Genomic DNA, 42,025 nt, shown 5'->3' on the forward strand with positions numbered 1-42,025 from the left:
CTCACAACGCGTATCCCCCAGAATGTCTTTTTGCGACTCACCTCCGAGATTGCGCGCGAAGTTATCACAAAATGAAAACGGTTCGCAACATTTTTTGAATCTGAGCACGTCAAACCCCAACGTGAGTATGATTCCTCCTAATTATCATCGTTATCATTAATACGGGCGGCAGGTTTTTCATACCCTGCAGCTGGAGATAGTATCTCGATTTTGGATGGGTCCACCCCCTGTTCAATCGCATTAATAAGAGGTTTAAGTTGATCATTAATTGCGATAGGAACCGTTGTACCATCATCTTCAACTTGCAATGCTTCTACATCCGTGTAAACCGTAGACCCACTTCCCATAATAACGATAACTTCTCCGGGGTTAGGTATCTCTCCGGGTAATAGTTCGCGGACCTGTCCATTAATATCAATAACCACAGTGGTGTTTGCCAAAGCGATTAAAGCGAGTGCACTTAATCCCATAGCTCAGCTTCTCACACAATTTAATTATTGTTTAAAATATTAGTACCATTACGTAGTGATGACCATATGATAGCAATCGCCCATCTTCCTTCAGCCATGGCTCAAGCTTCTCACTTCACCCCATAGTACTAAATTAACGTTAATTTCTCGTTATTTAGCATTCCTGTACTACGATTTTAATAATGCATCCAAATTGTATGAATGCGCTTTAATAAGGAGAACGATGTGTCTACCACTAAATTTGTATCAGTCGTTGCTCTATTCGTCTTTTACTCTAGTTATGCTGTTGGACAAACACTTGAGCAAGCCGTCGCTCTAACGCTAGCGAACAACCCTGAAATTAAGAGCTCATTTAACGAATATAAAAGCGCCATAAAACAAGCAGATGCTTCTGGCGGCGCTTACCTGCCATCTATAGATTTAGATGCCGGCATAGGCTATGAAGGCATTGATCCTGCCGACTCGACCGGCCAAGCGGAAACAGACTTAACACGCAAGGAAGCGACCTTGAGTCTGACTCAGTTACTGTGGGATGGGAATGCCACCATCAATGACATCAACAGAACAGCAGCGGAGGCTGAATCGATCAGGCTTCAATTGCTCTCTGATGCATCTGATATTGCCTTAAGAGTCACTGACATTTATTTGGAATCCATTAAAGCTACTGAAGTGTTAAAGTTATCTGAGAACAACTTAGCCGTTCACAAAGATATTTACACAGATATAAAAAAGCGCGCCGAATCTGGAATTGGTTCTACCGCAGATGTATCACAAGTCGAAGCACGGCTTGCCAAAGCACATAGCAACCTGCTCGCCGCACAGAACAACCTCTTTGACACTCACACTCAGTTTCGACGCATTGTAGGACAACAACCGCTTGGTTTGATTTACCCAAGAGCAGACGAATCAAAACTGCCTTTATCTTTAGATGAGGCGATTAAACAGGCCTTTGAACAACACCCAGTAATACAAGTATCAAAAGCAGATGTGGATTCGGCACGCTACCAATATAAACAATCCAAAGGTAACTACTACCCTACGTTGTCGGTTGAAGCGAGTCAGACTTGGCGTGACGATGCAGGAGGCGATCTAGGCAACAGCAACGAATCTCTTGCCATGCTAAGGCTAAGATACAACTTGTTTAACGGTGGTTCTGACAGCGCTTTATCCGAAAGAGCGGCATACCAGCTCAATAAAGCCAAAGACCTTCGAGATAACTCCTATCGACAGGTCGAAGAGGGCTTACGTTTATCCTGGAGCGCACTTGATTTAACTTTGCAACAAAAGAACTTTCTCGCCGATCATGTTGACTCTGCCTCTGCAACTGTCATCGCGTATGAAAAGCAGTATCGCATCGGGCAAAGAACATTACTCGATCTTCTCAACACAGAGAATGAGCTTTTCGAAGCTCGCAAGGATTATTTGGACGCTCATTATTCTGAACAATACGCCAAATATAGGGTAATGAACGCAACTGGAATCCTGCTTAACGCCTTGCTTGTCGATGTACCCAAAGAATGGACCAAGGAAGTGGAGTACTGATTATGACGCGAACGCTGTTTTTTTCATTGTCACTTTTAAGCGCCTCTGTCGCCTGTTCACTTCAAGCCTATGAAGACCAATACGACTACATACAAGTACCTAAAGCCCTCCAGATTTCAGATTTGACGGATGATGATAGAGACGGTGTAGTTAACGCACGTGATTTGTGTCCAGAGACACCGTTAGGCGCACAGATCGATAATGACGGTTGTGGTTTGGAGGTCATGGAAAAGGAAGAGAGGCAAATGAGGATTCTATTTGCCAATGACTCCTATGACGTTAGCCCCGTCTTTTTAGACCAAATCCGTGCAATGGCGGGTTTTTTGGATAAGTACCGCTCCGCTTCGATAGAAATACAAGGCTATGCTAGCAAAACCGGAAGCCCTAACTACAATTTAGCACTATCAAAGAAACGTGCGTTCGCCGTAGAGCAGCAGTTACTTGCCTATGGTACTGCTCCTGAAAGAGTGACTATCATAGGCTATGGTTCAACACATTTGGAATCAGATGGTCAAGGCGAAACCGACCATGCGCTTAATCGAAGAGTGACAGCAACCGTCGTTGGCTTAACCGAAACCGTCGTTGAAGAGTGGACCATATTTTCAGCTATAGATCGATAGCCCGCGAATAGAAAAAGCCCCGATGTTTTCACATCGGGGCTTTACTTTGTTTGATTGAGAGTTAGTGGTTTGTTTCGGTTGCTGGCTTATCTGCCAGCACTGTCTTTTTTGGTAAAGAAATGTGCAGTAACACGTATCCTATAATCGCAGCGGTCGTCGAGCCCATCAGGATGCCCAGTCTCGCATAGGTATCAAACTCAGCGTTAACCGGACCAAAGGCCAGCGAAGAGATGAAAATCGACATGGTGAAGCCAATACCACACAACACCGATACTGCGAAAATATGTCTGAATGTAATGCCTTCTGGCAATTTGGCCACACCTGACTTAACGGCAACCCAGCTAAAGCTGAAGATACCCAGAGGCTTACCGACCAACAACCCTAATGCAATACCCAGTGGTAGCATCGAAGTCAGCCCTTCCATCGAGATTCCCTCAAGAGAGATACCTGCGTTGGCAAACGCAAACACTGGAAGAATACCAAAAGCAACGTACGGGTGCAGTGCATGTTCCATGTGTTTGAGCGGAGAGCCCTCACCTTTGTTTCCTTTAAGAGGAATCGCAAAACCTATCACTACACCAGCTAGCGTTGCGTGCACTCCCGATTTCAGCACCGCGAACCAGAGTATCGCACCTACTATCATATAGGGGAGCAATTTGGTGACCTTCTTCGAGTTGAGAATGAACAACGCTGCGGTCATAGCAAATCCGACGGCTAATGCTGAAGTCGACAGGTCTCCTGTGTAGAACAGAGCGATAATAACAACAACACCTAAGTCATCAATGATTGCCAGCGCAAGTAGGAATACTTTCAGGCTGACAGGGACACGCTTTCCTAGCAAGGCCATGATACCCAGAGCGAATGCGATGTCTGTAGCAGCAGGAATCGCCCAGCCTTGAATTGCCTCAGCGTTGCTGTAGTTGAATGCAACATAAACCAATGCCGGAGCTAACATACCACCAACAGCAGCAATAGCAGGGAAAATAGCAGTTTCGCGGGATTTAAGCGCGCCCTCTAGAAGTTCACGTTTTACTTCTAAACCGATGAGAAGGAAGAATACAGCCATTAGGCCATCATTAATCCAGTGAGATACAGACATGCCAAACACATAAGAATGCAATATTGCCTGATAAGATTCGTTCAGTGGCGTGTTAGCAATGGTCATTGCGATTGCAGCAGCGATGACTAAGAGAATCCCTCCTGCTGACTCCATTTTGAAGAAATCGCGAAAAATATCACTCATGATATCGTCCTTTTATTTTTTATGTTAATAAACGATTAACAAAGAATAGAGTTGAGTTTATATATATCGATTCTTCAGGAAAAATCGCTTGTTTGGATGTTTAACTTCGGAATTTTCGATATAAACACTTCAATGCAACGTTTATTCCATACGTAAAAGTATAGGTAAAATCAAAAAATTACCAACACAAACAAAAACGCAGCTTTTCAGACAATGAAAAACTGCGCCAAGAGTCACTAAATGGCATACTTTAAATTAGTATCCTGTCAACTGCATAAAACCTTTTGCCTCATGACTGCCCGTAGTTTGAACAGGCCCTTCCCAGTAAGGAATAATGAAAGGTAACCAAAGTTCTTGGTTAAGTACCTGGGTAGTCAAATCAATTTTATACTCCGGAATCTTGATATCCCACTGCAAAGGTAGTTGCTTTCCATTATTAAGTACCGTGGTGTCATGGGGTTCAATGGTAATATCTTCGGCGGACAAGTTGACCACTGTGCCATTTTTACGGGATAAGACACCAAAAAGGTATGGTGAACGATGGGCATGGCGATAGCGACTAATTGATAAGCTTGTTTCCTGATCAAGATGAACAACAAACCAATCCCAACCTTTTTGCTCCTCTGCCATTAAGCCACTACCCCATTCCTTACTCATCCACGCCTCTCCCTCAACTGGAATCAGCTTGTGTGTACCTAATCGGAGAGCGCCTTTGACCTTAACAAACGGAGTGGTTAGGTTATACGAAGCAATAGGCATAAGATCATGTTTTTCAACGTACCCTTTGTCACCAGGTAAGACGTAAGGTCCGTAAGCAAAGGCTTTCAATTGAACATCAAAGCTATCTGTCGTCGCGCTCAACTGCCCAGGAAAGGGGCTATCCCCTAATGAGCGCCAAAGCCAGTTATCCATCCAAATACGAAACGGTCGATTCGTCATTCCAGCCTGACCGATCCCTCCCCTCGCGAGCCGCTGTTCTTTCCAGATCTTATCTTTATTCGAGACCACCACGTGAGAGATGTATAGTTGAGGGCTTTGCCAACCTAAACCTTCTCTGTCATCCATTGCCACTCGAAAATAGCTCCATTGGATGCCGTATAGCTTGCCATTCTCGTCTCTGACATTAGCAAAAAAATGCCACCATTCGTGCTGGTACTCATTGTGAAAGCGAAAGTCTTGAGGAACTTTAACAGGAATACTAGGTAAAACAGGTTCAAAAACTTGTGTTGTACCCGACTGGATAACCGTATTAGCTAAGTCTTTGGTGGTGACTTGAGACGTCAAGTTGAATCGGTAACACATCGCCCAAGCAATCACACCTGCTGCAGTAAGCAGCAAAAAACACCGAATAATGACTGATTTTCTCATTTACAATGCGTCCCTGAGTGACTTCATCGGTGTATTTCTAATCATCCGAAGTACCGGTAGTGCACCTGCCATCATTAACGACCCCATCGCCATCAAAAACGTATTAAGATACGCATCTGGAATTATTTGTAGTTCAAGTGTCCAGCCGAAAGATTGTCTTATCACGATATCCACGACTAAATTAGCTAAAGCGAGCCCGAGTGGCAGTGCAATCAAAATCGATACAGCACCAAAAACAAACAGCTGCAAGCCACCCATGACAACAAGTTCTTTACCTGACATGCCTAGACATCGCAGCAAAGAAACATGACGCTGACGCGATACCTCACCGGCAACCGTCGCAAAGAAAATACCGAATACAGCGATAATCAATGTAATGTTACCTAAGGTGTCGGCGATAGAGAAGGTTCGATCAAACACTCGCATCGCTTGTTTGTGGATATGACTGTTGTCGAAAACACGCTCCGAACTCAAACGGAAAACAGACTCCATGCGCCGTTTGAGGCCAACGGAATTAACGCCATCTTTTAGTACAGCACCTAAAGCGATGCTACCGCCTCCTGCAAAGGCATACAACCAGTTTCGATGTGACAGCAAAACTTGGTTATACGGGTTACCGTAATCGTAGTAAACCCCCACCACTTGCCAGTTTTGCCCTAGCTTGCCAGACAAATCTATGTAATCGCCGGGGCGAATGCCAAGTTTGAGCGCCATAGACTCACTGATCATGACACCTTTCGAATGATGAAGATGGTACCAGTAGTCAGGGATCCCGAGCTTGACAGTGAGCGCATTCAACTCACCTTCTGAAGCACCAGTGCTGACCACCTGAAGAACCCCTTTATTCGAGTTGACTTCTTGTTCCCAGCGCCACCAAACAGAATTAACTTCAGGTTGTTTGGCCAACCAACCACTCATACGAGCCGCAGCACTATTATTGGGGTAGATGTATAGATCGGCAGCTAAACGTTGGCTCAACCACTTATCAGTCGTATCACGGAAACTGCCCACCATGGTTTCAACACCAATATTAGCCGCCATAGCCAACATGAAAGCCATGGTCGCCACACCACGATAACTCATACTGGCAGCAGCATCAGCAAAGAACCAACGGAGCTTTACCCATTTGAGTGAATAAGAAAGACTATCGAAAACTTTCCAAATCAGGTAAGGCGTAAACAGGGCAACGCTTAACAACATTAAGCCTATGATTGCAAAACCAGACTCCTGAGTCTGAGGTGCTTGGTAAATCGCAATCGCGGCAACACACAGCGCACACGCTATCAGTGCCTGAATGGAAAACTCGGTACCGGCGAAACGAACTAATGATAAACGAGCAGTTAATCGGATGGGCTGAGCTCTTAACAAACGCACCAACGGCCAAGCACAAGCAATGAAAGCACCAAGTACCGTCATGTAAAGGCTATAGACACTCGACTTCCAACTCCATGAGATCAACAGACCTACATTGGCATCATACAAATCGCCCAGACTAGCGGACACCGCTGGAATAAGCTGGTTAGCAAGCAAAATACCAAGCAGATTACCGCAAACCCAGCTCACCAAAATAAGTACCAAAAGCTCCAAACACAGAGCTTTGCCTAACTGCCACCCAGAAACTCCTGTCTGGCGCATTGCCCCCACCAATGGCTGCCTTTGAGTCAGAGATAAAGACATTGCTTGGTAGAAAATAAAGAGACCCACCAAAAATGCCAGCATCCCCATCGCACTAAGGTTCATATGAAAAGCTTGCGTCAGAGACTCGAGTTCTGCACGCGTGTTACGAACCATACTCATGCCATTCGGCAGATACTCTTTTAAACGGGCCAACTTCTCAGCAGGCATCTCTCCACACGCAATAACCGAGATACCAGAGCTCCTTTCCAGCATGCGCAGTAAAGAAATATCCGCAATGATTCGAGTACCGTTTAACCTATCTTGTGTATCAACAATAATCGGGCCTAATTTACTGCCATCGCTCAGATGGATGAAATCGTTATCTTGCCACTTCATGTGAGCCGCAAGATCTGAACTCACCAAAATAGGATACGGACTGTTCATTAGCTGCAGAGCAGAGAAATCTTTTAGGATCGTTGTCGGACGGAACTGGAGCATGGCCACCGTGTCCACGCCAACTAAAGAGAGATCCGTACCATTCGCCATACGTACTCGAAGGCTTTCAAATGGTGCACACTGGTTGAATCCATCGCGGCGAAGCTGGACATAAAATCCCTGAGGGATCTTGTTGGTTACATGTTTAGGACGAATACGGTAAGGGAGGGGGTTTGAGAAAAGTTTTTCACCGTTTTCGTAACTTTTTCTGGCGTGATCATTGATAGAAGTAACACCAACCAGAAGAGAGACACCTAACGTAAGACCAAGCCAGACAAGAAGGATTTGAAAAGGGTAACGTCTGTAGTGGCCAAGCAGCGCTTTAACTACGGGCCATAACATGAAGTTGCCCTCCTTGAAGGCGAACTCGGCCTTCCATATGCTCGGCAACCCGCTCACTGTGTGTAACCAGCAACAAGGTACAATCCAACTGGCGGGTCAAGGAAGTCAAAAGACGCATAACCGCTTCTGCGTTACGCTCGTCAAGGCTACCGGTCGGTTCGTCCGCCAGTAAAATCTTCGGTTCCATGTAAAGGGCTCGGGCAATGGCGGCTCTCTGTTGCTGACCACCAGACACCTCTTCTGGATAACGACCTAGCAGCGGCATTAAGTCCAATGCAGAAAGGATCTGACGCCACAATCCCTTATCTTCAGGTAGCCCCTTCAGCTGACGACAGAAGCGGATGTTGTCCGCAACGTTCAGTGTTGGCAATAAATTAAACTGTTGGAAGATAAGCCCAATATTATTGCGGCGATAAGCAGTACGCTTAGTTTCTGCAATCTCATGCATAGAGAAGTTAGGAAACCAAATTTCACCAGAGTCGACGGTATCTAAGCCAGCAATCAAATTCAGCAAAGTACTCTTTCCAGAGCCACTTTCGCCCATCAGAGCCACTTGTTCGCCTTGTTCTAATGCCAACTCAGCACCTTGCAAGACAGGGTGAAATTCACCTCCATCCACATACCCTTTACATAGGTCTGTTAGTTGCAGCATTAAAAGTCTCGCAATCGTTCAAAATTGGACTGTGAATCTACACTAAAACCACGCTTGGAGGAAGTATTTTGGATACTGGATCACAAGATATGCATCAAAACACATCTTCTGGACGATTCACGTCTAATTTTCGATCAAATTTTTCATCCAACGTTGAGTTTTCATTCTATACAAAGACCCGCCCCATTTGATCACTTCTTCTGTTAAAAAGAGTAAGAAAACCCATTCAGGCTGCCACCCTAGAACAATAGCGGCAAAGGCGGCGAGTGGAATACCAATCAGCCACTGAGCAATCAAATCTTGGTATAGACAGAACTTCACGTCACCACCTGCTCTAAGGACACCAACAATCACCATCATAGGAATTGAGCGTAAAACAATACCGAAGCATAGGATAACCATAAACTTTTCTGCTAGGGCCCGAGTCTCCTCAGTTAATGCACTAAAGGTGTCAAGCACTAACCCTTGACATAAGTACAAGAGCAACGCAACAACGACCCCCACAATCAAACTGAGTATAGTCATTCCAATCGCCTGAAAATAGACCGCCTCATAGTTCTTGGCACCGATCTGATTCCCCACCAATACCGCAGCTGCATTGGACATCCCAATTAACAGTGCCAGCGCAATCGACTCTACTGGTGATAGCACAGACAATGCAGCAAGCCCTTGAACACCAGACTGCCCCATGATTGCGTGGTAGGCGAACAACCCACCAGCCCAAGCGAGAAAGTTGAATGTGGTAGGCAAAGAAAGTGTCAGAAAACGTACAACTCTATCCCATTGAATTACCGCTTTAAGATCTTTAATCCCAAAAGCCAGCAGATGCTTTTTCGCATAGATGTAGCCAAACAAAGTCGCCACTTCAATCGCTCCGCTTAACACTGTGGCGATTGCTGCACCTTTAATACCCATCGCTGGAACACCCAGCTTGCCGAAAATGAACACCCAATTGAGGAGAATATTGGATACGATCCCAATACCACTAAAAAAGGTACTAATGCCAGGTTTGTGCATCGAGCGAAGACCAACGGACATACTGGCTACGCAGGCGACCGCAAACATGGTGACAGCGGTGATCACCAAGTACTGGCTGCCCAACTGGTTCACTTCCTGAGAGTCAGTGGCCAGAGACATGATTTCACTCGGAAACAAAACAAATAACATGACGGTAAACACCGCAAAAATCATTGCTACCAGCCAAGTTAGAGCCGTACTTTCCTTGACCCCTTGACGATCGGCCGCCCCCCAATATTGAGCCGTTAATAAAGCGCCACCTGTTGTTACTCCCACTAACATAATCGTGGTGACAAAGGTCGCTCTTGCGGCAACACCGACGGCTGCGATCTCTGCCTCACCGAGTTGCCCTAACATGAGAACGTCCACTAAACTGCGGCTAGAGAACATGATACTTTGCAGCGTAATAGGCAGTGCAATGGCAATCATCCGTCGCAAAAACTCGCCACGGGTATGGAATAGAATCTGTGAGACCGTGCTCAATTACTCACCTCGAACGACAACATCATGATAGAAAAGGAAAAAACATAATGTTTATTATATGATCAGCTTTGCACATAAACCATACTATTAATAAGGGGTCGAGATGAAAAAAGTACTAGTGCTCGGCGCATCCGGCTATGTGGGATCGCAGTTACTGCTTCAACTGTGTCGCAAAGGCTATCATGTGACGGCAGCCGCTCGTCAGATTGAGTATTTGAAAGCACGGGTCACTGCCCACCCAAACCTAGAATTGATTTATCTTGACTTAGCAGACCAAGAGGAAACACTGCGCGTTGTACCAGAATATGAGGTCATCTACTTTTTAGTTCATGGGATGGCGCATGGGCATGACTTTCTTGAATATGAAATATCTCTTGCTGAGCACTTCTCTTCAGCCTTGAAGAACAGTCATGTTAAACACGTGATCTATCTCAGTGCGATTCAACCCCAGACTGGCAATTCGGAACACCTGAAAGCACGTCGAATGACCGGCGATATTATTCGTAAAGCAGGTATACCCGTCACCGAGCTTCGAGCGGGTGTCATTATAGGCCCTGGCTCTGCGGCGTTTGAGATCATGAGAGACTTTGTCTACAACATGCCCCTCTTGATCACTCCGAAATGGGTCGACTCGAAAGCCAACCCTATTGCATTGGAAAACCTCAATCATTACTTGTTGTCGCTTATCGAGGAATCCCCAACCTGTCACGCACTTTACGAAGTTGGAGGACCAGATACACTAAGTTATCGTGAACAATTCGAAACCATCAGCGCCGTAATTCAAAAACCTATCAAGTTGTGGTCCACATCCTTGCTCACTCCTCAGCTCGCATCGCGCTGGCTAGGCATCATCACTTCCGTTCCTTCCAGTATAGGGGCGGCGCTATTGTCAGGCTTAGAACACGATTTTATTGCCAATTCCGAAGAGATTCATCAACGCTACCCTCAAGCACTGGTCAGTTACGAGCAAATGGTCAGAATAAGCATCGACGAAGAAGGTCATTTTGTTCGCAGCGAAGTCTGGGGCTTCGACCCAGCGGCTCTTAAGCGCTGGCAAGCTGGCTATGGCTATTACCCAAAACAGACCGGCGCCAGTATAGAAACGGATTTAAGCTCAGAACAACTATGGGAAGTAATCAAGCAAATTGGCAGCAGAAAAGAGGGTTACTTTTTTGCCAACCTAATGTGGCGCATAAGGGAGTGGCTCGATTTGTTTTTTGGCGGAGGACGACCTGTCCGGCGCTCTCCACCTGGGCCAGAGTTACAAGTGGGCGACTATATTGACTCTTGGAAAGTGATTCGCTGTGAAAGAGAACACTTTCTATCCTTGCTGTTTGGCATGAAAGGGCCAGGCCTAGGGCGCTTGGAGTTTTCATTGGAAGACTTAGGCAGCAAACGCAGATTGGTTGTTAAAGCATGGTGGCATCCGCAAGGTTTAAGAGGTTTACTTTACTGGTTTGCCATGATGCCTGCGCATTTATTTATATTTAAAGGCATGGTGAAAGCCATCGTCCGAAAAGCAAAAGAGCTTCCCTAATGGAAGCTCTTTTCTAATCCAAAAGCACAGCGAGCTATGCTGGATAACCAATTGGAATCTCAGCCAAGTGATTTCCTTGGTTGCCTGGATAAACCAGATACTCCCCGTGGTACTTAACGTTTGACTTGTAGTCGGTGATCTTATGCAGCATGAAGCCAGCTGCCGATGCTTTTTCAACAAATTGTGCGTGATTACCACGTACAAACCAACTCATTGGCTTAATCAGTCTTTCTCCGTCGAAACAGTCATCGCACTGATTCGTGCACAACGCGAATGAGTTTGGGCCTTCAGTAAATATCTGAACTTTACCGCAGTTAAGAAGCGGCTCCGAGGTCGAGATCTCCCAGCCACTCTCTTCCATCTGGTCGATAAACTGGTTGATTTCACTGTCTGTAATCACTCGCTCCGCTTCCCCTTGAGGGAAAAACTCAGCGTAAAACTTAGAAATACGCTGAAATGTAGGCATTAATCCTGCCTGATTGCCTTTCGAGCGCCCCGCTTTTTGCCAACGAGTGAGATCGTCAACGACACAGCGATGGAAACGCTGTGACTTCAAAGCACGAGTCACCCAACGCACCAGATAATGATTGTTTGCTACCGGTGCATCCGCAGCCTTACCTGATTTATGATCTGCGGCCAACTCTTCCAAAGCGGAGTTGACCAAGTTTTGTATTTCAGCAGTGTACTGAGACATTACGCCTTTCTTCCCAATATCCAGTAAAATGCGGCGGACAGAATTGAACACGCCGTCATAACAGTAATCATTGGCCAAGTAGCCCCATCAGGCAATATTGCCACGACAAAACCTATTACAGACCCCGTGCCAAAACGTAGTGTTCCTGCAAGTGAAGAAGCCGTGCCCGCCATCGCTGGATAGCCACTCAGCAATAAGCCCATGGTGTTACTACCTATGGTCGACAACGTACCAATGAAAAGGACCACGAAAGGTACAGTGCCCCACAGCCCTAGGTCAAGTACCCAGCCCGCAAATAGGCCTAACCCGGCAACAAGTTGGACCAACAAGCCGAATCTGAGCATGGCATGAGAGCCGACCTTCTTCACCAGACGACCATTGATGGTAGTCATAATGATCATCGCGACAATATTCAACGCAAACAGATAACCAAAGTGGTCCGGCTGCACACCATATATATCAATATAAACGAATGAACCTGCGGTCAGAAACGCGAACATGCCAGCAAAAGAGAACGAACCAGATAGAATCAAGCCCATAGCAACCGGATTCTTGCATAAACGGAAATAGTTACGCATCGTCGTCCCAAAGCGAAGGGGTTGCTTGTTCTCTTCGCTCAATGTCTCTGGAATTTTCAACAAAACCAGAGCGATAACGACCACAGAAAACGCAGCCAAAATCCAGAAAATCGCACGCCAGCCAAACCAAACTGCAATATGTCCGCCTATCATAGGGGCAACCAAAGGCGCAATCGTAATGACTAACGTGACAAATGACATGGCACGAGCGAAATCTTCGCGGTCGAACATGTCACGCACAACAGCTTGAATGATGACAGCCGCCGCTGCACCTGCAAAACCTTGTGCGGTACGGACTAAAGTCAATGCTTCAATTCCGGTCGTTGTTGCACTAACAACTGAAGCAAGACCAAAGAAAAACACACCGAGAATCAAAATTGGCCTACGGCCATAACTGTCGGCAAGAGGTCCGTGAATCAACTGACCGATGGCAAAACCGGCGGTGTACATAGTGAGAGTAATTTGCACTGCCCCATCCGCAACACCAAGGTCACGGGCGATGGTCGGCATCGCGGGCAAGTACATATCAATAGCGAGTGGCGTTAATGCGCCGATGGCACCCAGAACAAGAAAAAGAAGAAAAGTGATTTGGGGTGCTTTGGTTTGCTCTAATGCAGTATCAGACATAAATCTCCTACTCAATTGCGTTAGATATGCAGCTTCCGTGCTACAACCAAACAGAAAAGAAAGACTCGCATCCACGAGCCTTGTAGCCGATCTATACTGAGCGATAACTAACTAAAAGACTAGTTCCTAATTGGAACTAAACTATTTCCAATTTAGATGATTAGTTCCAAACTGAATCAATTTCTTGTTGCGTCAGATAACGATACTCACCGGGCTCCAACTCGTCATCAAGAACGATACTACCAATACACTCGCGGTGGAGATGCTCTACTTTATTACCCAATGCGGCAAACATACGCTTTACCTGATGGTACTTACCTTCCGTTATGGTCAGCAGAACTTCTTTTTCTTCTTCATCAACAATGTCTAACTTCGCTGGCAACGTCGCCGCCTTTTCATTTCGAAGTTCAATACCCTGCTCAAATCGTGTTACGTAATCGGCCCCAATCGGGTCAGCCAACCAAACACGGTAGGTTTTCTCGCATTTATGTTTTGGCGACGTAATACGGTGCGACCACTGACCATCGTCGGTGATCAACACCAAACCCGTTGTATCGACATCTAAACGCCCTGCGAAATGAAGGTCTTCCATCTTCACCTCATCGAGCAACATAAAGGCCGTTTGATTAAATCCATCTTCATGCGAACAGACAAAACCATCGGGTTTGAACAACATGATATAGCGAGGTCCCGGCTTTTGGATCTCACGCCCTTGCCACTCGACAATACAGTCGTCGGTCACTTTCACTGCACCACTTTTCTGTACAGTATCGTTAACGGTGACGTCACCACTTTTAATGATTTTTGTTGCTTCTTTACGTGTCGCACCCAGTGCATCACACAAGTATTTATCTAAACGCATGAATACCTCATCTCAATCAGGTGGGGTATTATAAAGCCACTAGACTAAATAGTTGAGCTATTTCACACGATTTATGTATACACTCAGACCTTATCAAGCCGACTCGGTGAAAGCCGTGATCCACTATTTCCGTAAACACTCCAGCCCAGCCGTTCTTGTGTTACCAACAGGAGCAGGAAAAAGCCTGGTGATTGCTGAACTCGCCAGACTGGCTAAAGGTCGGGTATTAGTCATGGCACATGTTAAAGAGCTGGTAGAGCAAAACCACGCGAAATACGAAGGGTACGACCTCAAAGGATCAATCTATTCTGCCGGTTTAGGCCGCAAAGAGACCGACCAACAAGTGGTGTTTGCGTCCGTACAATCCGTCGTGAGAAATCTCGATGACTTCAAGAACCAATTCTCACTGCTGGTCATTGACGAATGCCATCGCGTTCCGGATAACAAGAATACGAGTTATCAGAAGGTCATTTCTCACCTTCGTGAGCTAAACCCAGGCATCAAGGTGCTCGGTTTAACTGCTACGCCTTATCGACTTGGCATGGGTTGGATTTATCAATATCACACGCGCGGCCTAGTCAGAACAGAGGAGCCAAGGTTCTTTCGAGACTGCATTTTCGAGCTGCCTATTCGCTATTTGCTTGATGAAAAGTTTCTCACCCCTGCTCGCATGATGGACGCTCCTGTACTGAGCTACGACTTCTCACAGCTCAAACCCGCAACCACAGGCCGCTACAAAGGAGCGGAACTGGACATGGTGATCGACAAAGCCAAGCGTGCGACACCTCAAATTGTCGAGCAAATCATTCATCTCTCTAAAGACAAACAAGGCATTATGGTTTTTGCAGCAACGGTTCGACACGCTCAAGAAATCTATGGTTTGCTTCCCGAGGGCCAAACCGCTCTTGTGATTGGCGACACCCCGACACCTGAGCGCGACACCATCATCCAAGATTTTAAAGATCGTAAAATTAAGTACTTGGTAAATGTATCTGTGTTGACCACGGGATTTGATGCGCCTCATGTTGACCTGATCGCCATTCTGAGGCCAACAGAATCGATCAGCTTATATCAGCAGATTGTTGGACGAGGGCTACGTCTTTCTCCGGGCAAAGAAGAGTGCTTAGTTATGGACTACGCCGGCAATAGCTACGATCTCTATCAGCCGGAAGTGGGAGATGCAAAACCAGACTCGGACAGCGAAATCATCACCATCCCCTGCCCAGCTTGTGGTTTCAACAACAACTTTTGGGGAAAACTCGATAGTAATGGCTTTCTGATTGAGCACTACGGGCGAAAATGTCAGGGCTTTTTCGAAGACGAAGAAACGGGTGAACGAGAGCACTGCAATTATCGTTTTCGCGCAAAATATTGCGGCGAGTGCGGTGCGGACAATGATATCGCAGCACGAATTTGTCACGAATGCGACGCAACCTTAGTCGACCCAGACAAGAAGCTTAAAGAGGCGTTAAATTTAAAAGACGCCTTAGTATTCGAGTGCTTGTCGATGGATTTGAGTGTTCACAAGGATGATAAAGGCAAAAGCAGCCTCAAGGTTTCCTATGTGGGAGAAAACCAAGCTCAAGTGCATGAATTCTGGTCTTTAACGACGAAGAAACAGAAACAGACATTCAAGGATATGTTTGTTCGCCCGCATCTTGCTGATAAACATCGTCCATTTGACGATGCCTCTCCCACCAAAGTGGTCAATAATCAACATCGTTTCAGGCCGCCGCAGTTCGTGATCGCACGCAAAGCTGGGCGATTCTGGAAAATGCGTGACAAAATCTTCGAAGATGAGCTGACCAATTAAGCCCTATCAGCTAAGTCTTAATATTCACTTTGTATTCAGAAAACATCCATTATACTCAGTCATAGAATTTCTGAGAAGGTAACGCTATGTTTCATAAGCAGTTAATTTGCTCCCTTGTTGTCACTTTCGCTATGGTGCTGGCTTACCCTACCTACGCAGATAGACACCACAATAAAGATGGCCATGCTCTGGTACAGGATGTCCATAAAGCAGGGACAGAAATTGAGTTTGAAGAAGATCAGGACGAAGTCTACGACGCGGTTCGTAAAGGCTATATTCGCCCCTTTTCCGAACTATACGCGGCAGTGGAACAAGACCTTCATGGACGCATTATCAAAGTCGAGCTTGAAGAAGACGATGATATCTGGATTTACGAACTAAAGTTAAACTTTAACAACAACATCATCAAAGTTGAGTACAACGCGAAATCGCTGGAAATGATGCTCATCAAAGGTCGCAATTTCAAGCAAGCCTTGAAAAAATAGTAGAAGAACGTCATGAAAATACTTGTAGTGGAAGATGAACCTCGTCTTGGGGAACAAATTATACAAGCACTTGAACAGAATGGTTGGGTGCCCGAGCTGTCTATAGATGGCATTGACGCACTTTATCGTGCGACCTCCGAGGAATGGGACGCCATCGTGCTCGACCTTGGCCTGCCAAAACTTGACGGTCTGACCGTGCTCAAAGGTATTCGAGATGAGAACATCAATACCCCCGTCATTATTCTAAGTGCGCGAGACACGTTAACTCAGCGCGTTGAAGGCCTCAATGCAGGTGCAGACGACTATCAGACTAAACCGTTTGAAATGGTTGAACTGATTGCTCGCATTCGTGCTCAGCTTCGCCGCGCGTCCGGTAACGCATCTCCTGTCATGCAAGTAGGCAACCTGAGCTTAGACACTCGCTCGTCTAAAGTCATGTGGCAAGGCCAGGCTATTGACCTGACAGCACTCGAATATAAAGTGGTTGCGTACTTTATGCATAACCCAGAAAAGGTGATCTCGCGGACCGAGTTAGTAGAACACATCTACAAGCAAGATTTCGATCGCGATTCCAATACCATAGAAGTATTTATCGGCCGGATACGCAAAAAGATCGCGCCGAAGGTGTTCAAAACCGTCCGAGGACTGGGATACCAGCTTAATGCCGAATAAAAAAGCGCATTTACTCAAAAAGCTTAGCCTTAGGAGCCGCCTCGTTCTAGCGGCGGTTGTCTGGCTGACCGCGATGATCATCGCCGCTGGCGTGATGGTACCTTCTCAGGTCTATGTCTACATGGAAGATGAAGCCAAGGCTCAGCTGGCCACCTACATGGACGAAATTGCCGCGACAATCGAAGCGGATGAGAAAGGCAATATCACCATAGGGACGCCCCTCTCTGATCCAAGATTCAATCGCCCCTATAGTGGCCTCTACTGGTCCGCCAAAACAGATAAAGATTTATTGCGCTCTCGCTCTCTGTGGGACAAGGTTTTGACCGAAAAAGGTGATCATAATGTGCTAGGCGCCCGAGAAGAAAAGCTCATCTATATCGAATCAACACTGTATTACCCTGATTACGATGGTCCTATCGAAGTCACCATCGGCATTGACGAACAACCCATAGAAGACACGGTACGCAACTTGATGGGTCAGCTTTGGGTCATACTCGCTCTGCTTTACCTTGGGATCCTGACACTGATTGTCATTCAGGTACAGTGGTCTCTGAGCCCATTAACCAAGATGCACAGAGAGCTCTCTCAGCTCCGCTCAGGCAACAAAACCCAACTCGAAGAAGACTATCCACGTGAAGTCGCGCCCGTCGTGTCCGATTTGAATGCTCTTGTTTTCCACTATCAGGAATTATTAGAGCGTGCTCGTCACCATGCGGGGAACCTTTCTCATGCGTTGAAAACCCCGCTTTCAGTGTTAAAGAATGAAGTCGCCAACCAAGATCAACACACCAAACAACAACTGCAACCTTCGCTCGATCAGATTCAAAGCCAGATAGACTACCACTTAGGCCGCGCCCGAATGGCTGGCTCCAAAAACATTCTTTCTGTGAAATCCTATCCATCTGAACGTGTCGATGCGATCTCAATGGCTTTTGATAAAGTCTACGCTGAGCGTGATATCACACTGATCAATGAACTCGATTCTGAACTGGTTACCGCGGTCGAACAGACTGATCTTGACGAAATGGTCGGCAATATTCTAGAAAACGCTTATAAATGGTCTGACAGCATCATTCGCGTTCACGCGACTCAAAATAGCCAAGACGCCGAATCCATCGATATCATCATTGAAGATGACGGGCAAGGTATCCCCGAAGAGAAACTCAAACAAGTACTTAAACGCGGCGTACGCCTAGATGAGACCACTCCGGGCACCGGGTTAGGTTTGAATATTGTCAGTGAAATGGCCCACAGTTATCGTGGCAAGTTAACCTTAGACCGCAGCTCTATGGGTGGTTTAAAGGCTATCTTATCGATGAAAACCACCCACTAAACCACCTTCCCACAACACATCTCAAAAGCAGGCATTTTTGCCTGCTTTACTGCTGACTATTGCCGCCCAACAGCCTCATTCCATCGTCTTGGCTCAGTAACCATATCGTCGAGAGAACCAGCGTTTCCTTTGACTGAATTTGACAACATGAAAGCTAAACCAATCATGATTCATGATGATTCAGTTAACATTTTCGGGCATGCAAACATAATGAGCAAACATTGCACAACGTCCTATTTATTCAAATGAAAACAACATCAATGATTGCACTTACTGTTTCCCTCACTGTAAGTACAGTCTCCGCAGAACCAGAACCGTCTCTTCCTCAAGACCCTTTTACAGCTCAGACAAAACTGGGCTTTATCTATACCGAAAACACCAGCTCATCGCTGTCTTACAACACGGCATTGACTTTAGGCTACAGCGAAGAGCAGTGGGAACACAAAGGCGGATTTGAAAGCTACTATACGGAGGCCGATAACGCGGACGACGGAGCCAACCGCTACACCATTAATGCGGGTTCAACCTATGACTATACTCAAACCAGCTTCTTAAGAGCTGCCACTCGTTTTGAGAACGATCTGTACGGCACCTATCGCAAGCAGTGGGTACTCATGAGTGGTCTCGGTTTCTATATACGCAATACCGATAGAACTAAACTGTCAGTCTCACTGGGTCCGGGTTACCGAATCTCTCAACGTCAACCAACGGATAGCGAGTTTCCCTCTCTTCGTAACTACGAAGTGATCGCCACCTCAACCTTGGATGGTTCGCTCACCTTTTCAGAAACGTTTTCCATCGGTGCCGTTGTAGACCTAGCGCATGGTGAAGAGAATACTCATTACAGCACTAAAGCGTACGTAAAAAACACGCTAATGGGCAGTCTATCCTTGGTCTTTGATATGGAATACCTCTACAACACTACCGTTGCTGAGGATCAATCCAATGATGAAATCTACTCAACCATGAGCCTTAATTACGATTTTTAAGGTTATTTTATTTATTAATAAGCTATGCAATCAGATAGATTTGAGTTAGGAAACGACGTCAAAACTCACCAAAACAGCAAGAGGCTACACAAGGATGATTGTATGAAAAAAGCCCTCGTAGTGTTGTCATTGACTGCCACCATTATTGCTAGCGGCAGCCTTATCACCAGTTACCTGCGCTTGGAGCAGAACAAACGGGTAGATGCACAGGAGATCCTGACAACCATTCAGCACGACAACCAACTCAGTATCGCCGATCGCATTGTGCATACCTCTGGTATCTTTATTGGTGTTGACTATAAAGACAATACATTAACCTCTATTAATTCAGAGGAAGAGGTGCTGATCAAAGACTTCAATCACGTCGACTGCTTTACTCTGCTCGATTACGTTGCTTCTCTCGCCTTTTCCGATTCCTTCGGCCAATTCGATAAGAACCTTAAGCTCGCACGCTATTTATACGGCAACGTAGACTTTCTCATGCGACGCCATTTCTTTTCTGATTGGTTGGATAATAGTCCATTTAATGTCCAAGATGTGACGCTCGACCTTGATTCTAGAGCGGTCACAACAGTGAAGCAGATCAACCAAAGAACCCCAGACGGTGAACGCTGGATACCTTCAGTACCAATCAAAGACAAAAACATCAGTTTCATTCCACGTGAATTTATCGATGAGGCATTAATCAAAGAGCTTAAAAATGGTGATCTGATTGGCATATATAGCCATAAGCGCGGGCTTGATGTGTCCCACACGGGGATCTTTGTCGAGAATGGCAATCGACCTATCTTCCGCCATGCCTCTTCCCTTGAAGGCAAAGTGGTCGATACGCCAATGCTGGAATACCTCAAAAATAAACCAGGCATCATTGTCTATCGCTTCACGACGCACAACTCTTCAAGTTAAAAAACGGCAACCGTCGAGTTGCCGTTTTCGCCTGCTAATTAACGCTCATTTAATACGTCATGTGTAAAATAACTTTATGCCCGACAAGTGCCGCATTGTTCTCGCCCAACTTAGCTACTTTCATGTGGCCATCGAATGAGCCTGGCCTGACAAACAGTTGCTCTATAATACCCTTGCGCAGTGGCGCTATATCTAGCGGTTGATGTTCTTGCATGGCAAAGAACACCCCGTCACTGTCAAGCTCGTAAATCCCTGAACCCGTATAACCAACTCGACTTTGCGGTAATACCGCGTAAACGTCGTAGCTGCTGTTCTCTTTCAGGGTTAGTTCAATTCTCATTGGTAGCGTAACGGCAAAATCATCATCCGGATTGGTAGACGACACATGTACTACCGTATGGCTGATCATATGGCGGTTCACTTGGTTGTCATCGCTATACGAAACCGCCGCCCCACAGGCAATGCCCGCGATAAGCGGAGTAATGGTCAATAATTTATTCACAACTGAGCACTCCACTGTCTGATTTAAAACTCAGAGATCGACCTTTGCCGTCCACGAGCAACGTCAACTCGCCAAAGTCGTATAACGTCGAATTTGGGTAATGCACTTTCGCTGCGTTGTTTTCCGGGGCAAACCAGCAAGAGGCAAACGCTTGCTGCTCAAAAGACGCATAAGCCAAAGGCGAGCTCACATTTTCAATCACTGCGTAACTCGCGACAGCGCCGAAAACAAACCATCCAACGGCTATCAGTTGGTGATGATACTTCGCCATACGACTGTGTAGCGCGCCTTTGTGTGGTTGAGCGGTGGGGGTTTCCATCCTTTCCGCGAAGACCTCTTCCACTTGCTCAAGGTCACTTTCGGGCTGGTACGTCTCTACCCTTCCGACAAATTCATAACCGATACCACGTACCGTGCGGATGATGTCACCAGCACGATCTTCCAGTGCTCGACGACAATTGGAGATGCAGTGTAACAAACTGCTGCTCTCGACTACGATACCTCGCTTTAGCCACACTTCATGCATCAATTCGTGTTTAGTCAGCGTCTCACCCTCTCGCTCGATCATGTAGTTCAGTAGCGCAATCTCATTGACACCAATCGGATGACGAACATGACTACCCTGACTGTGAATGTAGCCTTGCTCAACATCAAGAATATGGTTTTCATTAATCAATAACATGCTTTACCCCTCAACGAGCTGCTTACGCAATACGCTTTTTTCGCGAAGCTTTGCTACCGCAACATAAGCCATTGGTACGAAGAACAGTGAGAAGAAAGTACCAATCGTCAAACCACCGACTAAAACCAGACCAATATTCACTCGCCCCAATGAACCCGGGCCTTCTGCCAGAGCAAGAGGTAGCGAACCGATGATCATCGTCAGAGACGTCATCAGGATAGGACGTAGACGAGAGCGCGCACTCATCAATGCCGCTTCCATCACTTCCACACCTTCCTTACGCTTAAGGTTGGCAAATTCGACCATCAGGATGCCGTGCTTGGTCACCAAACCAACCAAAGTGAGCAAACCAATCTTAGAGTACAGGTTCAGGCTTTGACCAAAGACACTTAACGTCAGTATCGCCCCCACCAGACACAGAGGAACGGTGATGAGAATCACCAATGGGTCTACAAAACTCTCAAACTGAGCAGCAAGGATCAGGAAGATAAAGATAAGTGCCAGACCAAACAGCATCTGCATACCCGCTGATGACTCGTTAAGTTCTTTAATCACACCATCGTACTCATAGCTTTGACCCGATTTCAGCAGTTCAGGAACCTTCTCATCAAGAAACGCTTGAACATCATCGGCGCTGTAACCCGGAACCAAGTCTGCGGTGATCTCTGCAGCGTCTTTACCTGCGTAGGTTTTGATGTTTGATTCTGCCGTCACAGGCTTAATCGATACGAACTGAGACAGTGGCAATCTTTGACCAGATTCAGAGCTCACATACAGCTTATCTAAAACCTTAAAATCACCTAACGCTTGGCGGTTTACCTGAACCTGAATTGGGTAAGTAAATCCATCATCGGCTTGCAGATCGGCCGCTTTCACAGAGCCTAAAAAAGTAGAGATGGCATTGGTGACGTTGCCATAGTCTACGCCAGACAACACAATCGCATTACGGTCAATCGACATATCAAATCGTAACTGGTCGCGGTGAGTCGAGTTATCTACGTTCGACAGTCCAGGGTAATCCTCAAGTAACTCCGCCACTTTTGCAGCGGTATCAGATAACTCCTCTAGATCACGGTTCACCGTCGTCAACTGAAGAATCAGGTTATTTGCCACATCAAGGTTATCCGCAGAACGAACAGAGAACGATGTCGTATAGGCCGAAACGGTTTGTTTCGCTTTCGCAATCATCTCATTGATGATGTCATCTGCGCTCTTACTCCGCTCTTGCCAAGGTTTCAGCAGCACATGGTTAGTTGGAGCACTTTCAATATAAGCCAGATTCGCTTCAATTTGGTTATTGCCTGCAAACACTGCGTTGATTTGGTCTGCGTTGTCCAAGTCGTAGAGACGACCTGCCCCCGCAGGGCCATGAGACGTCACTTCAATGAAACCAGTATCTTCAGTAGGCAGAAGAACTTTCGGCATAAACCATACAGCAACAACAGACAAAACAGTCAGGATTGCAGTCCCCGCTAAAACCTGACGTGGACGCTTAAACCATGCATTCAGGTACACCATATACTTGTCGGTCATGGCGTTAAGTTTGGTTTCGACCCACTGGAACCATTTTGGTGACGTTGTCACCGATTTCAACATGTAGGCACTCATCATCGGAGATAGAGTTAATGCTACGAATCCTGAGATGATGACTGATGCCGCTAGCGTAAAGGCAAACTGTCGAAACAGATCCGCCGTCAGACCTGACATCAAACCAATCGGTAAGTACACCACGGCCAACGTTAAGGTCATCGCTATGACTGGAAAAACAATTTCTTTACAGCTCTGAAGTGCGGCTGCAAAGGGTGAAAGACCTTCCTCAATGTGTCGATAACAGTTTTCAACCACGACAATAGCGTCATCAACCACCAGACCAATCGCTAGAATAATAGCTAAAATCGTTAACACGTTGATGCTGAAGCCTAGCATTGCCATCACGCCAAACACGCCTATGACACAAACAGGAATAGTGATCAGAGGGATCACAGCGACACGCAACGAGCCCAAAAACACAACAACAATCGCCGATACGAGCACAATCGCTTCAAGCAAAGTCATAAAACCTTGGTCAATCGCTTCTTCGATAAAGTCAGCCTGATTGTAGACCATCTTCATCTCAACATTGTCCGGTACTTCCATCGTTGCCATGGTCGCTTTTACGCGGTTCGCAACCGTCACTGGGTTTTCAGATTTAAGTGGTAACACCTGCAGTGACATCGCCATATCACCATCGACATGAAGCATGCTTGGCTCAAGGCTCTCCTCACCCATTTGAACGTCGGCCACATCGTTAACACGAACAATGTTGCCATTATCGACACGAATAACGAGGTCACGCACATCTTCAATGGACGTTACCTGATTAACAGGGTTGATTGAGAAGTCACGCACTTCACCTTTAATCGTACCTGCAGTAAAGGTGGCATTGTAAGTGCTCAATGTACCCACAACGTCAGAAGCACTGACGTTCAGAGCAGCCATACGCTCAGGTTGCAACCAAACACGAATCGCTCGGTTGGAGCCACCGTAAGGTCCCCACACACCACCAACACCCAGTACGTTTTTGAACTGAGGAGCAATCTGCTGACTGATAAAGTCAAACAGCTCCTGCTTCTCCATCTCACCCCGGTTAACGAATGTGATAATGTTACTTGGCATTGCCGTGTCAGAAGAGTCATCCGTTACTGTCGGTTTGTCTGTCATCGCTGGGGGGAAGTCAGAAATACCATCCACCTTGCTGCGCAGATTGTTCATCAGGCTTGCGTACTCCACCTCACTGACCCCATCCTCAAATTGGATCTTGAGAGAACAGCTGCCCTCCTGACAATCAGTTGTCATCGTCTTGATCTTATCCAGACCAGTAACCGCCGTGATCAGCTCCTGCGCGACGTTTTGTGACATAAACTCTGCGCTCGCCCCGGTAATAGATGCACTGACCGTTGCCGTTGCCGTCTGGCGTTCAGGAAAATATTGAATCGCAAGTTTTTGATACGAAACTAGGCCTAATAAAACAATCGCAATGCTCAATACTGACGCGAGTACTGGATGCTTAATGCATATCTCAGGCAGCTTCATTCGTCACCTCCGCAGGCTTTTCGTTTGCCGGCTCAGCGACCTTTTTTTGTACTTTTTCTACTTCGGTCGAAAGTTCAGCGGCAGATTTCTCAGCCTCCGCTTCTATGGCTGGCTGAGCAGGTAAAGTGCGTGACGGCAAAGTCACTGGTGATTTAGTGTTTTGAACCGATACAGGCGCCTCGTGATTGAGGTTTTGTCGGCCTGTTACAACAACGGTTTCGCCTAGCTTGAGACCAGATTCAATCGTCACGTAGCCACTATTGGTATTTTCACCAAGCTCGACTGGACGCTTGATCGCTTTGTTGTCTTCAACGACCCAAACGAAACGCTGGTCTCCGTCAGCGCCTACAGATGTCTGAGAAACGACGAGGTGTGGTTTTGCCTCACCAATTGTTTGAGAAACCTTGGCGAACATTCCTGGCACTAACGCATTTTCAGGGTTATCAAAATGCGCGTGAATTTCTACGCGACCTGAGCTCTCATCAACAAGTGGTGCGATATAGTTTACCTTGCCAGTGAACGTCTGGTTTTGGTATGCATCGACCGTTAAAGACACAGGCTGACCCAGCTTCGCTTTACCGACTTCTGACTGACTGATTGAGTAATGCACTTCCACCGGATCAAGCTTGATCAGGCTAACCAAGGCCGTTGCTGCTTCCACTCGACTGCCAACAGAGTGGGTAAAATTGGTCAGCTGACCATCAAATGGGGCAACCAACTGATAGTTCTGCATATCCGTTTTCTTTTGACGGAAGTCTGCACGCGCCAGATTTGCTTGTTGCTTCAGTTCTTCGACATCCTGAGCAGACATGGAGTCAGGTTGTTTCTTTAGCAATGCCAACACACGGTCTAGCTTAGACTCGGCTAAGGCCAGCGAGCTTTCTGCTTTATCGAGTTCAGCCTTAGCCTGATCATCATCAAGTTGAGCGATGAGCTCCCCTTCCTTAACCACATCACCATCGCTGAATTTTAGTGATTTAAGTTTTTCACCTGCACTGAACGTCAACGCAGCAGAATCGGTTGCTTTAATTTTGCCCACTTCATTCAGTGAAACGGCGCTTGATTGCTCGGTAACCACTTCGATGGTGACCGGAATAGCAGGAACTTGGTCTTCTGCAATCACGTTAACGGCGTAAACCGAGCTCGCAGTGCATAAAACAGACAACGGTAAAGCCTTAGCATTTTTCATGACTTGTCTCTAATTGATGAAACTTGCCGCTTGTTATACCTAAGATTTTCCTTACTAAGTTAGGGCTTTGTCAGGTGAGTAATCTTTAATCATTAACCATTATTAAAAAACCTCAAACCCATGTTTTAAAAGAAGAAACACACAAAAAAAGCCAGCATCTAAATGCTGGCTTTTGCACTATTTTTGAACACTAGGGCTCTGCAAAAATAAACAGGTAGGAGTATCTTGGTGCAACCAAGATCGTTTGTGCCTTACCTATACGAATGACTTTCAAATCTTCCATAGAGTGCATTCCCCGTTGACTAAACATCGTTTCCATCAGGTTTAACTTTTTACCATCTGGGACAACTTGCTCAGCAGAGGTCGGCATGAGTGATAACCCATAAGAATCAAAATGGTAGTTGCCTGCGGTATTAAATCCAACCAGATTGCCGGTTAAAAAATACAATTCATACTGCCCAGAGCGCTTCAAGTTCATTGAAGCGCGCATATTAACTAGCTCACTGCCTTCGATTTTGGGGACAACAATTTTCGTGTGACTTTCGAAGTTTTGGTGCATGGTCGGAGAGTTGACGTAAGCCGCCATACCACCAATTGCTAAGCCAGCTATGACACTGGTGATCGCCATGGTCTTACTCACACACCACCTCCACTTCCTCTGGCAGGTAACTGACCGACGTGCCATCCTGATCAACCAAGATCACCTGATTACCCGTTTGGAAAGCTCGGACATTAGCCAGTGTAATCGGCTTATCCGTTTTAACCGTACACCCCAAATAACGAGTTTCAGTATAGTCAGCTTCAACCCAAGGCGAGCGTAAATTAAACATAAGCAGGTATCCTACCAATGCACTCAAACTAAACGACACCAAATAACGTGCATTACGCTTTTTCAATACCGTTGACGCTAGATCTGAGGCCACCACATTGTCAGGCGAAACTAAGGGGGCCGCCTCATTAGCAACAACCTCAGGTGCGTATTCCCTGACATCACCGTTAAATTGATAACCCACACCACGAATCGTGCTGATGATTTCACCGTTTTTATCTTGGAGTGCTTTGCGGCAGCTTGACACGCAGTGCAACAAACTGCTTTCTTCAACAATGACGCCTTTTTTATGCCAGACCTGTTGCAAAAGTTCGGTTTTAGATAGAGGTTTATGAGGGTGCTCGATCATGTATTGAAGCAACGCGACTTCGTTACCGCCTAGCATGTTTTTTTGGCCGGACTCCGCGTCTTCCACTGAACCGGCAAGCAAATTGAGAATATGATTATTATTAATTATCAGCATCGTAATCGACTGAATGGGGGAACGTTCTATTCTCTAACCATATCTCAAAACTTGAAAAAAAGAAAAACCCAACCCAAGAACAGTGAGTTTTCGCAAAGCTTTTTGTTGGCTATTTTCCAGCGTGAGCCACCATTGCTTCTTTAATAACCAATACTTGGCCATCCGTAAAATAGTCATGTTGATCATCTAACGCAGTTGGCACAGAAAGCGGTTCAAAAGCGATGGTTCGCTGCGGCCGTACCAACTTCACTTGTTGAGCAAGTTTATCTCGCTCTTCATCCACATTCGGATCTACGCTATGCAGCACGGTAACAATGCCCGAATAAGCAGTAAGCGTTAATCCATCGTCATAGCTTATTGCTCCTAGCCAAAACGGCTGATTACTTTGTGGGTCTACCCCTCCCTTCCACCAACGAATGTGGCTTCGCTGAACCCAATCTCCGGGCAGCTGAAACGCCATATCTTGAGGGATTTGGTTCCAAAACAAATCAGACACTGGTGGAGTCTGGTTATTCATCAAATCCAAATATATGGATGGGTCAATCTCATGACGTGAAAATGTGTGATTTTCTATCCAGCCAAGTTGTGACATCAGTTGACGAGGAGATTCCCCAAAATAGAGTACATTAACTGCTTGGGCATCAAACACCGAAGATTTCCCCGGATAGGCTTTGAAGTTAAGCGCTGTAGGAGCAATTTTGGCAGCTGGCCCTGTCGGCACAGCAAAATCATCAGACATATGGAAAAAATGCGTGTAGTTGGCATACAGCATCGAGCCCAGCAGAAACAGCGAGAATTTAGGCAACATTAAACGCCACTTTAAGCGTTTACCGATAAACAGAAAAATAACACTAGCAGCCACAGCCATCAGGCTGGTTTGGTGCTCAACAATGACGGCTTTGACTTCAGCAACGATTGGCAATGAATCGATACCATAAGCGAGCAGGTAGCCCCACATCACAAATTGGCCAACGCCCAACACTAGGCCTATCGAAGAGAAGATGCTGAAGCGTCTCCATGTTACCTTGTGGGTTCCGGCCATAAAAGGGACCACCCATGCAATAGGCCCAAGTAGACGAGCAAACACCAATACTGTGTTACCTCGCTTTGCCATCAGATGGCGACATCGGGCTATCGGACGCCTAGTCTTAGGCTGCCACTTAACCAGTTTCTTCTGAGCAGGTAACCCTACTTTTCGTCCTATGAAATAGCTGGCCTGATCGCCAAGCAAGCCACCAAGCAGTACCGCGAAGACGCCAGTGATAACCCCCTGATGCAACTGATAACCCGCTGCGATCAGAAAAGGCTCTCCCGGTACAAATAGATTGGGGCCTATCAGCGCATCCAGTAAGGCCCCAACAAACAGGCTAGCTCCTTCAAACATCACCAAGATCCCTGAGCTTTATTGCTCTTTGTAGTGGCCGAACTTGTATTCCATCTCGTTATTGCGCATTTCCCCAAAGAAGAAACGGCGAACATTGGCTTTAAAATATGTCATGCCCATTTTGAACATACCCTCTTGATCTAAGCGACGAGGGTCAAAACCAAACGTCAGGTTCAACAAGCGGAATCGCCACGTCTTGCTGGCGCGTTTCACATAGTCGCAGTCTTCACACAATACGATTTGCTGATCAAAGCCATTCAGTTGTTCATGTACGCGTTTGGTCGAGAAAATACACGCCCCTACCGCGGTGGGGAAAATAAACTGCGTTGTAAACAGACCTAAGTTAAACAAACCATAACCTAGCTTGTGCACCACGGGCAGATCTTTGGCACCCATATACACACCCGCAACCTCAAGCTGCTTTTCTTCTAACTGGCTGACGGCGTTGGCTAAGAAGTTTGGCGCTAGTCGCACATCGGCATCGAGAAACAACAAACGCTCATGCTTAGCCATAGCGGCGCCCGTATTACGCCCTAGGCTCACACCACGCGTTTCCATCTTATGCACCGTCAGTGCAGGTAGAGAAGCCTCATACGCGCTGGCCACTTCTCTTGTCGCATCTTCGCTGTCTGAGTCGACAAGAATCACTTCAAAATCGCGATGTGTCTGCTTGCTCAAATCTTCCATCAAACGCCCAATGCGCTTTTCTTCATTCAAGGTAATAACAACAATACTTACTGGTCCCATAATGAACTCCTCATCAATCATTCACGATATGTACAATACGCGGGTGAGACTTAATCATTAGTGAGGAGAATGTTCAGATTCGGTTCAGATTGAAGGCCTGCTTTGGATACTGTAATGTGAGCCAGTGGCTCTTTTTGCAACCAAGGCTAAGCCACTGAAAGTATTTACTCAAAAGATGACCAGTTAGATGGGTTTCCTATTGCGGGAAAAGCAAGACAGTGATAGTATCCGCGCTCGCTTGAAGAGTTACTACCAATTACTCGAAAGCGTTTACCACATTCACGCGAGGTCGCATCGCAGAATGTGACGTTATTTTTTTCATATTTGAGAGTAAATACTATGAAATTTGAAGCAGTAGTACGTACTGAACTAGGTAAAGGTGCGAGCCGCCGCCTACGTCACGCTGGTCAATTCCCTGCTATCGTTTACGGTGGTGAGGCTGCGCCAGTATCTATCGTTCTTAACCACGACGACGTTGTTAACCAAATGGACAAGCCTGAGTTCTACGAAGGTATCGTTCTAGTGATCGACGGCGCAGAAGTTAAAGTTAAGCCACAAGACGTTCAGCGTCACGCTTACAAGCCAAAAGTTGAGCACATGGACTTCATCCGCATCTAATTCCCTACCAAGGAATTAAATCGGATTTAATCCAGCCTTTTGCATATAAGATAATCGGACTTACCAACCGAGAAATCTAAAAATTCGAAACCCCGATGCTACCAACATCGGGGTTTCACCGTTTTTGGGCCCTCAAAAACACGGCTTAATTATAATAATCAAACACTTAGATTAACCATAGATTTTATGGGTGTCACTATGGTGTCGTTATGCAGTAGTCTATAACCTTCAAATTCTGCTTATTGTCAGCAAACAAAAAGACACTCAATTGAGTGCCTTTTTATAGTTAAGCTAGTTTCCCCAGCCTCGATAGCATCCAAGCCGCGTTCTTACGAATCCCCTCATAATTTCTATATAAGACAATGAGTAGACGTGCATCGCTCATTCTGATCTAATGAATTTCGCCAAAAACACACCGGATTAAATGGATTTAATAGGGAGCCCTAACCATGCGCTACATTCAAATTCTACAGCAAACTATTGAGAATCAATGCTCTGAAATTCACAAAAAACGACTTAGAAAAATTCAATTGGGACAGACACCTTAACAATCCGATTTCTAACCTAAGAGATCGCTCTGATAAGCGTCAAAACCATGAAGATAAATACAAGAAGAACAATAAATATATTCAAATAATATGTGTTTCTTAATGAATCTACGTCACCTGGATCTTCCTTAGTCAACGTGCCGAACTTCATCATTGGCTTTCCTTTGAAATAATTCCTCATGTGTAGTTCGGATGCAATAAAGGACAGCCCCCAAAGCCCAGCAGCTATTCCAGCGGCCTTTGGCTCGTAAAAGAAACAGGCTATCACGATGCAGATTTTGAAGGCTGTTAATACATTGAAGAGCTTGAGTACGTTATCGTTAGTTAGCTTCATTTAAAATGCTACCTGTAGTAAATGCTGTGGCATTTTCCACCCGTGAAGATATGGCTTTGGATATGCCAAGTAAATTTAATCTGTATGCGGCACCTTTCCCAGCAGCATAGGCCCATGCGGGATTTAAGGTCTCATCAGAATATATGGTGTAAACATTGTCAGTATGAGACAGCAGTTCAAGTGGTTTGAGGTATGGCGCAGCAATCAAGGTCATGTTAACGACAGTCATCACATCAGATTTTCTATCTTTAGCCGCTGCTGCTACATATTCCTGAAATGCATCATCCTGAAGATCAAGGTTTGCTCCCATCATCAGACACTCAGCGGTTGCACATCTCGCTTTAAGTCTGACATTAAACGATTGATTGTTAACTGTCATATTTCGCCGATAGCTACCATCTTGTTGAGGTCGCTGTGAGTGGCGAATTTTCCGATGCCTCTCGGATGTTTTTACTGCACGGATACCGCCAATGAAGCCTAACTTAAGATTTTTCAAAAGCTGGCTGCTTTGCTCATAGTTGAGCGTTTGGTTTTGGTAAGCCTTCAGAATAGAATTCACCGCCTGACTGAATTCTCGTACTGCTTTTGAGTGCACCTTACGAGCAAGCTTTAGTTGTGCAAGTTGCATCAACGTCGCTGTGATGAACTGATTGGCTTCTTGCTCAAGTAACCAGTAGTTCTCATTCAGCTCTTGTCTGGAGCTGGCCATTGTTACAAACCTGCTGCATCTTTCATGCTTTTTAATCCATCAAGCCAAGATGAGAAACCATTGGTGGTCGCAGCCAAGTGCTTCCAGTGAATATCACGATATGAGATATCAACGACTTCCTGCATTTCAGATTCACCAAAGTGGGCAACGTTTGGCATCTCAATATGGACGTTTCTGATCAGTGCACCTATCAGATCGATTTCGTAAAACTTCTCTTGTACGCCACCTCTCGGAGAGTTGCGATAGAAAGTAAGCTTACATTTAAGCTCAGAACCGTCTGAACACGCTTGCGATATTAACGGACTAGACTTATCAACTTTCTTGACTATCTGCACAGGAGAGTGAACGGAACGATTCTCCCAAGCCATATTGTGAGAGAACCCTAGAACGGTAATCTCGTCTTCATGACCAAGCTGATAGCCATTGCCCATTGAATCGGGAGTGTTACACGCTGTCGAAAGTCGGCCACCTTCAGTACTTTCAATTGTTAGGTAAGCAATTGTGCTCATAGTATTTGTTCCTTGATTTTCTTTAAGCAAATAGTACCAGTTTCATCCGATAGCACATCGTTGCATAATAACTGCTGTATTGGTGTAATTATCGGCTTAAAAGGTTTTCCAGTCGAATTAAAGAATTCCACTGTCGCAACTAGATTATTTTCTGGAGTAGAAAGAGAGGAGTGAATGTTATGTTCCCTCAACCAAAGTTCAAGGTTAATCACCGCTTGATGGCTACTAATTTCACGCTTTACTGGACATGAACACATATTACACTCCTCTAATAAGAGTTAAGCTAAGAAAGCAAGAAAATCACGTTCTTTACTATTGATACCCATAGCCTCTTCTGATGATTCAAGATCAAGACTTGGGCCCGTAGGGGGTTCGTTTGGACCATTAATTTCTGAACGTCTTTTACCCATAATTCCATCCTTAAATGTAAAGTAGTTTGGTCGTTAATGAGCTCCACTTAAATCCAGTACAGCCGGAAAAAATTTATATTCAAATCTATGATTTTTTAAGTAATTTATATATAAATTCATTTTCACAGAAATAAAGTTATAAATAGAAATGGGCCTATCTATGTAGTAAGAGTCATCTCACCTCAAAGAGCATCCTACATAATACAGAGATAAATTATGCGCGAACCACAAGTTCAGCTTTCCTAGAAATCTAATTGGGACAGACACCTTAACACTACCAAGGAATTAAATCGGATTTAATCCAGCCTTTTGCATATAAGATAATCGGACTTACCAACCGAGAAATCTAAAAATTCGAAACCCCGATGCTACCAACATCGGGGTTTCACCGTTTTTGGGCCCTCAAAAACGCTCTCTATTCTCTTCAACTTACTGAAACTTAGCCACTACCTGAACCCACCACTATAACCATATCATTTATAGGTTTATTAAGTCATGTATGAGGGTGCCTCCAAGAACATCTAAACGGTTTGCGAGTAAATCCTACATCAGTGTTGCACTTCCTATTAAATCGCTTACTAGTGAGGCTGCAGAAATGGATAACAAGACTTTTACCGAGCAAGAACTGCTTGAAGGATTAGATGCTTATACTGCACATGCAGATGAGTTGGCGGAGCTGGTTGAGGAGGAGATGGCTTTAGATGAAGTCGAGGAAGAATGCAGCCACGGCTAAAGTGATCATTCGCAGCTGCTTATCTTTAAATTGGCCTGAAGGACTAACTCATTTTTGGACAGAAACGCGTTAGAGTTTAAGGTCTAACACGCTCGATATAGATTAGAATAAGTATCTAGAAACCCTAGATGCTTGTTGGCTATACTTCTACACTCCAATATGCCTGCTCTCGATAAGTTTTAAAGATAGGGTTAGTGAAAATATTGTAAACATCACCGTACATTGAATACTTTATTTCAGACTCTCGCCCTTGTTGCTTAGCATAATCAATCAAAGCCTCGTAACGCTTGATGTATTTGTACGCAACCGCAATACCATCAAAGTTATTCAAAACTGAAAACAATTGTACTTTTTGTGTAGAAGTAGTCTTTCCTGCAAAAACACTTTTGATATATTGACAAGCGGAGAACTCATCTCCCAACATAGTAGCTTTATGTAAATCACGAAAAGACTGCTGGTTTGCAGAAAATCCACCAACATGGTAGTGGATAATACTTTGCAACAACCGAAAGCAATCTGATTCTGCTCTTTTGACAAAAAGGGCAAAAGGGTCATCTCGTTTGACAGCGATTCCAACTTCCATAATGTGATCGTAGATAGCCTTTATCCTTTTTGCATCATCATGCTCGAAGATAAGATCATACAATTCAGTTTCTTTCGCATAAGAAATGAGCTTTGGCCCACTAACTAACTCAATAGGAATAGTCTGCTTAGCTTTCCATTGGTTGAACCAGCTAGTTTCTTTTGCCGATAATTGTATAGGTATACAAAGAAACCACTTTTTCATTTGAAAATCACTACCGCTCATGGCTCTTTTAAATGACTTTCGTATCTGATCCTTTTGAGTATTACCAACGCCATCAATAAAGTATTTACATTGATATACATCTATGGGTGATACACCTAAGTTTCCAACATAAATATCAATACCTCCATCGCCTTGGTCAACTCTAATCCCTTCAACCACATCTTCTGGGAATTTTTTTTGAAGAATATCCACACAAGCACTTTCAAATGCCTCTCGAGCTCCTGCGATATTCCCAATGATTCGCTTTAGATCTGACCAATCTGAATTCATGCTATTTTATCTCCTACTATTCTGTAGCTAACTCTTATTAGCCGACAAATTGTCGTTTTTTCGAGTACATCATGCCCTCTCACTCATATCAATTCAATTATTAATCAATTGGTTAAAGCACTCAAAGGGGTACTAGACTACAAAACATTGCCTAACAATGGAAACGCTTAGTGTTGAACTCCATCAGATAAATTTGAGAAGGGCGAACTCTGATTAACAAGAGATTAGAGCGTCAAAGATCCAACGGATAAAGGAACACTTTCGTGTTTGAAAATGCCAACTGTAAAGATTCTGGACAAAAGTGAGCTAGAGTATTTACTCTAGCTCGGCCTATTTGGCTTAGAAAAAGTCTAGAAAATGACCTCTAACTAAATCAGTATAATTTCATCTTTATCAAACCATTCAGCATCAATCGCACGATTCTTGACTGCTAAAGGATCTTGTGAGTAAGCAACAACAGCAAGACTCTTCTCTGCTCTACTGCATATTACATAGAACAGCCTTCTGGTTCTGGATAGGACTGAGTCTATACCATTTTCCTCATTTTTCTTATCTGTAGCCGACAGATTCTCAGCACCAAAGAACTTCTCATACTTGAAAAGAAAGCCCTTTGAGTCTTTGTCATCTATTACTGCCAAAACGCGATCAAATTCCAATCCTTTAACTCCCTGATGAGTGGTGAAACCTAACTCGCCTGCGACATATTTAGCATAGTTTTCAACGTGGCTCAGTCTTGCATCAAGTGCTGTATCCCAAGCTTTTTGGTTGGAAGGTGACTCAACGTCCTCTGCAAGATCTGCGATACCTTCCACTAAAAGGTCGTTCAAGATATCGGGGATTTCTAACAGTTGATGCTTTTCTATTAATAACAATAATTCTCTGAGGCTAATATCATTCTCCAGCAAAGTTCTAACCTTACTAACTGCATCCTCCACAGAAGCTAATAGAGCTATCGGATCTGCAAGGAACTCTTTATTCTCTCCTCCGATCAAATGAGAATATTTCTTAATAATTCTCATAACCTCAAAGTCATTTTGTTTACGAATCGCATGAGCTAAAGGTAAAACCTGATGAGTACAAAATTTAAATGTCGAACTCGTTCCATTTAGTAAGGAATCTCTGAGGCTATCCTCCGCTGACAATGGAGTGAAAAATTCGTCAAACTTTCCTCTACGAGCCGCCATAGCATGTTCAAGCGTTAACGTTTTTACCTGACTGGCATCTTTCCAATTCTCATCATCAGTTATAGCTCGCATCTGCTCTCTTATATGCGCTTCAACCTCTGATTTATTTTCGTTGGGTGTCTGGGCAATAAATAAGCGAACAATACCTTCTTCTGCATCTGGCTTTTCAGTTTGTTGTTTGCCATCATCCTCATGTCTAATTTTGTTAATTAGCCTGATAACCCTTTTTGGACTCCGAAAGTTGGTTTTCTTTTCAGGAGTTTTCCAGTTCTCTGGTAGACTTGTCGCTAAGTCTTCTTTACCTCCGCTATAAATTCTCTGCATAAGGTCACCAAAAAGACCTAAAGAAAAGCAGCCCGAATGATTTTGCTGGGTCTGTATAAATGCGTCCATCAGCCCTTTATTTGTATCCTGACTCTCGTCAATCAGTAATATAGGGAACTTGTTAACTAACACTTTTTGGAACAATGGCTGTTCAGTTAAAAATTCAGTGGCAATTTTGATTACCTCTGCATGTGTCAAAGCCCCTGTTGTCAACCGTGTGCTAGTTGGGCTGTATGTAAAATTCTGTACTATATCGAGTTTTTCTAACCGTTTTAGTTTTGAATCTCTACTTCGAGCGTTTTTTACTGCCGTCTTAGCTGATTTGTCTCTTGCTTTATCAATTTTTTCTTGTAATTCAAAAATACTTGCTTTTAGATCGGCGTCCAACCATGTCTTTATATCGCTCGTAAATGGCTTAATTAACTCCCAAACAAAGCTGTGTATGGTAGAGACAGCAAATATTGGATCGTATTGAAGGCGATGCTTAATCTCTTCACAAGCAGCATTAGTGTAGGTGATAACGGCAATACGCTGTCCTGCTTTTATAAACCTATGAAGGCCATTGTCACGTACCGCCTGAAGAACATTTACAAGAGTTCGCGTTTTACCCGATCCAGCTCCCGCGAATAATAAAAAACTCGTAGGATCGTCAATGTTTAGATATTGATAAATCTCTTTATCAACCTCTTTAAGACTATGAGTATCTACCATGTTAGAGATCCTCCAAAGGTACGGGTTCTTCAACCTCTTCGGGTTCTGCAAAAACAAATTCTTGGTAAGTATTGCTCAGCTCGTTTTCTAACCACTGAAGCCCTTCATCAATATAGGTTGGAACTTTTAGCTTCTTAGGATCAACATCATACAAAAGATCCAATGCCATCTTCGCCTTTTTACTATCTAAGGCTCTGTATAGAGTGGCGGCACATTCTTCCAAAGAATCCTTCATCGTCGCTTCGTGCATCTTTTTGACCATCCCAGTTGAGCTAGTCAAGTCTCGAAATAGTTGAATATTACTGAGCGCTATTGCATCCTCAAATGTGTATGGAATCGCTTCCTCTTCTTCGGCATCTGTGTGATATTTGACCTTGAAACCATATTGGTATGCAGCTCTGACATTACCTTTAACTTTCTTATCATTTGAAAGATCCAGTACGTCATCCAGACTTAGGTCTTTCAGTTCAAACCACTCCCTAAGCGTATCACTGCCATACTTATAATCGTTATTTCTTTCAGGCTGAACCTTCTTGCCATCCAAGCCCTTCGCATCTGTATCGGTAATCACCAAAGTAGGTAAGGCCAGAGTATCGATTAGTGGTTTCAAACGTTGAGCGTGCGCACCACCAACCTCTAGTATTGACAAATAGCTACTTCGTAGCTCTGGATAATTGTAATTAATAAAATGGGGTAGTAGCATCCGCTCTGCTGTACCTTCAACAAGAATGATGCCATTTGCAAAGAAAAAATCGCAGTGGGTAGTCTTGAGGTAACGCGAAACAAACTTCTGAGTGTTAAGAACCTGTTCGTCCTCATTAGCCTTTTTCTTACCACTTCCAAAAACTGAAGATAAGTCAACAACCTCGGCCTCTGGCACATCAGAGATACTAACTGCGGCTTTGCGTTTGAAATAGCGCAATTTCTCAAAGCCAGCTTCATGAGCTATGTAGCTTGAATGGGTACTAAGAACCATCTGCGTAGTAAATTGTTTGCTGATACCCTTTCTAAGGACTTCATAGGCTTTGCGTATAAATACCTGCTGAACCTGAGCGTGTAGATGAGCTTCAGGTTCTTCAACCAATACCAAATGGATTGGTTCTATTGCAACATCATCTTCTGTTCTTCTTTTTTGAGCTTTACCGATCCTTTGCCACCGATCTCTGAACGTAATCAACTTGAATACAATATGGATAAGGTTCTTGTATCCCAGCCCATTATATTTCTCTGGTAGGGAGTACGTGTGGTTATCAAAACCTTGCTTTTGAATATCAAATATCACAGCAGCATCATGTTCCAGCCCGTCAATCGGATTAACGCGACTCGATAGTTTAATTTCAGGATCACTGAATCCCGGATATCCAAGCGCTTGTATCTCCCCCAATGCTCCCTTGAACGACTTGTCCAATTTTTTATCAAACTCCGTCTGAGCCTCCTCAATTGCTTTCAATGCAGGAAGATCCTCCTCATCAGGTAAATCTGTAGGGTTTAGATGACGAATATAGTATTCGTGCAATTGACTAGATAGAGTGCTCCCTGCATTCACTTGCTCACTATTAGGATCTGTGAACCCGCGCTGTGCTTCTATAGTGTCAACTTTAAACAAGCCTTTAAAAGGATCTTTCTCTAATGGAGTGGCGTCCTTTGGCAAATCTTGAGTATTAGAAATTTTCTTAGGGTCTAAGATATAAGCTCTGATAACAAAGGAATCAGACAACTTTCTATTGAGGTAATCTTTTAAATCCCTAGGCCAAAACGATAGCTTTGTCTCGTCGGTTCGTAAGTCATCTATAGCTTCGAAATCTTGTAAAAAGTTCTCTCTAAGCTTTTCGATATCTTTGGGTTCATATGTTAGCCTGATACCCAGAGGCTCGCCTCTCCATTTAAGCGTTGGAATTAAATGTGCCACTCTGTGAACATCTTCAACTCCAGCATCAAGCCAAACGTCAAGTGAAGGGCAGTACGGAATCCAATCGCTTATATCTTTTCCTTTTAACTCTTTTGGGTCGGTACTAAGCCAAGATTCTGCGTATTGATTTAAAACCGACCAGTTACTTAAGGTAAAGTCAGTAACTGTAATCTTCCGCGACTTGTCGAGAAAGCATATAAGGGCATCCGTAGCCGAGGTTTTACCGCTATTATTTGCACCGACTAGCAAAGTTTCATTGCCTGACAGTTTAACCCTACAGTTCTTTAGTTTTCGAAAGTTTTGGATTTGTACAAAATTAATCTTCATTCTTTAGCCTAGCCTTGGTAGCCATCAATTGAATTAGAGAATAATATAAAACTGATTGCATTATTTTGATGGTTAACTCAATCAAAGAATCTAACTGGGACAGACACCTTAACAATCCCACAATGATGTACATGGCAATGATGTCGGCCATCCAATGTAACCCTGTTTTTAAGACTATATATAAAAGATTACTTGCGGCAGGAAAACCTAAAAAAGTAGCCATAGTTGCCTGCATGAGAAAGATGGTTGTGATCTTAAATTCGATGCCCAGAGACGGTGTAATGTGGGATAACAATAACGCCAAAAATTAACTATTGACGCCATAGTCTCTTGTTACGCATTTACTCTTTTAGACGATGTATTAACTCTATATTGATAACTGAGTATTGGATAAATATAGGGGAGCGGGCTGACTATCACTGGAATGGTCACAAGAAACTCAATTTCATTATCTTTAACCAACCCCAAAGTTGATACCATGCGTGAAACAAGCTCACTCCTGCACATTAACCTTATACTTATACTATCTTCATGAAATCGAATAAAACCGAGAGGGTATTTTCCTGACAAAGAAAGAATTTCGTCACCGCTCCTTTCCCATACATTGATACGTAAATCTTTATACGGAAAGTCAAAACCATCTTCTACTTCAGTTGTCTTTACCTCGTAGTAAAGAAATGAAGATAGAGGTTCATCTTCCAGAGAGCAATCTAAGGTCTCATTCATACCCGCAACATAAGGTGTTAGCTGTAACCAAAAACACTCGCTATCTTTTAGTTCTTCATATGAGGGAGCCTGATTCATAGTCATTATCCTATCGTAATGCTTAACGCCCAGCTAAGTAGCCAAAAACGCACAAATACTGTTTATGCAAACTACCCTAAACACAAAACCCAACGCAAACTAAAAATGCCATGCGTTTTTGGTCTGCTTGAACTGTTTGTTAGTTGCGTTCCAAAGTTTTAGGACATTTCTCAGCATGATTTTCCAATGATTTTAGGAATGACCCACAACTATTACACCTACTTTTACCGCTTAAACGATGAGAAACATCATTGCTTGATGTGTATTTTTGCCAGTAGTCTGGGTGACTCTGACTCACATGCTGAACGATATCTACAACCATTTTCGCGCAATATGCACACTCTGTTTTTTGTTTAGGATCTGCTTTGTCTTTTTTAGGTTTAATTTTAGTTTTGGGAATATCTACTCCATATTCGTATTCAATAAAGTCTAAAACTTCATCTAGTGCACGAATAATGTGCAACTGGTTTGCTCCAAAAGCATAGTATGCTGCCTGCAAATCATGGTCAGTAACATCGGCTTTGATACTGGTTCTTGTACTCAAACCATTGATTATGATTGGATACCTAAAAGCACGCCCCTCACCTAGCCACTCTCCATTCGCACCCCAGTTTTGAATATTACCGTTATAGCAGCTAGAGCCGACTATTTTTTCGAGTTTTATAAGTAACTCTTTCCTAGTTAATTTAGCCAATTTATCTCCTAAGCAACTAACGCCTTGTCCTTACGAATCCCCTCATAATTTCTATATAAAACAATGAGTAGACGCGCATCGTTCATTCTGATCTAATGAATTTCGCCAAAAACACACCTGATTAAATGGATTTAATAGGGAGCCCTAACGATGCGCGACATTCAAATTCTACAGCAAACTATTGAGAATCAATGCCCTGAAATTCACAAAAAACGACTTAGATCTCTGATACTTGCAACCAAAGCGGTGCTTGATAATTCTGATATAACACTCACCAAAATTGGAAGAGCTCTCGACACTGATACCACAGTGAAACATGCTATTAAACGTATCGACCGATTACTTGGTAATCGCAATCTGCACCGTGAAAAGAATTCATATACAAATGGCATGCCTCCTTTATTACCCGTGCTAATCCTTTTCCAGTGATTCTGGTTGATTGGTCGGATGTTCGAGAGCAACTGCGCTATATGACATTACGCGCTTCGGTATCGGTTAAAGCAAATTCAATTGGGACAGACACCTCAATAATCCTGGTAACCTCCAATTAGTATTGAAGGTGTCCACTAGATCGGGTCAACGACACGGGTCACCTTGATTGCCTGTTATGGCTCAAGTACACCATGCTTCTTACCCCACGATTTAATGCGTGACTTTGCGAGAGGCTTTTCTTTTAACGCAACAACAAGGTGAACTTTTGACCCAGAAATATCTCCTTGATAAAGCGAAATTACTGCCGCAAGCAGCGAATTTCGACTGTTAACGGCTGATACCTTAACATTATTTAGATCGGACATTTTGTCTAGCCATGGCAAACAAAATTGACGAGCCTTAGTAGCCAAATCTGATCCAACTAAGCTCAACTCTGATTGAGAATCAACTTCCCACCAAATATCTTTATTTTCACTAGTCAGTAACCCTATTCGCTCACGTAGTGTGCAGTCATACTCTTTCGGCAATCCTATAAACTTTGGAGATTCAGCCAATTTAGCTATTTCGGGGAAATAAATGCCAATATTAAGGGTAAAACGTCCGGCCTGACCGTTATTCCATTGACTAGATTGAATGTTAATTACTTCTATCCGGTTATCGTGCTCTCTATAGAAATTGCGCCCTTTCTTTTTAAATCCTGATTGCTTTAGGAAAGGTACAAGCTCCATTTTTATAACAGCATCAATTACCTTTGAGATTTCACTCATTTCGCAAATTCCTCTTGAGCCATAACATTCTTAATAACAGGCAGTCTCGTTTTTCTGTCTGCCTGACTTGCCATTAACCTATCATAAGTAACTGAAACTTAGTATAAATGCGTAATATATACATCATATCAATATATAAAGGCGAGCGTGGGGGTTATCTTCGTAAGAAGAGTAAAAATTCTATTACTCACAATAGTTTAGAGCAACCACCCTACTCCAAATCTCTGTAATATCAGACCTGCTCGTTGGTAGCCAATTAACGCGAGGTGAGAGTTTGATCTTGCTTAAGCGTTTTCACGATGCCGTCTCGCTGACTATCGCTCAGCGGAAACCAACGGTTTTTCTGGATCTGCGGTTCAGACAGTACCTCAAGCAATGCATCTGGGCTGAGTTTCGCCTTCCCATACGCCACCAACTCAATCGGCTGTGCGCACAAAGACTGTAAACGACAAATACATTGGTCAACGTCTTGGGTAAAACACAAGTTATAGGCATTTTGGTTCTGCATCTTAACTAAACAAAGATCGGTAGTATCACGAGATGGGGAGCAATGCTCGGTAAAGCGATTGAGTTGCGCTTGTCTAATAATCGCTTCGAGCCAGCTATATTTAGACGTTTGTTTAGGGTCGGGCCCATTGAGCAGCGTCGATAAATCACGCATATGGGAGCGAATCGATTCAGGCTCGGTGTGAATGCGATAGCAAATAGAATTGAGGACTTT

The 42,025-nt window shown here is 44.4% G+C and carries 39 protein-coding genes and 2 pseudogenes; 13 read left to right on the plus strand and 28 right to left on the minus strand.

Annotated features, from left to right (window positions below):
* Nucleotides 1-137: 137 nt before the first annotated feature.
* Nucleotides 138-470, minus strand: coding sequence for a hypothetical protein (locus TW84_RS01235; protein WP_045973860.1), 333 nt, complete (start codon nt 468-470; stop codon nt 138-140).
* Between the two features lie 225 nt (nt 471-695).
* Between TW84_RS01235 and TW84_RS01240 the strand changes: the two genes are divergently transcribed.
* Nucleotides 696-2,012, plus strand: a complete 1,317-nt coding sequence (locus TW84_RS01240; protein ID WP_240478123.1) for a TolC family outer membrane protein — start codon at nt 696-698, stop codon at nt 2,010-2,012.
* 2 nt (nt 2,013-2,014) lie between these two features.
* Nucleotides 2,015-2,632 carry an OmpA family protein gene (locus TW84_RS01245; protein WP_045973862.1) on the plus strand — a complete coding sequence of 206 codons (618 nt, stop codon included), beginning with the start codon at nt 2,015-2,017 and terminating at the stop codon, nt 2,630-2,632.
* A 61-nt stretch (nt 2,633-2,693) separates the two neighbouring features.
* On the opposite strand, the gene nhaA is transcribed toward TW84_RS01245, so the two are convergent.
* The 5 genes from nhaA to TW84_RS01270 form a co-directional block, all read right to left on the minus strand.
* Nucleotides 2,694-3,875: a Na+/H+ antiporter NhaA gene (gene nhaA / locus TW84_RS01250; RefSeq protein ID WP_045973863.1), complete on the minus strand. Its 1,182-nt coding sequence runs from the start codon at nt 3,873-3,875 to the stop codon at nt 2,694-2,696.
* Between the two features lie 255 nt (nt 3,876-4,130).
* Nucleotides 4,131-5,243, minus strand: coding sequence for a lipocalin-like domain-containing protein (locus TW84_RS01255; RefSeq protein WP_045973864.1), 1,113 nt, complete (start codon nt 5,241-5,243; stop codon nt 4,131-4,133).
* A complete protein-coding gene (locus tag TW84_RS01260; RefSeq protein WP_045973865.1) occupies nt 5,244-7,697 on the minus strand; it encodes an ABC transporter permease in 2,454 nt (817 codons plus the stop codon).
* Nucleotides 7,678-8,349 (minus strand): ABC transporter ATP-binding protein, encoded by a 672-nt coding sequence (locus TW84_RS01265; protein WP_045973866.1) that lies wholly within the window; start codon nt 8,347-8,349, stop codon nt 7,678-7,680. Before TW84_RS01265 ends, TW84_RS01260 begins: the two co-directional genes overlap by 20 nt.
* Nucleotides 8,350-8,472: 123 nt before the next feature.
* The gene (locus tag TW84_RS01270) at nt 8,473-9,849 is read right to left on the minus strand and encodes an MATE family efflux transporter (protein WP_045973867.1); all 1,377 of its coding nucleotides are present in this window, start codon (nt 9,847-9,849) and stop codon (nt 8,473-8,475) included.
* Nucleotides 9,850-9,952: 103 nt separating this feature from the next.
* On the opposite strand from TW84_RS01270, the gene TW84_RS01275 reads away from it, so the two are divergent.
* Entirely contained in the window at nt 9,953-11,386 is a 1,434-nt protein-coding gene (locus TW84_RS01275; RefSeq protein ID WP_045973868.1) for a DUF2867 domain-containing protein, read from the plus strand.
* A 34-nt stretch (nt 11,387-11,420) separates the two neighbouring features.
* Here TW84_RS01275 and TW84_RS01280 read toward each other — a convergent pair whose 3' ends face one another.
* The 3 genes from TW84_RS01280 to rsuA all read right to left on the minus strand — a co-directional run bounded on the left by TW84_RS01280 (nt 11,421) and on the right by rsuA (nt 14,147).
* The gene (locus TW84_RS01280; protein ID WP_045973869.1) at nt 11,421-12,080 is read right to left on the minus strand and encodes a DUF2913 family protein; all 660 of its coding nucleotides are present in this window, start codon (nt 12,078-12,080) and stop codon (nt 11,421-11,423) included.
* Nucleotides 12,080-13,285, minus strand: coding sequence for a Bcr/CflA family multidrug efflux MFS transporter (locus tag TW84_RS01285; RefSeq protein ID WP_045973870.1), 1,206 nt, complete (start codon nt 13,283-13,285; stop codon nt 12,080-12,082). Before TW84_RS01285 ends, TW84_RS01280 begins: the two co-directional genes overlap by 1 nt.
* A 160-nt stretch (nt 13,286-13,445) precedes the next feature.
* A complete protein-coding gene (rsuA, locus tag TW84_RS01290) occupies nt 13,446-14,147 on the minus strand; it encodes a 16S rRNA pseudouridine(516) synthase RsuA (protein WP_045973871.1) in 702 nt (233 codons plus the stop codon).
* Between the two features lie 73 nt (nt 14,148-14,220).
* Here rsuA and radD point away from each other — a divergent pair, with 73 nt between their 5' ends.
* The 6 genes from radD to TW84_RS01320 all read left to right on the plus strand — a co-directional run bounded on the left by radD (nt 14,221) and on the right by TW84_RS01320 (nt 20,345).
* Nucleotides 14,221-15,960: a DNA repair helicase RadD gene (gene radD, locus TW84_RS01295; RefSeq protein ID WP_045973872.1), complete on the plus strand. Its 1,740-nt coding sequence runs from the start codon at nt 14,221-14,223 to the stop codon at nt 15,958-15,960.
* Nucleotides 15,961-16,091: 131 nt separating this feature from the next.
* Nucleotides 16,092-16,445 carry a PepSY domain-containing protein gene (locus tag TW84_RS01300; RefSeq protein WP_420806536.1) on the plus strand — a complete coding sequence of 118 codons (354 nt, stop codon included), beginning with the start codon at nt 16,092-16,094 and terminating at the stop codon, nt 16,443-16,445.
* 12 nt (nt 16,446-16,457) lie between these two features.
* Nucleotides 16,458-17,117: a response regulator transcription factor gene (locus TW84_RS01305; protein ID WP_045973874.1), complete on the plus strand. Its 660-nt coding sequence runs from the start codon at nt 16,458-16,460 to the stop codon at nt 17,115-17,117.
* Nucleotides 17,107-18,450 carry an ATP-binding protein gene (locus TW84_RS01310; RefSeq protein ID WP_045973875.1) on the plus strand — a complete coding sequence of 448 codons (1,344 nt, stop codon included), beginning with the start codon at nt 17,107-17,109 and terminating at the stop codon, nt 18,448-18,450. Before TW84_RS01305 ends, TW84_RS01310 begins: the two co-directional genes overlap by 11 nt.
* Before the next feature lie 260 nt (nt 18,451-18,710).
* Complete coding sequence (locus TW84_RS01315; RefSeq protein ID WP_084720169.1) at nt 18,711-19,439, plus strand: DUF481 domain-containing protein; 729 nt, start codon at nt 18,711-18,713, stop codon at nt 19,437-19,439.
* Nucleotides 19,440-19,541: 102 nt separating this feature from the next.
* On the plus strand, nt 19,542-20,345 hold the full coding sequence (locus TW84_RS01320) for an N-acetylmuramoyl-L-alanine amidase-like domain-containing protein (RefSeq protein ID WP_045973877.1): 804 nt from the start codon (nt 19,542-19,544) through the stop codon (nt 20,343-20,345).
* A gap of 49 nt (nt 20,346-20,394) precedes the next feature.
* Here the strand turns inward: TW84_RS01320 and TW84_RS01325 are convergent, their stop codons facing one another.
* The 8 genes from TW84_RS01325 to TW84_RS01360 form a co-directional block, all read right to left on the minus strand.
* Nucleotides 20,395-20,847 (minus strand): hypothetical protein, encoded by a 453-nt coding sequence (locus TW84_RS01325; protein ID WP_045973878.1) that lies wholly within the window; start codon nt 20,845-20,847, stop codon nt 20,395-20,397.
* Nucleotides 20,840-21,529 (minus strand): winged helix-turn-helix domain-containing protein, encoded by a 690-nt coding sequence (locus tag TW84_RS01330; protein ID WP_045973879.1) that lies wholly within the window; start codon nt 21,527-21,529, stop codon nt 20,840-20,842. The genes TW84_RS01325 and TW84_RS01330 overlap by 8 nt, the downstream gene beginning before the upstream one ends.
* A 3-nt stretch (nt 21,530-21,532) precedes the next feature.
* Nucleotides 21,533-24,601: an efflux RND transporter permease subunit gene (locus TW84_RS01335; protein WP_045973880.1), complete on the minus strand. Its 3,069-nt coding sequence runs from the start codon at nt 24,599-24,601 to the stop codon at nt 21,533-21,535.
* Entirely contained in the window at nt 24,588-25,790 is a 1,203-nt protein-coding gene (locus TW84_RS01340) for an efflux RND transporter periplasmic adaptor subunit (protein WP_045973881.1), read from the minus strand. The genes TW84_RS01335 and TW84_RS01340 overlap by 14 nt, the downstream gene beginning before the upstream one ends.
* A gap of 190 nt (nt 25,791-25,980) precedes the next feature.
* Nucleotides 25,981-26,430, minus strand: coding sequence for a hypothetical protein (locus TW84_RS01345; RefSeq protein ID WP_045973882.1), 450 nt, complete (start codon nt 26,428-26,430; stop codon nt 25,981-25,983).
* Nucleotides 26,423-27,082, minus strand: coding sequence for a winged helix-turn-helix domain-containing protein (locus tag TW84_RS01350; protein WP_045973883.1), 660 nt, complete (start codon nt 27,080-27,082; stop codon nt 26,423-26,425). The genes TW84_RS01345 and TW84_RS01350 overlap by 8 nt, the downstream gene beginning before the upstream one ends.
* A gap of 109 nt (nt 27,083-27,191) precedes the next feature.
* Nucleotides 27,192-28,466, minus strand: a complete 1,275-nt coding sequence (locus TW84_RS01355) for an LssY C-terminal domain-containing protein (protein ID WP_045973884.1) — start codon at nt 28,464-28,466, stop codon at nt 27,192-27,194.
* Between the two features lie 18 nt (nt 28,467-28,484).
* Nucleotides 28,485-29,213, minus strand: coding sequence for a glycosyltransferase family 2 protein (locus TW84_RS01360; protein WP_045973885.1), 729 nt, complete (start codon nt 29,211-29,213; stop codon nt 28,485-28,487).
* A 339-nt stretch (nt 29,214-29,552) separates the two neighbouring features.
* On the opposite strand from TW84_RS01360, the gene rplY reads away from it, so the two are divergent.
* The gene (rplY, locus tag TW84_RS01365; protein ID WP_006962536.1) at nt 29,553-29,831 is read left to right on the plus strand and encodes a 50S ribosomal protein L25; all 279 of its coding nucleotides are present in this window, start codon (nt 29,553-29,555) and stop codon (nt 29,829-29,831) included.
* Between the two features lie 564 nt (nt 29,832-30,395).
* Here the strand turns inward: rplY and TW84_RS01370 are convergent.
* From TW84_RS01370 to TW84_RS25165, 4 genes are all read right to left on the minus strand, one after another.
* Nucleotides 30,396-30,713 carry a hypothetical protein gene (locus tag TW84_RS01370; RefSeq protein ID WP_045973886.1) on the minus strand — a complete coding sequence of 106 codons (318 nt, stop codon included), beginning with the start codon at nt 30,711-30,713 and terminating at the stop codon, nt 30,396-30,398.
* A complete protein-coding gene (locus TW84_RS01375) occupies nt 30,700-31,422 on the minus strand; it encodes a hypothetical protein (protein WP_045973887.1) in 723 nt (240 codons plus the stop codon). Before TW84_RS01375 ends, TW84_RS01370 begins: the two co-directional genes overlap by 14 nt.
* 2 nt (nt 31,423-31,424) lie before the next feature.
* Nucleotides 31,425-31,931, minus strand: a complete 507-nt coding sequence (tssD, locus tag TW84_RS01380; RefSeq protein ID WP_045973888.1) for a type VI secretion system tube protein TssD — start codon at nt 31,929-31,931, stop codon at nt 31,425-31,427.
* A gap of 278 nt (nt 31,932-32,209) precedes the next feature.
* On the minus strand, nt 32,210-32,341 hold the full coding sequence (locus tag TW84_RS25165) for a hypothetical protein (protein WP_275041652.1): 132 nt from the start codon (nt 32,339-32,341) through the stop codon (nt 32,210-32,212).
* Between the two features lie 595 nt (nt 32,342-32,936).
* On the opposite strand from TW84_RS25165, the gene TW84_RS25000 reads away from it, so the two are divergent.
* Complete coding sequence (locus TW84_RS25000) at nt 32,937-33,074, plus strand: hypothetical protein (RefSeq protein WP_167336321.1); 138 nt, start codon at nt 32,937-32,939, stop codon at nt 33,072-33,074.
* 139 nt (nt 33,075-33,213) lie between these two features.
* Here TW84_RS25000 and TW84_RS23690 read toward each other — a convergent pair whose 3' ends face one another.
* The 3 genes from TW84_RS23690 to TW84_RS01400 form a co-directional block, all read right to left on the minus strand.
* Nucleotides 33,214-34,152, minus strand: a complete 939-nt coding sequence (locus TW84_RS23690) for a hypothetical protein (RefSeq protein ID WP_052707867.1) — start codon at nt 34,150-34,152, stop codon at nt 33,214-33,216.
* 368 nt (nt 34,153-34,520) lie between these two features.
* Nucleotides 34,521-36,371 (minus strand): UvrD-helicase domain-containing protein, encoded by a 1,851-nt coding sequence (locus TW84_RS01395; protein WP_045973890.1) that lies wholly within the window; start codon nt 36,369-36,371, stop codon nt 34,521-34,523.
* A gap of 1 nt (nt 36,372) precedes the next feature.
* A complete protein-coding gene (locus TW84_RS01400; RefSeq protein ID WP_045973891.1) occupies nt 36,373-38,607 on the minus strand; it encodes an ATP-dependent nuclease in 2,235 nt (744 codons plus the stop codon).
* Between the two features lie 119 nt (nt 38,608-38,726).
* On the opposite strand from TW84_RS01400, the pseudogene TW84_RS01405 reads away from it, so the two are divergent.
* Nucleotides 38,727-38,918 (plus strand): annotated as a pseudogene (locus tag TW84_RS01405) (IS110 family transposase); the annotation flags it as partial.
* 22 nt (nt 38,919-38,940) lie between these two features.
* On the opposite strand, the gene TW84_RS01410 reads toward TW84_RS01405, so the two are convergent.
* Together TW84_RS01410 and TW84_RS23695 are read right to left on the minus strand one after the other, a co-directional pair.
* Entirely contained in the window at nt 38,941-39,411 is a 471-nt protein-coding gene (locus TW84_RS01410) for a hypothetical protein (RefSeq protein ID WP_045973892.1), read from the minus strand.
* 139 nt (nt 39,412-39,550) lie between these two features.
* Complete coding sequence (locus TW84_RS23695; RefSeq protein ID WP_052707868.1) at nt 39,551-40,105, minus strand: hypothetical protein; 555 nt, start codon at nt 40,103-40,105, stop codon at nt 39,551-39,553.
* A 150-nt stretch (nt 40,106-40,255) separates the two neighbouring features.
* Between TW84_RS23695 and TW84_RS01420 the strand changes: the two are divergent.
* Nucleotides 40,256-40,617, plus strand: a pseudogene (locus tag TW84_RS01420) (IS4 family transposase); the annotation flags it as partial.
* A gap of 93 nt (nt 40,618-40,710) precedes the next feature.
* On the opposite strand, the gene TW84_RS23700 reads toward TW84_RS01420, so the two are convergent.
* Entirely contained in the window at nt 40,711-41,304 is a 594-nt protein-coding gene (locus TW84_RS23700) for a DUF4304 domain-containing protein (RefSeq protein ID WP_052707869.1), read from the minus strand.
* A 256-nt stretch (nt 41,305-41,560) separates the two neighbouring features.
* Nucleotides 41,561-42,025, minus strand: a 465-nt coding sequence (locus TW84_RS24505) for a hypothetical protein (protein WP_162197116.1), incomplete at its 5' end; no start/stop codon positions are given.

The sequence above is a fragment of the Vibrio neptunius genome, assembly GCF_000967495.1.
GTDB lineage: Bacteria > Pseudomonadota > Gammaproteobacteria > Enterobacterales > Vibrionaceae > Vibrio > Vibrio neptunius.

Excerpts from the sequence above, each read along its gene's own strand:
- TW84_RS01235 (WP_045973860.1), bottom strand. The coding sequence starts at position 470 with ATGGGATTAAGTGCACTCGCTTTAATCGCTTTGGCAAACACCACTGTG.
- TW84_RS01245 (WP_045973862.1), top strand. The coding sequence starts at position 2,015 with ATGACGCGAACGCTGTTTTTTTCATTGTCACTTTTAAGCGCCTCTGTC.
- nhaA (WP_045973863.1), bottom strand. The coding sequence starts at position 3,875 with ATGAGTGATATTTTTCGCGATTTCTTCAAAATGGAGTCAGCAGGAGGG.
- TW84_RS01255 (WP_045973864.1), bottom strand. The coding sequence starts at position 5,243 with ATGAGAAAATCAGTCATTATTCGGTGTTTTTTGCTGCTTACTGCAGCA.
- TW84_RS01260 (WP_045973865.1), bottom strand. The coding sequence starts at position 7,697 with ATGTTATGGCCCGTAGTTAAAGCGCTGCTTGGCCACTACAGACGTTAC.
- TW84_RS01265 (WP_045973866.1), bottom strand. The coding sequence starts at position 8,349 with ATGCTGCAACTAACAGACCTATGTAAAGGGTATGTGGATGGAGGTGAA.
- TW84_RS01275 (WP_045973868.1), top strand. The coding sequence starts at position 9,953 with ATGAAAAAAGTACTAGTGCTCGGCGCATCCGGCTATGTGGGATCGCAG.
- TW84_RS01280 (WP_045973869.1), bottom strand. The coding sequence starts at position 12,080 with ATGTCTCAGTACACTGCTGAAATACAAAACTTGGTCAACTCCGCTTTG.
- TW84_RS01285 (WP_045973870.1), bottom strand. The coding sequence starts at position 13,285 with ATGTCTGATACTGCATTAGAGCAAACCAAAGCACCCCAAATCACTTTT.
- rsuA (WP_045973871.1), bottom strand. The coding sequence starts at position 14,147 with ATGCGTTTAGATAAATACTTGTGTGATGCACTGGGTGCGACACGTAAA.
- radD (WP_045973872.1), top strand. The coding sequence starts at position 14,221 with ATGTATACACTCAGACCTTATCAAGCCGACTCGGTGAAAGCCGTGATC.
- TW84_RS01300 (WP_420806536.1), top strand. The coding sequence starts at position 16,092 with ATGGTGCTGGCTTACCCTACCTACGCAGATAGACACCACAATAAAGAT.
- TW84_RS01305 (WP_045973874.1), top strand. The coding sequence starts at position 16,458 with ATGAAAATACTTGTAGTGGAAGATGAACCTCGTCTTGGGGAACAAATT.
- TW84_RS01310 (WP_045973875.1), top strand. The coding sequence starts at position 17,107 with ATGCCGAATAAAAAAGCGCATTTACTCAAAAAGCTTAGCCTTAGGAGC.
- TW84_RS01315 (WP_084720169.1), top strand. The coding sequence starts at position 18,711 with ATGATTGCACTTACTGTTTCCCTCACTGTAAGTACAGTCTCCGCAGAA.
- TW84_RS01320 (WP_045973877.1), top strand. The coding sequence starts at position 19,542 with ATGAAAAAAGCCCTCGTAGTGTTGTCATTGACTGCCACCATTATTGCT.
- TW84_RS01330 (WP_045973879.1), bottom strand. The coding sequence starts at position 21,529 with ATGTTATTGATTAATGAAAACCATATTCTTGATGTTGAGCAAGGCTAC.
- TW84_RS01335 (WP_045973880.1), bottom strand. The coding sequence starts at position 24,601 with ATGAAGCTGCCTGAGATATGCATTAAGCATCCAGTACTCGCGTCAGTA.
- TW84_RS01340 (WP_045973881.1), bottom strand. The coding sequence starts at position 25,790 with ATGAAAAATGCTAAGGCTTTACCGTTGTCTGTTTTATGCACTGCGAGC.
- TW84_RS01350 (WP_045973883.1), bottom strand. The coding sequence starts at position 27,082 with ATGCTGATAATTAATAATAATCATATTCTCAATTTGCTTGCCGGTTCA.
- TW84_RS01355 (WP_045973884.1), bottom strand. The coding sequence starts at position 28,466 with ATGTTTGAAGGAGCTAGCCTGTTTGTTGGGGCCTTACTGGATGCGCTG.
- TW84_RS01360 (WP_045973885.1), bottom strand. The coding sequence starts at position 29,213 with ATGGGACCAGTAAGTATTGTTGTTATTACCTTGAATGAAGAAAAGCGC.
- rplY (WP_006962536.1), top strand. The coding sequence starts at position 29,553 with ATGAAATTTGAAGCAGTAGTACGTACTGAACTAGGTAAAGGTGCGAGC.
- TW84_RS01370 (WP_045973886.1), bottom strand. The coding sequence starts at position 30,713 with ATGAAGCTAACTAACGATAACGTACTCAAGCTCTTCAATGTATTAACA.
- TW84_RS01375 (WP_045973887.1), bottom strand. The coding sequence starts at position 31,422 with ATGGCCAGCTCCAGACAAGAGCTGAATGAGAACTACTGGTTACTTGAG.
- tssD (WP_045973888.1), bottom strand. The coding sequence starts at position 31,931 with ATGAGCACAATTGCTTACCTAACAATTGAAAGTACTGAAGGTGGCCGA.
- TW84_RS25165 (WP_275041652.1), bottom strand. The coding sequence starts at position 32,341 with ATGGGTAAAAGACGTTCAGAAATTAATGGTCCAAACGAACCCCCTACG.
- TW84_RS25000 (WP_167336321.1), top strand. The coding sequence starts at position 32,937 with ATGGATAACAAGACTTTTACCGAGCAAGAACTGCTTGAAGGATTAGAT.
- TW84_RS23690 (WP_052707867.1), bottom strand. The coding sequence starts at position 34,152 with ATGAATTCAGATTGGTCAGATCTAAAGCGAATCATTGGGAATATCGCA.
- TW84_RS01395 (WP_045973890.1), bottom strand. The coding sequence starts at position 36,371 with ATGGTAGATACTCATAGTCTTAAAGAGGTTGATAAAGAGATTTATCAA.
- TW84_RS01400 (WP_045973891.1), bottom strand. The coding sequence starts at position 38,607 with ATGAAGATTAATTTTGTACAAATCCAAAACTTTCGAAAACTAAAGAAC.
- TW84_RS01410 (WP_045973892.1), bottom strand. The coding sequence starts at position 39,411 with ATGAATCAGGCTCCCTCATATGAAGAACTAAAAGATAGCGAGTGTTTT.
- TW84_RS23700 (WP_052707869.1), bottom strand. The coding sequence starts at position 41,304 with ATGAGTGAAATCTCAAAGGTAATTGATGCTGTTATAAAAATGGAGCTT.